We start from the raw sequence: 57,671 nt of genomic DNA on the forward strand, positions 1-57,671 counted from the left end.
CAGTGACTGGGGTGAAGTCGTAACAAGGTAGCCGTATCGGAAGGTGCGGCTGGATCACCTCCTTTCTATGGAGATTTGGTTGAAGTGAATTTAACTGTTTAGTTTTGAAGGACCAATTAATTAAATTTAATAGGTTTATAAATATTTTCGGTGATGATGCGTTTAGGGGACACACCCGTTCCCATTCCGAACACGACGGTTAAGACCTAAACGGCTGATGATACTTGGTGGGAAGCCGCCTGGGAAAGTAAGTGGTCGCCGGGATTATGGGCTCATAGCTCAGCCGGTTAGAGCGCACGCCTGATAAGCGTGAGGTCGGTGGTTCGAGTCCACTTGAGCCCACTTTTAAGAAAATATTATATTATACTATGGGGGTTTAGCTCAGTTGGGAGAGCACCTGCCTTGCAAGCAGGGGGTCACGAGTTCGAATCTCGTAATCTCCACTCAGCATTGAATAACAGAGTTATTTAGTGCACTGTACCTTGAAAACTGAATATTGTAAAAAAAGAGTCAATTAAATCGAGAAAAAACAAATTCTAAAAGATTTAACATGCAGTAAAGATTTATTTAATTAGATAATTCTTACAACAAATATGTAGTATCGCTACTACATTCAAGCATAGACAAAATGGTCAAGCAATAAAGAGCACAGGGCGAATGCCTTGGCACTAGGAGCCGAAGAAGGACGTGATAAGCTGCGAAAAGCTACGGTGAGGTGCACATAACCAGTGACCCGTAGATATCCGAATGGGGGAACCTGCTTGAGAAAACCTCAAGTATCGTTAAGTGAATACATAGCTTAACGAGGGAACACGCCGTGAACTGAAACATCTAAGTAGCGGCAGGAGAAGAAAGAAAACTCGATTTCCAAAGTAGCGGCGAGCGAAATGGAAATAGGCCAAACCGCGGAACCTGGTTCTGCGGGGTTGCGGACTGTATAAGGTATTGACAATTGATAGTCGAATTGTTTTGGGAAAGCAAACCGTAGACGGTGAAAGTCCAGTAGACGAAATCGAAAGTCAGCTGACAGTATCCAGAGTACCACGGGACACGAGAAACCCTGTGGGAAGCCGGGGGGACCACCCCCCAAGCCTAAATACTCCCTAGTGACCGATAGTGAAGCAGTACTGTGAAGGAAAGGTGAAAAGAACCCCGGGAGGGGAGTGAAAAAGAACCTGAAACCCTGTGCTTACAAACAGTCAAAGCACGCAAGTGTGATGGCGTACTTTTTGTAGAACGGTCCGGCGAGTTACTACTACTAGCGAGGTTAAGTACTGAGAAGGTACGGAGCCGAAGGGAAACCAAGTCTGAATAGGGCGCAGAGTTAGTATTAGTAGACCCGAAACCGGGTGACCTATCCATGTCCAGGTTGAAGGAACCGTAAAAGGTTTTGGAGGACCGAACACACATCTGTTGAAAAAGGTGGTGATGAGGTGTGGATAGCGGAGAAATTCCAATCGAACTCGGAGATAGCTGGTTCTCCTCGAAATAGCTTTAGGGCTAGCCTCGAGAGGAGTCTAACGGAGGTAAAGCACTGAACTGACGCGGGGCCCCACAAGGTTACCAACTCATATCAAACTAAGAATGCCGTCAAGATACCCTCGGGAGTCAGACTACGTGAGATAAGTTTCGTGGTCAAAAGGGAAAGAGCCCAGACCGACAGCTAAGGTCCCTAAATACGTGTTAAGTGGAAAAGGATGTGGGATTTCGAAGACAACTAGGATGTTGGCTTAGAAGCAGCCATACATTTAAAGAGTGCGTAATAGCTCACTAGTCGAGAAAACCTGCGCCGAAAATTATCGGGGCTAAAACACGATACCGAAGCTACGGACTCACGCCAAGCGTTGAGTGGTAGAGGAGCATCCTGTAAGGACGAAGCCATAGCGAGAGCAATGGTGGACGAAACAGGAGAGAGAATGCCGGAATGAGTAGCGAGATAGAAGTAAGAAACTTCTAGGCCGAATATCTAAGGTTTCCTGGGTAAAGCTAATCTTCCCAGGGTAAGTCGGGACCTAAGGCGAGGACGAGAGTCGTAGTCGATGGACAACTGGTAGAGATTCCAGTACTGCGAATAATCAGAACTGTGGGGACACAGGAGGATAGGCAAACCGGGAAAAGGAAAAGCCCGGTCAAGTACAAAGGTCTAGGTGATAGGCAAATCCGTCACCGTAATGCTGAAGTGCGATGAGGACCGAATAATAGTAGGGAAGTTGCCGAATCCACACTGTCGAGAAAAGCCGCTATTGTGTTATTCGTACCCGTACCGTAAACCGACACAGGTAGATGAGGAGAAAATCCACAGGCCGACGGGAGAAGTGTTGTTAAGGAACTCGGCAAAATGACCCCGTAACTTAGGGATAAGGGGAGCCACAGCAATGTGGTCGCAGAAAAGAGGCTCAAGCGACTGTTTAGCAAAAACACAGGTCTCTGCGAAACCGTAAGGTGAAGTATAGGGGCTGACACCTGCCCGGTGCTGGAAGGTTAAAAGGAGAGGTTAGCGCAAGCGAAGCTTTGAATTCAAGCCCCAGTAAACGGCGGCCGTAACTATAACGGTCCTAAGGTAGCGAAATTCCTTGTCAGGTAAGTTCTGACCCGCACGAAAGGTGTAACGATTTGAGCACTGTCTCGACAACACGCCCGGTGAAATTGAAGAACCAGTGAAGATACTGGTTACCCGCAACAGGACGGAAAGACCCCATGGAGCTTTACTGCAGCCTGATACTGGGATTCGATGATGTATGTACAGGATAGGAGGGAGACTGAGAGCCCGGAACGCCAGTTTCGGAGGAGTCGCCGGTGGGATACCTCTCTTATATCATTGGATTTCTAACCTGCATCTGTTATCCAGATGAGGGACAATGTCAGGCGGGCAGTTTGACTGGGGCGGTCGCCTCCTAAAAGGTAGCGGAGGCGCTCTAAGGTCACCTCAGAATGATTGGAAACCATTCAAAGAGTGTAAAGGCAAAAGGTGGCTTGACTGCGACAGCGACGGTTGGAGCAGGTACGAAAGTAGGACTTAGTGATCCGGTGGTAATAAGTGGGAATGCCATCGCTCAACGGATAAAAGCTACCCTGGGGATAACAGGCTTATCTCCCCCAAGAGTTCACATCGACGGGGAGGTTTGGCACCTCGATGTCGGCTCATCGCATCCTGGGGCTGAAGTAGGTCCCAAGGGTTGGGCTGTTCGCCCATTAAAGCGGTACGCGAGCTGGGTTCAGAACGTCGTGAGACAGTTCGGTCCCTATCCGTTGTGGGCGCAGGATATTTGAGAGGAGCTGTCCTTAGTACGAGAGGACCGGGATGGACATACCTCTGGTGGACCAGTTGCAAACCGATTGCACAGCTGGGTAGCTATGTATGGAACGGATAAACGCTGAAGGCATCTAAGCGTGAAGCCGCCCTCAAGACTAGATATCCCATTCTTCGGAAGTAAGACCCCTTGAAGACTACAAGGTAGATAGGTTCGAGGTGTAAGCACAGTAATGTGTTTAGCTGACGAATACTAATAGGTCGAGGGCTTGACCAATAAAAAAAGTCAATAAAAAGGTATTGACAAGAAAAGAATTTGATGATAAAATGATTGAGTGACTGAAAAGAAGCAATATTCAGTTTTGAGGGTATAGCCCTTAAGAAAAAAGAAGATTTCCGGTGATGATGCGTTCAGGGGACACACCCGTTCCCATTCCGAACACGACGGTTAAGACCTGAACGGCTGATGATACTTGGTGGGAAGCCGCCTGGGAAAGTAAGTGGTCGCCGGGATTAATAATCCTCGATAGCTCAGCGGTAGAGCACTCGGCTGTTAACCGATAGGTCGTAGGTTCGAATCCTACTCGGGGAGCCAATTTTAATAAGGCCCAATGGTCAAGCGGTTAAGACACGGCCCTTTCACGGCTGTAACCCGGGTTCGATTCCCGGTTGGGTCATTTTAATTTAATATGCCGATGTGGCTCAATTGGCAGAGCAGCTGACTTGTAATCAGCAGGTTAACGGTTCGAGTCCGTTCATCGGCTTTAATGTGGGTCTTTAGCTCAGTTGGTTAGAGCATCCGGCTCATAACCGGACGGTCCTGGGTTCGAGTCCCCGAAGACCCACCATTTTTATTAAATTAATTTTTTTAAACTTAATATGGCTCAGTAGCTCAGTTGGTTAGAGCGCCGGCCTGTCACGCCGGAGGTCGAGGGTTCGAGCCCCTTCTGAGTCGCCATTATGGGAGTTTAGCTCAGCTGGGAGAGCACCTGCCTTACAAGCAGGGGGTCACAGGTTCGAGCCCTGTAACTCCCATTTTTATATATATATGCCCGAGTGGCGGAACTGGCAGACGCACAGGACTTAAAATCCTGCGGGGTAAAACCCGTACCGGTTCGATTCCGGTCTCGGGCAGTTTCTAAAGCATTAAACTTATGTTTAATGCTTTTTTTATTTTTTAATAAAAATAAAAAAATAACTGGCAAAATTATGCCAGCTATTTTAAATATTATTTGTATTTTATTTTAATAATTTTCTTGATTGATAGTATTATAAAAAAAATTCCCAATATATTTATTAATAACATATTGATTGAATAATTGCTTATTTCTTTATCTAAAAATAATACTAGAGGAAATATTGTTAAAATAAAACCTAAAAATATTAATACTATTGGAATATAATATTTTTTCTGTATTAATATTTGTCTTAATATAATTAAAAAACTTAAAAATATTCCTATAAAACTTAATCCAGGAGAGTCATCTTCATTTCCCAGTGTAAATAATACTGTTCCAATAATTATACCTAATATAATAAAAATTATGTTTTTTAGATTATAATGGGTATTCATATAAATCTCCTTTAATATAATTAATTTTTAAATTTTTAATATCTTATCATATCTCTTGTTATATCACTTATTGAGAATGCTCCACACATTGCCATTGTGTCTTTAAGCTCTGCTCCTAATTTATCTATATATGTTTTAACTCCTTCTTTATCACCGCCATATACAGCTGTTACGAATGGTCTACATATTAAAACACCGTCAGCTCCCATAGCAAGGGCTTTAAATATATCTGTTCCAGAACGTATTCCACCATCAACAAATACTTTCATACTACCGTTAACAGCGTCAACTATTTCTCCTAAAACCTCAGCTGTTGCAGCACATTGGTCAAGAACTCGTCCGCCGTGGTTTGAAACTACTATGGCATAAGCTCCTGCTTCTTTTGCCTTTAATGCTCCTTTAACTGTCATTACACCTTTTACTATAAATGGAACTTTTGCTTCTTTTACTATTTCTGAAAGCTCTGATACAGATTTGCTTCCTGCTGGTGGTGTCATATTTTTGAGAAATGGAAGTCCCGCTGCATCAATATCCATAGCAACAGCAAAAGAATTTGCTTCTTTAACAAGGGTTAATTTTTCTTTTATTGTATCTATATTCCATGGTTTAACAGTAGGTATTCCGATACCATTATTTTCTTTTATAGCTTTTGTTGCTGCAATCATAACATTTGGGTCTGTGCCGTCTCCTGTAAATGCTGCTATGCCTTTTTCTGCACAAGCTGATACAAGTACATCATTATATGTAACATCGTTGTATTTATCACTATAATGAAGTGTTACAGCTCCTACTGGACCAGCAAAAAATGGATATTCAAATTTTTTACCAAATAATTCAACAGATGTATCAACAGTTTTGTTTTTACATATTGTATCCATGTTTACACGTATTTCTTGCCATTTTGAATAGTTTCTTATAGCTGTGTCACCAACACCCTTTGCTCCGGGACCAGGTATTTTGTTTTTACAAGCAACACCATTACATACAGGGCAAGCTTTGCAGAGTTCTCCTATATTTTTTTTTGCGTTTTCTAATACTTCGTTGTAGTTCATAAAAGAAATCCCCCTTTAAATATTACAATAATACTTTAGTATTTATTATAACACTTTAATTTTGATATTTATTAAGAATTTATTAAAAACCATTTATATATATAGAAAAATTTTGTTTTACATTTTATAATTTATATAAAATAATGTGGAACAAATAGGTACACATTTTAGTCTAATTTATTAAAAGGAATATTAAAATATTATAAGGAGGGATTTTTTATGAAATATAATGTTAAAAAATTTGTGGCTGTTGTTTCTGCTGCTATAATGACATTTGGAGCTTTTTCTGTTAATGCTTTTGCATATACTGAAAATCGTGTTACAAATCAGGTTAGAGTTAAATCAGGTACAGAACTTACAGAGAGTAATGCTCCTAAACTTATTATAAATGGAAGCGAAGACCATAAAGAAAACTTTAGTTTTGAAGTTTATCTTGATAATGCTGAATGGACAGATAAATATTCTGAAAAAGGCGAATTAGAAAATGGTGTTGAGTATGTAAAACTTACATCAACAAGAATGATTATAAATGTTGATGTAGCAAAATTTGATGCTGTAAATGATGATATAGAAATACCTCTTTATGTTTCTGTTGAAGGCTCTGGAGATGCATATGTTGGTATAAATTCAAAAAGTTCAGCTGTTTCAAGTGGTGAGTATAAATTTGCAACTGCTGGAACAAGTGAAATTAAAATATATAATGAACCTGTTGAAAATATGAAAGAAAACGGTTCTATAAATGAAATTGTTATTCAGGACGATTTTAATTCAAATATAAAAAGTGGAACAAAATATACTATAAAACTTAAAGGTGGTTTTGCTTTTGCTGAACTTCCAACAATGGACAATTCAGGAAAATACTCAAACAAAACAAAAGTAGAGTTTGGAAATGATGATAAAACATCTTTAGTTATAACAGTTACAAGTGGAACTCCTTCTGGAACAGGTAGTATTACTCTTACAGATATAAAACTTGACACAAAAAATGCTTCCTATGGAGATATAAAGGCTGATTTTACAAACAGTGCTGGAGGAAGTGGAGAGCTTAAATTTGGAACTTTTGGCGATAGCAATTTGACAGCAAGTGAAATAAAATTTGATAGTAGTATAAAATATGAAGATGACAAGGCTGTAATAAGTGGTACAGGTACAAAAGGTAAAATATTAGTATTGACTATTGATGATAAAGAAATTGACAGATTAAGAGTTGATGAAAATGGTCAGTGGCAGTTTAGCGTTGATAAAAATTCTGTAAATGACGGAAAAACTCATACAATACAAGCTGCATACTATAATGGTGATACAAAAGAACTTTATTATATTACAAAGCTTGAATACAGTGGAGAAACAAAAAAATCTGTTGTTTATGCAATAGGCGCTAATGGATATTTTTATAATGATAAACAGGTTTATACAGACGGAGTTCCTTATATTGACCAGTCAGGCAGAACAATGATACCTCTTAGAACATTTTCAAATTCAATGGGAATTTCTGATACAGATATAAATTGGAATGCCCAAACAGGAGAAATAACAATAAAAACACCAGAAGGAGATATTTATCTCAAAGTAGGAGGAACAACAATATCATCACCAAAGGGCGAAATAAAACTTGAATGTCCTGCAACTATAAAAGATAATCGCACATACATACCACTTAGAGGAGTACTTAATGCCTATGGAATTTCTGATGATAATATAGAGTGGAGTCCAAGTTCAGAGACAATAACTGTATTCTATTAATATTATTAAAATATTTAAGATATTTATAAAAGGGGATACCTTTTGGTATCCCTTTTTGTTTTATTATATTTTGGTATATTTTGTTATATATTGATTTATAGTTTATACTTAATAGAGAGGCTTTTATATCAGAAAGGTGGAATACATGAAAAATAAAATTTCTTTAGCACTTTCAAAAAACTTTCTCTTTTTCTTATTAGTTTCGATTTTAGGTTGGATTTATGAAGTTTTTCTTGATGTTGTTGTTTATCGCTGGGGATTTTCAAACAGAGGTGTTTTAAAAGGTCCTTATTTACCTGTATATGGCTGTGGAGCTTTGGCAATGCTTTTTTGTCTAAAAAATTTGATGAAAAAGAAAATAAAAGTTTCTAAAATAAATATAACTCCAGCTATTGTTTTTGTTGGTATAATGGCAATAACAACATTTATAGAGCTTATTGCTAGTTATATTATGGAATGGACAAAGGGAGAATGGCTTTGGGATTATACAAGATTTAATTTCAATTTTCAAGGAAGAATTGCTTTAAATCCTAGTGTGCGTTTTGGTATAGGTGGAATGGTTATACTTTATTTTATATATCCGTTTTTTGAAAAATTTGTAAATTATATAGGAATTAAAAAGACAACAATAATTGCATTAATAACAAGTATTATTATGTTTGTAGATTTTATATTCTCTTTTGCTATATAAAGTGTATAAAAATTTTGAAAAAACGGATTTTAATTATACAGCCTCTTTGTTGATTTTAAAGTTGAAATGTGATACAGTTTTTTATATTGAAAATTTTTAGATTTTTTAGATTATAAGGCTTTTTGCCACAGGAGGATATATAAAATGTGCGGTTTTTGCGGTTTTACAGGTAACCTTGTAAAAAGTGAAGAAATACTCACTGGAATGATGAATAAAATCATTCATAGAGGTCCTGACAGTGAAGGAAAATTTATTAGTGATGATATTGCTATGGGATTTCGTCGTTTAAGTATCATTGACCTTGACCACGGTTCTCAGCCTATGTCAAATGAGACAGACAATATTGTTATAACTTTTAATGGTGAGATATACAATCATCAAGAACTTAGAGAAGACCTTATTGCTAAAGGTCATGTATTTAAAAATAATTCAGATACAGAGGTTCTTATTCACTCTTATGAGGAATATGGCGAAAAAATGCTTGATAACCTTAGAGGTATGTTTGCTTTTGTTATATGGGACAGCAAAAACAAAACTCTTTTTGGTGCAAGAGACTTTTTTGGAATAAAACCTTTTTATTATGCTGAAATAGACGGACAACTTGTTTATGGTTCAGAGATAAAAAGTATACTTGAATATCCAGGATATAAAAAAGCTGTAAATAAAGTTGCTCTTGAAAATTATCTTACTTTCCAGTATTCAGTTCTTGAGGAGACATTCTTTAAAGGTATATACAAACTTATGCCTTCTCATTGTTTTACATTTAAAGATGGTAAAATGGATATAAAACGTTATTGGGAGCCTGTTTTTGAAGCTGATGAAAGTAAAAATCTTGATGACCTTGTTGATGAGATAGACAACGCTATGCAGGACTCTATCAAAAAACATAAAATAAGTGATGTTGAGGTTGGTTCATTCCTTTCAAGTGGTGTTGACTCAAGCTATGTTGCCGCTTGTTTTAAAGGTGATAAAACATTCACAGTAGGCTTTGATTATGAAAAATATAATGAAATAGATTATGCAAAAGCTCTTTCAAAGAAAATTGGAATTGATAATTACAGCAAACTTATAACAACTGATGAGTATTGGGATACAATATCAAAAGTTCAGTACCATATGGACGAGCCTTTAGCTGACCCTTCTGCTGTTGCTCTCTATTTTGTAAGTCAGACAGCAGCAAAACACGTTAAAGTTGCTCTCTCTGGAGAGGGTGCTGATGAATTCTTTGGAGGATATAATATATACAGAGAGCCTCATTCACTTGCTCCTATAACAAGACTTCCTATGCCTGTTAGAAAAGGTCTTGGAAAGGTTGCAAAGGCTATTCCTTTCAAAGTTAAAGGTAAAAATTATCTCATAAGAGGAAGTAAAACTTTACAGGAAAGATTTATAGGAAATGCTTTTATGTTTAATGAGGAGGAAAGAGAAAAAATTCTCAAAAATCCTACTGGAAAATATCCTCATACACAGCTTACAAAACCTTTCTATGATAAAGTTAAGGATAAAGACGAAGTTACGCAGATGCAATATATAGACATTCATTTCTGGCTTATAGGAGATATTCTCTTAAAGGCTGATAAAATGAGTATGGCTCATTCTCTTGAGGTTAGAGTTCCTTTCCTTGATAAAGAGGTATTTAATGTTGCAAGAACTGTACCTGTAAAATACAGAGTTACAAAAGAAAATACAAAATATGCCATGAGAATGGCTGCTCATAGATATTTACCTGATATGGTTGCAGAGAAAAAGAAATTAGGTTTCCCTGTTCCAATTCGTATATGGCTTAAAGAGGATAAATACTATAATAAAGTTAAAAAAGCTTTCACAGGCACTGCTGCAAGAGAATTTTTCAATGTTGATGAGATTGTAAAACTTCTTGATGAGCATAAAGCCGGAAAAGCTGATAACAGCAGAAAAATTTGGACAATATTTGTATTTATACTTTGGCATAAAGAATATTTTGGTAAAAAAGCTGCTTAATGAGATTAAATGAGATTAAACGGCACAGTTTAACTGTGCCGTATTTTTTTTGTGTTAAAATATTTTTAAGTTTTTTTAATGTTCTAAAACCCTTTTAAGGTTTATAATTAGTTATATAAATATAGTAAGTTAAATATGAAAAGGAGAAATAATATGAAAAAAATATATAGTTTACTCCTTGTTATTTTAATTCTTTTTTCATTCACAGCCTGTTCTTCAAATATATCAACATCAGAAGATAGTGTTGAGACAGTTTCAGAATTTAATTTTGAAGGGCAGAAGGCTAATGGTAAAAAAGAAGAAAATTCTGACAATGAGGAAAAACGGATAACTACTGATGACGGAGCACCAGTAGCAGGACAAAACATATCAGAGGACTTTTCTATTATGAGAAATCCTGTTGACTCTCTTATACGTTGTATGATTGAAAATAATATGGAATATGAGCCTCGTAATCCTGTTTTCTTTTGGAAAGCTATATTTTATTTTGCTAGTGGATATGGTGAGGGAGAGGAGCTTACAGAGGTTTATGATAATGAAATAAAAATATCAAGACAGAAAGTTCAGGAGTATGCAACAGTTCTTTTCTATGATTATGACGACCTTATGGAAATACCTGAAGAAGTCTCAAATTTTGTGACATATGATGAAAGTTATGATGCCTATATATTTAAAAGAGGAGATGTTGGTCTTGCATATTCATCAATAGAAAGTGTTAAAAATACAGATAATGGCTATAATGTTGTAGCTGATTTTTACACTATGGGTGATAAAAATATGGAATTGGATAGTAAATGGAATGTTGAAATGGTTGATAATCCTTATGTAAGTGGTATAACAGAGCTTAAATATTTATATACAATAAAAAGTATTGAAAAACAGTAATTTCATAAAATAAAAAGGGTGCTTTGCACCCTTTTTATTAGACATATTTATTTATTACTTTCATTACTTCTTTTACACCGTCATTGAGATTACTTTTTGACATGGCTTCAATATAAGTATCTTTTGTATCATAAAGTTTTCTTATGGCTCTTTCTAAAGAAGCATAAGTCATGTCTTCCTCTTTTAATACCATTGAGAAACCTTGTTTTTCAAAGGAGGAAGCATTTAATATTTGGTCACCTCTACTGGCATTTGCAGATAATGGAATTAATAAATTAGGTTTCTTTAATGCTAAAAACTCTGATATTGAGTTTGAACCTGCTCTTGAAACAATTATATCTGCCGCTGCCATAATGTGAGGAAGTTCTGATGATACATACTCAAATTGAGTATAACCCTTTGTTCCATTTAAAGTTTTATCAACATTGTTTTTTCCGCATATGTGAACAAGGTCAAAGTCCTTTAAAAGTGTTTTGAGAGCACCTCTAAGCTGTGTATTTATTTTTACAGAGCCAAGACTTCCGCCCATCATCATTATAACAGGACGACTTCCATCAAAACCACATATTTCAAGACCTTTTTTAGCATCACCCATAAAGAGTTCTTTTCTTATAGGTGTTCCTGTGTTTATGCCTTTATTTTCAGGTATATATTTAAGTGTTTCTGGAAATGTTGTGCATACACATTTTGCAAAAGGCATTGCAATTTTATTTGCCAAGCCTGGTGTTATATCAGATTCATGAACAACAACAGGAATTTTATTAAGCTTTGCTCCAAGTACAACAGGTACAGCCACAAAGCCACCTTTTGAAAATACAATATCAGGTTTAAGTTTTCTTAAAAGGAAGTAGGCTTCTTTAACTCCTTTTACAACTCTAAACATATCTGTGATATTGTCTTTTGAGAGATAGCGTCTTAATTTTCCTGTTGGAACAGAATAGTAAGGAACTTTTTCTTTTTCTATAAGATTTTTTTCAATGCCATCTTTTGTACCTACATAGCATACTTCAAAGCCTTCATCATAGAGTGATGGCAAAAGTGCTATATTAGGTGTAACATGACCGGCTGTTCCACCGCCTGTTAAAACTATTTTTTTCATATTATATCAACTCCGTATAGTCCTATAAAATATTTTATATTTTATATTATAATATCAGAGTTTTTAAATTAGTTCTATGAAAAAAATAAAATAATTTTTATAAAGTATTTGTAGAAAGATATGTCATTGTCTTTTAGTTTAAATATCAGTACTTTTGTGTTATAATACATAAAATATTACCGTTTTCAGTTGGGAGGTATTTTTATCAGATACAAAAAATTTTTAACTTCAATATTAGCAGTTGGAATGCTTTTTTCCGGCTGTAACATAAAAAAAGATGAACAGCCACCTATTGAGGTGAGCCAAGATGAAACAGAAAATCAGGAAGATATTCAAAATCAACAGACACAAAAAGAGGAACAATATTATACATCATATAATGCAACTCTTGAGTATGTTCCTGAAACTTCTACAATAAAGGCTATTGAAAAAATAACTTATAAAAATACAACAGGTAAAAAATTAAGTGAACTTTATATGAATGTATATGCAAATGCTTTCACTGAAGGCAGTGGATATTCACCTTATCTTGAAAATGAGGAAGTTTCTGTTTTTCCTAATGGAAAAGAGTATATGAATTTTAATATAACATCACTTACTGTTGGAGGAAAAGAAGTTCCTTACAGTATAAATGGAACATCTTTATGTATACAGCTTTCAGAGGCTCTTTATAATGATGCTGAGACAGAAATAACATTACAGTTTGATGTAGTAATTCCTAATATGCACCATGAAACAGGAAAGAATGACAATATTTTATGGGCAGGAAATATACTTCCTGTTATGGCTGTTTACGATAACTATGGCTGGAATAAGAGCGTTTATTATCCTATTGGCGAAAGTCATTACAATGATGTTGGAAACTATAATATAGTTGTTAAAACACCTGAACAGTATAATGTTGTAGCTACCGGAATAGAAAATTCAACAGCTCTTGATGGTATTAGAACAACTGTTATAGAAGCTAAACTTGTAAGAGATTTTGCTTTTGCTATAAGTGACTCTTTAGTTTCAAAGAGTGTTAAAACTGATGAGACAGGTGTAAGAATAAATCTTTATTATTATACTTATGATGAAGCAAAAGCTGAAGAAATTATAAACTATGCAAATAGTATAATGGAATACTATGTTAAAAATGTTGGAAGCTATCCTTATAATCACATTGATATTGTTGAGGCAAGTTTATATAATAAAGGGGATATGCAATTTTCAGGTGTATCATTTATAGATGAAAGTTGGTTTTTAGAGGGAAGTTTAATATCAAACTTTGATTTGAATTTAGGATATCAATGGTTTGATTGTGTTGTTGGAACAGACTGTGTAAAAGAACCTTGGCTTAGAGAGTGTTTTGAGGGATTTTTACAGTATATGATGAATTATACTGAAAGTGAACTTGATACTGTTATGGAGAGTGAATATAATTTACTCAAAAAAGATATTGAAGGTTTGCAGTATACAGAACTTAGTAATCCATTAATAAAATATACAACAAAATTACAGTTTGACAATATACAAAAAAGAAAATCTACAATGATGATGTATGCTCTTTATAAAGAAATGGGAGCAGAAAAATTCTCTGAATTTGTTAAATCTTATGTGACAGAATATTCATTTAAAAATATAACATCAAATGAATTTTTCAGAACAGCAGAGAAAATTTATGGAAAGAGTCTTTATGATTTCTTTAATGAATGGGTAAATGGAACAAAGATACCTAAATTGACTTTTGAGAAAGAAACTACAACAGAAAAAACAGAAACACAAGAAACAGCGAAATAATAAAAAAAGCCGACTTAGTCGGCTTTTTTTATTATGCTTTTTTCATTTTATTTTTTATAAAAATCCATGAAATTATTATGTAAGTTTTGAAAAAATACTGCATATACATAAAATAAAAAAGGAGTTTATCCAATGTACCCATATAATATCACCTCAAATTATAATAATAAAAATGTAAATATAAATTCAGCTGAAAGAGAAACAAAACTAGAAGCTATGTCTTTTACAGACAAAAGACTTTTAAAACTTGTTGGACTTATGGCAGAAGAAACAATGACACTTTCAAATTTTTATAAAGACCTTTATAAAAATATTTCTGATAATAATGATAGAGAAACAATAAAAGATATATATCTTGATATGGTGAAATCAAGAAAATATCTTGAGGACATTTATTTCAGGTCTTCTGGTGAAAAGGTTTCATATAACAATGATGTAAATAAAAAAATTACAGGCAATAAATCTTCTGATTTTGAAAAGGGATTAATATATCTTTCAGAATATTCAAGAGGAATACGCTCCCTTTATGGTCTTTTTAAAGACAGTGAAATAAAAGATTATATTATTGAAATACTTTCAGATGTTTTAGGTAATATGTGCCTTATAAATTTCATATATATTAAAAATAAATGATTACTGTAAAATATTACTATTTATAAAACTTCATTACAACAAAAATCATTGTAAATTTTATTGCATTATTTTGCTTTTTATAATACTTTTACTGTGGTATACTGATAAAATAAATATACTAATGAAAGGCAGTGTAAAAATATGAGCGATTGTATATTCTGTAAAATAATAAAAGGCGAAATTCCTTCAGCAACAATATTTGAAGATGATGAGTTTAAAGTAATTCTTGACAGATTTCCAAGTGGTGAGGGACACGTTTTAATTATTCCTAAAAATCATGTGGCAAATATTTTTGAGATTGACGAGGAACAGGCAGGAAGACTTTTTAAACTTGCTGTTAAAGTTTCAAAAGTTATGAAAGATGTTTTAGGCTTTGAAAATATGAATGTTCTCCAGAATAATGGAGAGGTTGCAGGACAGAGCGTTTTCCATTTCCATATGCACCTTATACCTAGATATGAAAATGATGGTATAAATATAAAATGGAACCCTACTGAGCCAACTGATGAAGATATAGAAGCTGTGAGAAAGAAACTTGCAGAGAAATTTTAATATAAAAAGAACTGCTAAAGTGTTTTAGCAGTTCTTTTATTTATATTATTTTTTAATTTTGAAATTCTGCTTCTCTTGTTGCTTTAGCAAGAGAAAAATATCCGTCTAAATTTCCTTGTGTAGCTGTAACAGTAATATCATAAGAACTTTTAAATATTCCTTTTTTCCATACTATTGAACCACTTGAATAAGGTTCAACTATTACAGGGTCTTTATCATCAACTATCAATTTTGCACTGTAAGGTGAATTGTTTGCATAAAAAGCTTTTCCATAAGGTTGACTGCTAGTTAACTCAATTGTTGCTGGAAAATTAGGACGGTCTACTAATCTATAATTAGAATGGTCGTAAGAAACACTGCGACTTTCTATACCAGTAGAATTTTCCTCTAAGACAGTCTCACTTGTTATATTAGTTTTTTCTAATGGTTTATCTTGAGCAAATACTGGAACTGAAAAAATAAAACAACTTGATATCATAGTACTTAATATTAATTTTTTAAACTTCATATTTATCCCTCCTATAATTATTTTACATTATTTGCAATTTTATTATATAAACTTACATAAAAGATGTCAATATCTATATTTAACAAAAATTTCCAGATATTTTGTGCTGTTGACAAATCTATATTAAAATAATAAAATAATTAGATTGAAATACAGATGAAAGGATTGTTTATATGATTAAAAAATTATTGTTGGCTGGAATTATGACAGCTATGGTACTTTCAGGCTGTTCATCAAGTGATGACAAAAAAGAAGAAAACACAAATACAACACAGAATGAAGAAAATACATCTTCTGACCCAGATGCAGAATATGAAGCATTAAAAGAAAAACTTTTGGGAGGAGCTGGAGATAAATTCCCACAGCTTGAAGAACCAAAAGAAGGGGAAGAAATAGCTATTGTTAAAACAAATATGGGAGATATAAAAATAAAGTTATGCCCAGAGGAAGCTCCTAAGGCTGTTGAGAACTTTGTTACCCATGCAAAAGAAGGATACTATGACGGACTTACAATTCATAGAGTTGTAAAAGATTTTGTTATACAGGGTGGAGATCCTGCCGGAAATGGTACAGGGGGAGAAAGTATCTGGGGTGAACCTTTTGAAGATGAGTTTAGCCAAGATATGTACCACTTTAACGGTGCTGTTGCTATGGCAAACAGTGGAGCAAATACAAATGGAAGTCAGTTCTATATAGTTGCTCGTCCTACAATGCTTGATGGTTATTTTGAGTATGTTGACAGTGTAACTGAAGAAAATGGAGACAGTGAGCTTCTTGTAAATCCAAGTACAAATAAAATATTCAGATTTAATTATTCTGAAGAGGCAAGAAATAAATATAATGAACTTGGGGGAACTCCAGAACTTGATTATGGATATTCTGTTTTCGGACAGGTTTTTGAAGGTCTTGATATTGTAAATGTTATAAATTCTGTTGAGGTTGATGAAAATGATAAGCCTGTCACAGATGTTGTTATAGAGACAATTGAAATAGTAAAATACAGTAAATAATTTTAATATTGGTCTGCAAAGGTGCAGAGTTTGAAATTCTGTTTTTTTAAACAGGGTTTTAAAAGTCACCTTTGCAGATTTTTTTATTTAAAAAAATGGGAATAATTATTTTTGAATTTTTCCGCAGAAATAAATGTCAATGCGGTTAAAATATATTGATATATAGAGGATAAAAACAGAGAGGTGTAAAAAATGGATACTAAGTATATTTTTGTTACAGGCGGTGTTGTTTCAGGTCTTGGAAAAGGAATAACAGCGGCTTCATTGGGAAGACTTTTAAAAGCTAGAGGATATAGTGTAACAATTCAGAAGTTTGACCCGTATATAAATATAGACCCAGGAACAATGAGCCCATATCAGCATGGAGAAGTTTTTGTCACAGAGGACGGAGCAGAAACTGACCTTGATTTAGGACATTATGAAAGGTTTATTGATGAAAATTTAACTGTAAACAATAATACAACAACAGGTAAGATATATTGGTCTGTACTTAACAAAGAGAGAAAAGGAGAATATCTTGGTGCAACTGTTCAAGTTATACCACATATAACAAATGAGATAAAAGACAGAGTTTATAGAACAGCAAAATCATCTCAAAGTGACATTGTTATAACTGAAATTGGTGGAACTGTTGGAGATATAGAAAGTACTCCTTTCCTTGAGGCTATAAGACAAGTTGGCAGAGAAAAAGGCAGAGAGAATGTTTTATATATTCATGTTACATTACTTCCTTATCTTTCAAAGGGTGGAGAGATGAAAACAAAACCTACTCAGCATTCTGTAAAAGAGCTTTTATCAATAGGAATACAGCCTGACATAATAGTTTTAAGAACAGAACATGAAATTTCAGAGGATATAAAGAAAAAACTTGCCCTTTTCTGTAATGTTACTGATGATGCAATAATAGAGAACCTTGACGCAGATAGTTTATATGAAATCCCTATTATGCTTGAAGAAGAAGGACTTGCAGATATAACTTGTAAAAAATTAGGCATTGAAAATAGACAAGCTGATATGTCTGAATGGATTGAAATGCTTGAAAAAGAAAGAAATATATCTAAAAAAGTTAATATTGCCGTTGCCGGAAAATATGTTGAACTTCATGACGCTTATATATCAATAGTTGAAGCCTTACATCATGGAGGAATATATCATGGGGCTGATGTTAATATACAATGGATTAATACAGAGGAAGTTACAGAAGAAAATGCAAGTGAAATATTTAAGGACACAGACGGTATACTTGTACCAGGAGGCTTTGGAGATAGAGGTCTTGAGGGAAAAATATTATCTGTAAAATATGCAAGGGAAAATAATATACCTTTCTTTGGAATATGTCTTGGAATGCAGTGTGCTGTAATAGAGTTTGCAAGAAATGTTGTTGGTCTTTCTGGGGCTTCAACAGCTGAAATAGGAGAAACTCCATATCCTGTTATTGATATTATGCCGGAACAGAAAGATATTGACAATATGGGAGGAACAATGAGACTTGGTGCTTATCCTTGTAAAGTTTCATTAAATTCAAACACATATAATGCTTATGGTAAAGAGCTTATATATGAACGTCATCGTCATCGTTATGAGTTTAATAATGAGTACAGAAAACAGCTTACAGAAGCAGGACTTTTTATTTCTGGAACATCTCCTGATGATAGACTTGTTGAGATTGTAGAGCTTAAAAATCATATATGGTTTACAGGCGTTCAGTTCCACCCTGAATTTAAGTCAAGACCAAATAGACCACACCCTCTTTTTGTTGACTTTGTGGGGGCGGCTATTTCAAAGAGAGAAAATTAATTAAAATGGTAAAATATGTATTTATTGTATAAAATACATATTTATAAATAATATAAAAATGCCGTCCTTTTTATGACGGCATTTTTATTTTTAAGGGATTTTATATTTTATTTTAAAAATTTGATTTTATTAATTTATTAAGAAAAATTTAATAATATGCACAATGAAAAAAATCTGATTTTATGGTATCTTATAAATAGTGAAAAATTTGATAAGAAGGAGGAGTGAGCTTTTGGTTAGAGAGATTGATTTGAATTTAGAAAATAACAGCGATGAAAAAATAGAAAAGATACTTGTTTGTATTACAGCTCAAAGTAATTCTGTAAGGCTTATTGATAGAGCTGCCAAAGTTGCCGATGAAAATAATGGTGAATTACATATACTCCATGTTCTTAGAGGAAACAACGTTTTTAATAATAGTGAGACTTTAGCTCTTTTACAAAGACTTTTTATGTATGGCGGAGGAAAGGGCGGTATGATACATGCTTTTTGTAACGATGATGTTTGCAAAAGCATATCTGATTTTGTTTTAGAAGAAAATATAACAAAAGTTGTTCTTGGAGAACCTCCTTCTGAAAATGTTAAAAAAAGTAAGAAACATACAGAAAGCTTTTTTGATAAAATAGTTAAAAGTCTTCCGAAAAGTGCCCAGATTATAATTGTTGAAAAGGAAGATAAACATTAAAATAAAATATAATATGTTGTTATCTATTTACAAATAATTTGTGTAATTTACGGTATTTTTAAATTTTTGTTGCAATAAAGGGCAATATATATTATTATTTCAATTATGTGTAAGTTTAAAATAGTTTAAAAGGAGAGAAATAAAATGAGTTTATATGAAAGTTGGATGAGCAAAGCCTTTACAAAAGAAGGTAGAAGCGTTGATGCTGTTTGGGACCAGTATCTCCCAAGAGAACAGAAAATATATGAATATATTATAGGTGAAAAAGTTCAGACTATTGAAGGAAAAGTTGCTGAGCTTGCTGCTAGATTTAACATGACAGCTGAAGAAATAGTTGCTTTCGTTGATGGTATCAATGAAGTTATTCCTGAAAGCTATGATATAAATTCTCTTGAAGAAAATTCAGATGTAAAACTTTACATTGATTTTGAAAAACTTTTCAAGAAAATGGTTGAATATAAAGCAGAACATCTCTATACACTTCCACAGTGGGACGGTATATTTGATGCACAGAAAAAACATGAGCTTACAATGGAGCAGAAAAAATCACGTACTATCGTAAAAGGACTTAAAGTTGGACGTAATGACCCTTGTCCATGCGGTAGCGGTAAAAAATTCAAAAAATGTTGCGGGGCGTAATTTAGATGGATACAATTTTGGCTAAAGTTGATTATGATAACCCCGACATGAGCCAGATTAAAAAAGCTGCCGACATTCTCAAAAGGGGAGGGTTGGTAGCTTTTCCTACAGAAACGGTTTATGGTCTGGGGGGAAACGGTCTTGATGCTTCGGCTTGCCGAAAAATATATGAGGCAAAGGGTAGACCTTCGGACAATCCTCTTATACTTCATATTTCCGACATTTCCCAGCTTGACCCTATAGTTTCAAAAATACCTGAAAAGGCTAAGGTTATAATGAATAAGTTTTGGCCGGGGCCTTTAACTATTATATTTCCAAAGGCTGAATGTGTGCCTAAGGAGATAACAGGAGGATTTAACACTGTTGCAGTGAGATTTCCTTCCCATAAAATAGCAAGACTTATAATACAGGAAGCTGGACTTCCTATTGCCGCACCTAGTGCCAATTCTTCAGGTAAACCAAGCCCAACAAGAGCTTCTCATGTTGAGTTTGACCTTTTTGGAAAAATTGATATGATTGTTGACGGTGGAGCTACTGAAGTAGGTCTTGAATCAACAATAATTGATGTTACAAATGAAACTCCTATGCTTCTTAGACCGGGTGCTATTACTCGTGAAATGATTGAAGAAGTTATAGGACATATTGATGTTGACCCAGCTGTTTTTTCAAAACCGGATAAAAACCTTGTTCCAAAGGCTCCCGGAATGAAATATACACACTATTCACCTAAAGCCTCTGTTATTCTTGTTAAAGGTGATATTGAAAAAGTTATTGAGAAAATCAATAATCTTGCTGAAAATGATGAAAAACAGGGTGTAAAGGTTGGAATAATGGCAACATTACAGACAAAGGATAAATACTCTTTCGGTACAGTTCTTGATGTAGGCGACAGAGAGAACCCTGAAACCATAGGAAGTAACCTTTTTAAAATGCTTAGAAAATTTGATTTTTTAGGCGTTGATGTGGTTTATTCTGAGGTTTTTGATGAAGCGGGAGAGGGTGCTGCCATAATGAATAGACTTAATAAGGCGGCAGGATATAACTATATAAATGTATAATTAAAGAAAGGACGTGTTTTTATGATAGCTTTAGGTTGTGACCATGGTGGATTTGCTCTTATGAAAGAGGTTATTGATTACCTTGAAAAAAATGGATTAGAATATAAAAATTTTGGAACATACTCTGAGGAATCATGTGATTATCCTGTTTATGGAAAAGCTGTTGCAAATGCTGTTGCATCTGGAGAATGTGAAAAAGGAATTCTTATTTGTGGAACAGGTATAGGTATATCAATTTCTGCAAATAAAGTTAAAGGTGTAAGAGCTGCTCTTTGTGGAGATTGTTTCTCAGCACAGGCAACAAGAGAACATAACGATGCAAATATACTTGCTATGGGTGCAAGAGTTACAGGAGCTGGACTTGCTCTTAAAATAGTTGATACATTCCTTAATACACCTTTCTCTAATGATGAAAGACATATAAGAAGAATTAATCAGATAGAGGACTAATTAATTATATTTAATAATTATTGATTGGAGTGTTTTTAATGGGAAAATTATTTGTTTCAGAACATCCACTTATAGCACATAAAATGACAATGCTTAGAGATAAAGACACTTGTGCTAAGGAATTTAGAGAACTTATATCAGAGGTTGCAACACTCTTATGTTATGAGGCTACAAGGGATGTACCTCTCTGTGATGCTGAGGTTACAACACCTATCACAAAAACACCTTGTAAAATTATAGAAACAGGTTTTGCTGTTGTTCCTATACTTAGAGCAGGAATAGGAATGGTTGATGGAATGTTAAGTCTTATGCCTACTGCAAAAGTTGGACATATAGGACTTTACAGAGACCCAAACACTTTAGAGCCTGTTGAATATTACTGTAAACTCCCTGTTGATATTGCAGAGAGAAAAGTATTTCTTACAGACCCTATGCTTGCCACAGGCGGTACTGCTGAGGCGGCAATCGGATTTTTAAAGGATAAAGGAGTAAAGGATATAACACTTTTATGTGTACTTTCTGCACCAGAAGGCGTTGAGAGAATACAAAAGGCTCACCCTGATGTTGATATTTATACAGCAGCCTATGACCCTAATCCTTTAAATGACCATGGATATATTGTTCCCGGACTTGGAGATGCCGGTGACAGAATTTTCGGCACAAAATAGTAGTGCCGTAAGGAGAGGATTTTAATTGGTGCATAACTGGGTTTTATATATTGCAGCTTTTGCCAGTGCTTTTGCAATAACACTTGTTACAACACCTCTGGCAAAAAAGATTTCAATAAAATTAAAGGCAATCGACTACCCAAAGGACAGAGGTATGCATAAAAAACCTATGCCACGTATGGGTGGTATAGCCATTGTTCTTGGTTTTATGATTTCTGTTCTTGTGCTTATGCAGTATATACCTGATATTGAGACAAGACAACTTGCCGGATTTATGGTTGGTGCCGGAATAATAGTTGTACTTGGCATTTTTGATGATATATATGCTTTGAGAGCAAGACTTAAACTTTGTGTTCAGATTATAGCAGCTTTAGTTGTTGTATGTACAGGCACAAGAATAAATGTTGTATTATGGCCTTTTACAGCATATCTTCAAACATTAAGCGGACCTATAACTTTGATGTGGATTATAGGTGTTACAAATGCTGTAAACCTTATTGATGGACTTGATGGACTTGCTGCTGGAGTTTCTTCAATAGCTTCACTTTGTCTTATGGTTCTCTGTATACTTACAGGAAGTGAGTCTGCCGTAGTTTTAACAGCGGCTCTTGCAGGAGCTTGTCTTGGATTTTTACCAAGAAACTTTAATCCTGCTGAAATATTTATGGGAGATACAGGAGCAACATTTTTAGGCTTTGTACTTGCAGTAACTAGTATTATGGGAGTATTTAAAGGATATGCAATACTTGCTCTTATAGTCAGTATGCTTTCACTGGGGCTTCCTGTATTTGACACACTTTTTGCTATGGGAAGACGAGCTATACATCACAAACCTATTATGGAGGCTGACAGAGGTCATCTTCATCATAGACTTATAGACAGAGGATTTTCACAGAAACAAGCAGTTATAATACTTTATGGTATAAGTTTCTGTTGTGGTATGGTTGCCATATTTATATCTTTAAGAGACATAAGAACACTTCTTATAGTTATTGCCTCTGTTGTTATTTTAAGTTTTGTAATATATTATTTTAACTCATACATAAATAATAAAAAAGACGAATAAAAAAAGGTGCCTTGTGGCACCTTTTTTTATTTCATCATATCAAACTTTTTAATCATTCTTATATCATCGCCGAAGAATTCTAAAGAAGTATAACTTCCAACAATTCTTGAAACAATTCTATCGCTGTATTGATTTATAATATCTTCCATAGAAAGATTTGTTGATATTACAACAGGTTTTCTGTTAATAAGTCGTGTATTTATAATATTAAAAAGCTCTGCACTTGAAAGTATAGTTGAAAACTCTGTTCCAAGGTCGTCTATTATAAAAAGGTCAACAGAAAGTATATCATCCATATAGTGGGAAGGTATATCCTCATCACCTATACGGTTAAATCTGTCTTCTTCTATAAGTTTGAAAAGTTGAGAGGCTGTAACATACATAACAGTTTTTCCACTATCAAGAAGTTCTTTTGCCATACAATTACAGAGAAAAGTTTTTCCTAATCCTGTTTTACCATATAAAAGAAGATTTTGAAATTTTTTATCAAAATCCTGAGTAAATTTTATACATACAGCCAATATATCCTGTATGTTTTCTCTTGGTGAAATATTTCTTTCAGGGTCTTTTTCTGTTGAGTAATATCTAATATCAAAGAAATCAAAATTTTCATTTTTTATAATATCTTTTAAGTTTGATTGGTCATAAGCCTTATCAACAAGTTTTTGTTTAAAGCAAGTACACTCTTTACCATCAATAAAACCTGTATCATGGCATTTTGTACAGTTGTATGAAAGTTCAAGAAAATTTTCAGGTATTCTGTTTGACCTTAAAATTTCTAGTTTTTCAGTTTTAAGCTCTGCTGTATGTTTTCTTAATCTTTCTGCCTTTTGTATATAGTCAACAGGTTGTTCAAGTATAAGACGGGCAAGACGTACTCCTGTTATGTTCATTTCTCTTTCTATATCAGCAAGACGAGGAAATTTTTTATATAGTTGTGTTTGTTTTTCTCTAAGCTCTGCGGACTTTTGACTTCTTAGTCTTTCGTAATCTCTTAGAACTTCTTTATATATTTCTGTTTTTCCTGACATTCAAAGTCACTTCCCTTCATCATCATTTTGGAGTTGTTTTTTAATATGTTGTCTCTCAAGAGAGCGTAATTTTTCAAAATCCCATTTCCTCTGCTCATAGTTTACAAAGCGATTTTTCTTTTGTATAGGTTGAGATGAAACAACAGGGGCTTTAGTTTTATTTTCTTTTTTTGAATGTAAAAATGAACGGTCTATTTTTTCAACATCTTCTTTAGTTTTAACATTTTTATTATGCCAGTCTGTAATTATTGTATCAGCATAGGGAAAACCGGCTTTTCCTGTGGCAAGTACAGTTCTTTCACAGGCAAGACATATTATATCCATATTCATATTATAATCAAAAAGCCACCTTTGCATAAACTTTTCCTCGGCGGTTGTAGGTATTCTGTTTGTAATACCCATTGATTTCATTATTGTTCTGTATTCTTTATTGTGAAGTCTTATATATTCAATAGCTTTTTTAGGAGTATTTATTTCTTTTTCGGCCCAGTCAAGGGCAACAGCTTCAATATATCTTAAAGAATAATGATTGTTTTTTGTACAGTAGGCAAAAAGTATTTCTATAACATCAAGGGGCAGACGGAGCCAGTCATAAAGTCCCAATATAATAGAAAGGTCATTGTGAGTTAACATTTTTCCTAAATGGGATTGAGCTGTACTGAAAAGATTTTTAATATTTTCGTTGTTTCTTGAAAATATATCAATTTCAGCAGGAGAATATTCTGGGCGTTTTTCTGTTATAACTTTTTTCTGTTCTTTTTTTGATGATAGTATAAAAAATTCATCTTTTAATGAAACAGAAAAAGGATTTTCAGTATATGTCACAATACCCTCAGCAGAAAAATATTTCCAAGCATTTATGACATCTGATATAGGAAGGCGAAGGGTGTTAGCAATAGCCTCGTTTGTTATTTTTTCACCTTCGCTGAGTATACGACAGGCATATATATAAACCATACAATATATATAAGGTGCTTTTTTAAAATAAGTATCTATAAATTTATTGGATATTGAAGTTTTACTATATTGAAGTTTTAAAGACATAATAAATCCCCTTTTATTAATGTAGTTATTTTATAATTGTAAATATATAATTTGATTTTATCAAGATAAATATTAGGCAATAAAATCAATAAAAAAATATCAATAATATATATAGATATTGTCTGTAAAGTGTTTAAATGTAGAGTTTTATTGACTTATTTTGAAATTTTACAAAAATGTTACAAGATGATATAAACACTTGCAATTATGATTTATAGCGGTTATAATAATTTCAGCATAAAGAACTGTGTAGGTTAACTTTATAGCTGTAATATTTCAGTAATATTTCAAATATTACAGTAATGTTACACTTCATAAAAAGTAGTTGACCGAAGGGGGTTCGGGTGCTATAATGCAGTTTGTAAGTGAGTCTGTTTGCCGGAAACATGCTCATACAAAATAATTAATTATGGTTTTTTTAATTTAAAAGGAGGAGAAAGAAGATGAAGAAATTTATTTCTTTAGCTTTAGCGGCAGCTATGACACTTAGCTTAGTGCCAGTTTCAGCTTTCGCTTCAACAGACAACAGAATTTCAAATGTTGTTACAGTAGAAAAAGATGACGTTCTTACAGATGCACCACAGGTTGTTATCATGAACGACAAAGGTGATATTAAAGCAGAAAAATTCAGCTTTGAACTCGTACTTGACGGTGCTGAGTGGGATGATGTAGACGAAGTAGAAATATATGAAGCTGATTCATCTAATAAAATTACAAATGTTACTGATGCTTCAAAGGATTTAACAACAGCAGAAGGAGACAGTAAAGCAACAGTTGAAAAATTATCTTCAACAAGAGCTTTAGTTACTATTGATGCGGCTGGTGGTGCTGCTGCTAAAGATGGTGGTTTTAAAATCACTCTTAACGGAGCTAAAATTACAGGAGAAAAAGCTACTGTAACAATCGACCCAAGACAGTCAACAGTATCTGCTGATACATTTACATTTGCTAAATCAGTAGATGGTGGTACAGTTGCTACTATTGATGATACAACAGATTTCACAGGTATAACAGAAATCAAACCTATTCTTCTTGAAGAAGTTACAGCTGGAACAATTGATGATAATGATGAAATTACATTAAAACTTAACAGCGGATTCAAATTTACAAACGCTGGTACAGTATCAGTTATTTCAGGTGATTTAGATCTTGGATCAAAAACATATGAGATAGTTTCAGATGATAATAGAACAATTAAACTTAAATTAGGTTCAGATGTTACTGAATCAAAGAAAGCTTCTATCCTTAAATTCGAAGGAATTAAAATCGATGAAGATGGAGCTTCTGAAGGTAAAGTAGCTGAAATCACAGTAAACGGAACAAACGTAGACAAAACAACTCTTGAAGTTGGTACTTATGTAGATTACAATGTAAGCGTTTCAGCTGAAGATAAAGACCTTCCAACAATCTACTCAGGTGTTGCTGTTGATGATGACAACAATGAAACACTTAAATTAACAGTTAAAGAAGGCGTTTCTGACTCATGGTTCCTTGATAGCAGAAAAACAACATTCACATTCCCAGAGGGTGTAAAAGTTGCTGCTGTTAACGTAGATAGCGATACAGAGAAAATTGCTGATGAAAGTTCATTAGAAGGTAAATTTACAATTGATGGAAATGAAGTAACATTCTCAGGTGCTAAAAAGACAGCTTCAACAGATAAAGCTAAATTAGTAGTAAGCTTTGATGTAATCGTTGCTCCAGACTTCACAGGTGACATCAAATGTACAGTAGGTGGAGCTGCAGTTGCTGAAGATACAGAAGTTACACTTGCTAAAGCAGTTGCTCCTGTAACAGTAGAAGCTGAAAAAACATCAGTTGCTATCGACTACAGAAATGTACCAGTTGGCGACATCACAGTTAAAGAAGCTGAAGCTGGACTTTGGGGTAAAGGACAGACAATTACTCTTAATGTAGAGTCTATGGCCTTTGAAAAAGGTATGACAGCTGAAGTTGTTGAAGGTGACGGAGAAATCAAAAAACTTGATGTAAGTGGTGGAACAATCAAAATCACAGTTGACTCTGAAAGTTCAAAAACACCTATGGCAATCAAACTTTCAAATGCTTCACTTTACTTAGGAAGAAGCTTACCAGCTGGTGACTATGCTCTTAACTTAGTTTATGATAAAGATTCAGTTATGTTTGAAACATACAATGAAAAAGACGGAAATAAACCATCAGTAACAGGTGAGTTTGGATTTGACGTTGATGAAGTAGAAGTTCTTAAAGATTACGTAACAGTTGCAACAGCTGGACGTGACCAGGGAACAACATTCACAACAAACGTAGTTGTAACAATCGACTCTACAACAATGTTAGTAGATGGTAAAGAAGTAACACTTGATGTACCTGCTTACCTTTCAGCTGAAGGTTGGACAATGCTCCCAGTAAGAGCCGTAACAGAGTCTCTTGCATCAGCTTCAAACAGCGAGCCAGTTGATTGGATTGCTGGTAACCCAGGAACAATCATGATCTACTACGGAGACAAAACAGTTTCTATGACACTTGGTTCAACAACAATGTACATCAATGGTACACCAGTTCCAATGTCAACAGCTCCAGTTATCGTTAACGATAGAGCATTCCTTCCAATGAGAGACCTTGGACGTGCTCTTGGACTTAGCGACAGCCAGATTGCTTGGGATGCAACAGCTAGAACAGCTACATTCAACCCAACTACAACAGCTGCTGAATAATTAAAACTTAAAAATAACAACTGATATTCACATTCCGGCAGAAACACACGAATATTAGAGTTTGTCAGGGAGGCCCCTTTTGGGGCTTCCTTTTTATTTTTCTAAAAATCTAAAATCCTTACAAAAACATTACAATATATTATAATGCCTTAAAACAGGCATATTTTTATTGTATAATTAATACAGATACAAAAAAATATGAAGATTTTTATGCTTTGTTTCGTATAATTTTAAGGAGGAATTATTATGAAAATAAAATCAGCTGTTTTTGGATTTATAGCAGGTGCTTTGTGTACTGCTACAATAGGTACTGCGATAGGTGCTGATACTGTTGTTGTTGGTACTTTAAAACCTGACATTGGTTTTAAAATTGACGGAGAAGTTTCTTATGCTCCAAAAAGTATGTCACCTATAAACTATAACGGATATACTTATGTTCCTGTAAGATATATTGGTGAGATGCTTGGCTGTAATGTTGAGTGGAATGCTTATGGCAATATGGTTATTGTAGATTATCCTGAGGATAAAATTAAAGAAGTTGTAAGAGAAGTTGAAAAAATTGTTTATGTTGACAAAGGTGACAGTGTTGACGGAACAGTATACTCTGAACTTCCTGTAACAAAAAGAACTTCTGACTTTGAAGTTACTCTTACAGGCTTTATAAGAAGTAAAGACGCTAATAAATCAACTCTCTATTTGACAATAGAAAATAAACAGAGTGAAAATATTCAGCTTGACCAAGATGAGTGTGTTCTCACTGTTGATGGTGAAAAATATGAAATCACAAGTAGAAACTCTTTACTTGATGCAAAATGGTACAACAACATAAAGAAAGATGACAAAGTTGAAGGATATCTCACATTTGAGCTTGTTCCTGAGGATTATAAAGAAATGTCTATTGACCTTGTAACTGTAAAAGCTGGAGAAAAGACTACTACAACAATTAATTTTACAAAATAATATTAAAAGAAAGAGATGAAATGCCAGATGAAACGAAGTATTAAAAATTTTAGAGCTATTCTGTCATGTGTGCTTGTATCTGCACTTATGACAGCAAATGTTTTTGCCGGTGAAAAAGTCGAAAGTACTGAAAACATTGAAAATGATAATGGTGTTAGAGTTATAACTTATGAAGAGGCAATAGAACTTGCAACTAAAGAAAACTCAAGCCTTAAACAGATTTCAGATACTCTTGACTATATAAATGATACTAAATCTCTTATGTTTGCCGGTTCAAATTATCCTATGTTACCTGATGACGGAAGCAATTATCTTGTTACTGCTGCTAGATTTCAACAGCTTTCTGCTGTAAATAGTCTTAATACACAACAAAAAAGTCTTAGACTTACACAAGAGCTCACTGACCTTTCAATTGAAGCCGGTGTAAAAGGTGAAATGACAACAATTTCTGTTCTCGAACAGAATTATGAACTTGCTAAGGAAAGTTTAGAGCTTGCAAAAGAACAGCTTTCTCAAACAAGTACAATGTATCGCCTTGGGATGGTAAGCTGGAATGACTATGAAAAATCTATGAAAGAAGTTGCTAATCAGGAACAGCAGATTAAACAGCTTGAAATGTCTATGGAACAGGAATATAATTCTTTCGCAAAACTTCTTGGTATTGATGAAAATGAAGAATTTAAGATAGAATACAATGTTGAGTATGAACCTGTTGAAAAAATTACAGATATGGACGCTTTTGTAAATACTAAAATTAAAACTGATTTAGCTTTACAGATGGAAAAACAAAACGTTGATTCAGCTTCTTTCGGTCTTAATCTTTTTATTGATACAGGAAACGGAACTGACTATGATAAACAGAAACTTGATGTTAAAACTGCAGAGAGAAATTATGCTGATAGTGTAAAAGCTAAAGAAAACAGTATTAAAAATGCTTATATAGGCTTACAGAATACTGAGTCTGAAAGAAAAGTTCTTGAAAATAAACTTGCTCAGGCTAAAGCTGATTATGAAACTGCCAAAGTTAATTATCAGGTAGGTAATATTACAAAATTACAGCTTGACAGTGCAGAACTTGCTATTACTCAGGCTGAAATTGCTCTTGAACAAAACACTCTTACACATGATGTAAATAAATTTATGCTTGATAACACTTGTCTTCTTTCAGGTGCTTCATCAGCTTCTTCAACTCAGAACTAAAATTTGAATAAAATCACTCTTTTGGAAAACAATATTTTCAAAGGAGTGATTTTTTTATGGATAAAAAACTTTCTAATAGCCTTAAATATAATATTGACTATATTAAATATATTTTCTCTGATTGTGGAGATATTGTTTATAGAGATTTCTTTGCAGGTTGTAATATGTGTCTTGTGTATGTTGATAATATTATAAATAATGTTGCTGTTGAGGAGTCTATACTTACAAATCTTATGAATAGGTCTGATATGAGGGGGGAGGGGGATAGTTTTATTGAAAAAAGCCTTCTTGAGGTTGTATCTGTTAAAGATGTCACTAAAATATATACTTTTGATGATATTGTAACCGCTGTATTGTCAGGAGATACTGTTATATTATGTGATGGTGCAAACTCTGCCATTCAGGCCTCTACAAAAGGCTTTCCTACTAGAGGTGTTGGAACTGTCCAAACTGAAATTTCAGTTTTAGGTCCTAAAGATGCTTTTAATGAGGCTATGGCTATAAATATTGTACTTATCAGAAGAAGGATAAAAGACTCCCGTCTTAAACTTAAAAGAATGAAAGTGGGAAGGAAAACAAAAACAGATATGGCTCTTATGTATATGGAGGGTATTGTAAATAAAGAAATACTTAAAAGCATTGAAAAGTCCATTGAGAATGTTGATATTGATGGGGTTTATGATAGCGGATACATGGAACAGCTTATTGAAAAAAATTATAAAAGTCCCTTTCCTCAAATTCAAATTACTGAAAGACCAGATAAAACAGCTTCATCACTTCTTTCAGGTAGAGTTGCCCTTGTTGTGGATAATTCACCCTATGTAATACTTTTACCTGCTCCCCTAAATGAGTTTTTTCAGTCAGCTGATGATTATTACGAGCGTTGGGAGATAATGAGTTTTATAAGATTTATGAGATATATTGGGGCTTTTATAGCTGTTTCATTGCCGGGGCTTTTTATTGCCCTTGCTGTTTATAATCCCTCTATGTTGCCTGTGTCTTTGGCTTTAAAAATTGCCGGAAGTCGGCAAAATGTGCCTTTTCCCACAGCGGCAGAAATACTTGTAATGGAGATTGCCTTTGAACTTCTTGTGGAGGCTGGTGTGAGACTTCCTTCACCCGTAAGCTCTACAATAGGTATTGCTGGAGGCATAATAATAGGTCAAGCAGCTGTTGAAGCTGGTATTGTAAGCCCTGTAATAATAATTGTATCTGCTTTGACTGCCATATGTACTTATATTGTGCCTAATACATCATTTACAGCCGGTATAAGGATATTTAAGTATATAGTTATATTTTTATCATCCTTCTTTGGACTTTTCGGTTTTTGGGCAGGAATACTCATTTTAATAATACATTTATCATCTATGGAGAGCTTTGGTATACCTTATTTATATCCTTTCTGCTCATCATCTGAAAATGATTACAGTGATTTGAAAGACAGTATTTTTAGATTGCCTTTGTTTATGCTTAAAAAACGTCCTGTCTATGCAAAGAGAGATAATAGAGTTAGACAAAGTGGAAAGGAGGAAAAATAAATGTTTTCTTCCAATAATAAAATATCAGTGCGACAAATACAGGTACTTATATTTATAAGTGGTTTTGCTTCATGTTTTACAGTTTTACCAAGATTTCTTGCTAATACTGGGGGAAATAGTGGTTTTATTATTATTGCTTTGACTTCTATTATTGTATCTTTGTTTGTTGCCTTTTGTCTTAATGCCTTTGAAAAGTCTAAAAAAGGAAATTTTAAAAATATAGTTGAGTCTCTCTTTGGAAAATATTTTGGAAATATAATTTATTTTTTAATGACTATTAAAATATTGGTTTCTGGTGGTCTTATGCTTAGAATACTTTGTGAGGTTATAAGAGAAACTACCCTTTTTAAAACCCATATAAGCCTTACAGGGGGCATTATAATAATTTTGTGTTTATATTCCCTTAAAGGTGGAATTGAAGGTTTTGGACGACTTGGAGAGATTATTTTTATAACTGCTTTTATACCTATTTTAATTATATTTGCTCCTGCCGTAACTGACACAGACTATACAAATATATTGCCTATTATTGATATTAAAAATCAAAATATAGTACAAGGTTTTATTGTCAGTCTATGTATTTTTTTTGGAATAGAGAATATTTTTATGGAGTATTCTTTTGTAAATAAAATTAAAAATGTTAGAAGTATTGTTATTTCTATATTATTTTTGGGAATATGTACCAGTGTAGTATATTTCTTTACAATAACCAGATTTGGAGCTGAAACGGCTTCATCAAAACTTTTTCCTGTAATAATAATGCTTGATACTGTTGAAATACCTGGGGCATTTATAGAGAGACAGTTTATATTTGTCATTTGGGCTGTTATAGCATCAGCTTTTGTTTTTATAAACTCATCTTTTATATTTGGAATCACATTCAACAAAAACAAATTTTTTAAAATAATTTATTCTATAATTATTTTTACTTTCTGTTTTATTCCTTCAAATATAACAAAAACTCTTGAGTGGTTTTACAGTGTAAATATATTTGGTGGCATTGTTTTTGGAGTTTTACTGCCTTTTATTCTTGCCATATATTGCATTATTGATAGGAGGAAAAAACATTGAGAAAGTTTATTGTTTTGCTGTTTTGTGTTTTGATATATTCTTTTACTCTCTGTGGTTGTATGGATAAAATTGAGGCAGAAGACAGAGGATATGTTATAACAATGGGTGTTGATAAGGGCGTTGAAAATAAATATGAGTTTTCTTTTGTAACAGCAAGCCTTTCAGATAAAGGTGCAGGAACATCGGGAGGAGATATTATAAAAGTTTCTGGGGATAGCATTTTAGAGGCTATAAATAAAGGTGATAGCTACACAAATAAACTTTTGTATTTAGGTCAACTTAAAAATGTGGTTTTTAGTAAAAGTATAGTTGAGGATTACCAGCTGTTTTTTAATGTTTTAAGCCAGTTGGAAAGTAACAGAGATGTGAGTGTAAAAACGGTTATACTTGGGACAGAAAGTAAATCTCAAGATTTGATTTCTATTATAAGTGAAAATGAATTATCATCAGGAGTATATATATATGATTTTTATAAAAATTCTGCTGAGAAAACATCTTTTACAGAAAAAACAGAGCTTGAAAGTCTTATGATAGATTTAAGACAGAATAAAAGTGTTGTACTGCCTTTAATATCATTTGATGATAATGATTTAAAAATCGGAGGAGGTCTTTTGACAGGGGAAAAAGGCTTTAAGGGAGTTATTTCAGAAGACTATATAATGAGTGGTATTTGGCTTAAAAATAAGGCTGAGGGGGCTGTTATTGTAAATAGTAATGGAGATACTTTAAGCGTTATTGATAACTATTGTAAGTATGATTTTAATGAAAAAAATGGTTATATAACTTGTAATATAGATATAGAGGCAAGGGGAAGTATTGACGGACTTTATAGTAGTGAAGAAATAGAAAGCATGGAAAAAGATTTTGAAAATATGATTGAGGACAATATATTAAAATATATAGATTTCCTTAAATATGAATGTATGGAAGACCCTCTTGGATTTTCAAATAGATTAAAGAAACACAATAAAGATTTGTATTATAAATATGGTGAAGAAAAATCTTTTTATAGTATGAATTTTAATATAGATTGTGATTTGAAAATAAAAAGTACAGGAATGGGCGGTTGATGTATAAAATATCATCAAATATGTTAATACTCATATTGAGGTGATATTTAATGAAAAAATTGTATTTTTATTTTTTATATACTGTTGAAATATTAAAAAGAGAAAAAGAAAGATTGATACTTTCAATTTTGGCAGGATTTATTGTAGCTTTTATGTTTTCGTTGTATTCAACATATACATACAGCGAAAATATTCAAAAAAATATTGCTGAAAAAGTTGTAAGATTTCATGTTTTGGCTAACAGTAATTCAAGTGAAGATATAGAGCTTAAATATAAAGTTAGAGATGCACTTTTAAAATATACAGAAAATTTTGATTGTAATACAAGAGATGAATTTATTGATGTTTTAAACAGTAATATGGAGGGAATAGATGAGATAGTAAAAAACACACTTATTGAAAATAATAGTGATTATACTTCAAAAGTATTTTTGAGTAGAGATATTTTTCCCTATAAGGAATATGGTGATGTTGTTTTTCCTGCGGGAGAGTATTTGGGACTTAGAGTTGAGATTGGAGAGGCAAAAGGGAATAATTGGTGGTGTGTGATGTTTCCTTCAATGTGTTTTAATGATGATAGTTGTAAAAGCACAGGAAGTCAGGGAATGATTAACCTTAAAAATGCACTTGATAATGAGGAATATAATATTGTAACAGCTAAAAAAAGTAACAGTATTGTGCCTAAAATAAAGTTTAAAATAGTTGAATTATGGCAAGAGAGCAAGTATAACAAAAATGATTTTGTGACAAACAGCGATAAATAAATATAAGGTCACATTTTTAACTAATTCTGTTGTCAAGAGATACCCAAGTGAATATAATTAAAATAATGGTTTAGATTTTCCATTTGATAATTATACTTTTTTAATATAGAGAAAAGAGGGGATTCTTTTGAATAAAAAGACAGTAGCAGTACTTTTTGGAGGACAGTCTTCTGAACATTCTGTATCCTTAGTATCTGCAACAACAATTATTTCAAATATGGACAGTGAAAAATATTTTATAATTCCTGTTGGTATAACAAAAGAAGGTAAATGGCTTATATATAATGGGCCTGTTGAAAATATAAAAAATGGTGATTGGGAGAAATACGGCACACCTGCTGTTTTAAGTCCTGATGCTGGAATGAAAGGTATTATAAAAATTGTGGGAGACAAAGCAAAAATAATACCTGTTGATGTTGTTTTCCCTGTACTTCATGGTGCTTGGGGAGAAGACGGAACTATACAGGGACTTTTAGAGCTTGCAAAAATTCCTTATGTAGGTTGTGGAGTTTTAGCTTCATCTGTAAGTATGGATAAAGTTTATACAAAAATAATCTGTAAAGACGCAGGTATTCCACAGGCTAATTACACATGGGTGTTTGCTTCTGATATTGAAAAAGAAGATACACTTAAAAGAATTGAAAAAGAAATAGGCTATCCTTTATTCATAAAACCTTCAAATGCTGGTTCATCTGTTGGTATTTCAAAGGCTACAAACAGAGATGAACTTTTAAAGGGCTTAAAAGAAGCTGCTAGATATGATAGAAAAATAGTTATAGAGGAATTTGTAAACGGTAGAGAACTTGAGTGTGCTGTTCTTGGTAATGAAGATATAAAAGTTACAAGAGTAGGTGAAATTCTCTCTGCTGCTGACGCTGAATTCTATGATTTTGATGCTAAATATAATAATCCAGACTCAAAAACTGTTATACCTGCTCCAATACCAGCTGAAAAAGAGGAAGAAATAAGAAGTCTTGCAAAAAAAGTGTTTAAAGCTGTTGATGGTTCAGGAATATCAAGAATAGATTTCTTTATGGATAGAGAAAGCGAAAAAATAATATTTAATGAGCTTAATACACTTCCGGGATTTACTTCAATAAGTATGTATCCTATGCTTTGGGAGGAAGCTGGACTTCCTAAAAAAGAACTTATTGATGAGCTTATAGAGTTAGCTCTCAGTAGAGATAACGGTATAAGAGGATAATAATACTGGAGGTATAGAAATGGATAACAGACCGATAGGTATTTTTGATTCCGGAGTTGGTGGTCTTACTGTTGCAAAACAGGTTATAAAGGTTCTTGGTAACGAAAATATAGTTTATTTTGGAGATACAGCAAGACTTCCCTATGGAAGCAAATCAAAGGAGACTGTTACAAGATTTTCAAAACAGATAGTAAGATTTTTAAAGACAAAAGATGTTAAAGCTGTAATTATTGCTTGTAATACTGCCAGCTCTAATAGTCTTGAGGAGCTTAAAGAGACATTTGACCTTCCTATTTTTGGCGTTGTTGTTCCGGGAGCTTCTGAAGCTGTGAAAGCAACAAAAAATAAAAAAGTGGGCATAATAGGTACTGTGGGAACTGTAAGAACTAATGCATATAAAAAACTTATATGTGAAGCTGACAGCTCCATAGAGGTTTTTTCAAAGGCTTGTCCTTTATTTGTTCCTCTTGTTGAGGAGGATTGGACTAATAATGAGATTACAAAGCTTACTGCTGAAAAATATCTCTCTGAGCTTTTAAAAGAGGGCATTGACTCTCTTGTTCTTGGTTGTACTCATTATCCTCTTTTAAAAAAATGTATAGGCGATGTTGTAGGTGATAATGTTAAACTTGTTGACCCTGCAAAGGCTACTGCTCTTACTGTTAAAAATTTTCTTACTGAAAATAATATGCTTAATGATGGTACAGAGGAAAATCACCACATTTTTTATGTAAGTGACTATACAGAACAGTTTGATGTTTTATGTAGAAAGGCTTTAAAGAAAGTTTATAAACCTCATATAATAGATATAGAAAGTTATTAAATAATAATCATTATTATTAAATAACTATTGTAATTCGATAATGTATGTGATATAATACAGTCATAGAAAAGAAATATTATATATATTTAGTTAGAGGGAGGAATTACAATGATTAATATAACATCTGCTGAATTTGAAAATGAAGTTTTAAAAAGTGATAAATTAGTTATGATAGATTTCTTTGCTGTATGGTGTGGTCCTTGTAAAATGGTAGGGCCTATCGTTGAAAGTGTTGCTGAGGAGTGCAAAGACAGCTGTAAAGTGTTAAAAGTTAATATTGATGAGTCTCCTGAGCTTGCACAGCAGTATAAAGTAATGGCAGTGCCTACAATAATGTTCTTCAAAAATGGTCAGGTTGTTGACACTACTGTTGGAGCAGTTCCAAAATCAGAACTTATTGCAAAAATTGAAAAACTTAAATAAATATAAAAATACGGTACAGAAATCTGTACCGTATTTTTTTTCAATCAATTTTAATGGGGATTTAAAATTATATTAAATACTTTTATTTATACATTCTAAGAGTATCACCAATATAGTTTACATATACTTTGTTTGATACATCTGTTGAAAATTCTTTTGCTTCTATATATGAAACACCATTAACAAGTTCTACGCTTTTTATTGGTGTTCCGTCAACTGTTGCACCTGTTTCAGGAGCCCAGCCTATTTCTACTCCAATAGAGTCACATACTGCTCTTAAAGGTATAAGTGTTTCTCCGTCTTTATTTATTATCTGTGATGATATTTCTGATGTTTCACCATTAAGTCTTACTGTTCCAAGTTTCTCGCCTTTTGCAAGGTTTTCAGCAACTTCAGGTTTTAATATATCTTTTACATCATTAAGGGCTATTCTAAACTCTGGAATTCCTGCTGCATAAGGAGCTATTTCATAAGGTGAGAAGTATATTACTATATCACTTCCGTCAATATAATAATCAAATGTTTCTTTTGCATTTACAGTGTCTTTTGCTGTTTCAAAATAAATTCCTTCTGTATTAGCTGTTATCTGGCTGTTTATTTTTTCTTTTAATACAGAAATAGAGTTTCTGTCATCTTTAAAGAGTTTATCAATTGTGAGAGGTTCTGTGCTATCTTTAAAACCAGTATATGATTTTAATACAGTTATTCCGTGAGCTCCTCCACTATAAACATAGTTTGTTGTAACAACGGATATAATATCTCCTGCTGTGTGTACATCATAGAATGAAATGTACTCTGCACTCAATGCAGAGTTTTCAATTTTTGAAAGTTCTGCACCAGTTTCTTTTGTTGAGGCAATTCCTGTGTTTATATTTTTTTCAATTTCTGTATTGAGATATTTTGCAAATTCAAATCCTTCAAAATTAGGTTTAGCGGCGTTTATTGTATATTTTGTTCCTGTTTCATTTAAAACTGTTCCTTTTACTTCTGCCATAGCTGGAACACACATAAAAGATGCTACAAGTAATGTTGCTATTATAGTTTTTATAGTCTTTTTCATAATTAGCCACCTCTTTTAAATTTTTTAGATATATTATTTTGTTTTTATAACTATTAGACATAGAGAGTATTTAAAAAGTTTCATAGTTAATAAAAAATTTTTCTATTCAAAAAAATAAAGTCTTACAATGTATAATTTTTAATATATTATACAATGTAAGACTTTATATTAGCTTTTAAGACATATTATTTAATGTCAAGACCAGCTATTTTCGCCATTTCTATTATGGAAGCTTTGGAAACTTTTTTACCTTTATAATCTATAAGGTCGTCCATGCTACCAGTGAAAATGTCGGCAGGCTCATACTTTTTGAGTATTACTTTTTCATCGTCAACAAAAATTTCAAGGGCATCCTTTTCATTTATGTTGAGATTTCTTCGGAGTTCGATTGGTAAAACAACTCTGCCAAGTTCGTCTACCTTTCTTACAATCCCAGTTGATTTCATAAAAAACCTCCTAAAAAATTTACCTAAAACCAATTAAACGCTTTAAACATAACATAATTCTATTTAAAAGTCAATATTTCGGAAAAAATGTCAAAAAAATTTTAATAAAAAAAGTATAAAGATATGATAAGTTGCATAAATTTTAATGTATTATATATAGGAGTGATAAAAATATGCTAAATTTTATCTGGGGTAGCTTTATAATATGTGGTATAGTTTTTTCGGTAATAAATGGAAAAAGTCACCTTATTACTGATGCACTTCTTAATGGAGGTAAAGATGCAGTATCTCTTTGTATTACAATGGTAGGTGTTATTTCTATATGGACAGGCATAATGGAAATAGCTGAAAAAAGTGGAATGATAAAAGGAATATCAAAAAAACTTGGAGGAATACTTACATATCTTTTCCCTAAAATACCTCAAAATAGCGTTGCTAGAGAGTATATAGCTGCGAACTTTACAGCTAATTTTTTTGGTTTGGGTTGGGCTGCTACACCGGCTGGACTTCTTGCTATGGAGGAACTTTCAAAAATGAATAAAAAAAGTGATGTTGCCAGTGATGAAATGTGTATGTTTATGATAGTGAACACTTCTTCTTTGCAACTTGTGACAATGAACATTGTAGCATACAGAAGTCAGTATATGTCACAAAATCCTTCGGAAATTATATTTGCAGGAATAATAGCTACTGTTGTTTCTACAATGGCTGGAGTTATATTTGCAAAAATTATGGGGGGAAAGAATAAATCATGGAAAAACTAATTATAATTTCAAACTTAATTATACCAATAATAGTTTTTTCAACAGTTCTTTTTGGTGCATCAAAAGGTATATCTATATATGAAACATTTATTGATGGTGCTAAAAAAGGAATATCAACAGTTTTTGATATTGCACCTACACTCATAGCTCTTATGACATCTGTTTATGTTCTTAGGGTTTCAGGTCTTCTTGATATAATTGCAAATTGTTTTAAACCTATAACAGAATTTACAGGTTTTCCATCGGAGCTTATACCTTTATGTCTTATGAGACTTGTATCATCATCAGCGGCAACAGGTCTTTTGACTGACATTTTTGGTACATATGGCCCTGATTCTTTTATGGGACGTCTTGCTTCTGTTATGATGAGTTGTACGGAGACTGTTTTTTATACTATGTCCCTTTATTTTTTACATGTTAATATAAGAAAAACAAGATATACTCTTGCAGGAGCTTTGATATCAAATCTTTTTGGCATTATAGCCGCTTTTTATGCTACAAAACTTCTTTTTTGAAATTTAGAAAGCACACTTTTATTTTTTATGCTATAATCAGTATATAAATTTTACTCTATTTAGGGGTGCTGATTATTTATGCTAATGAAAAAACTACTTATTATATTGACTGCTGTATTTATGTTGACAGGATGTAATATAGGAGGAAATTCTGATGATGATACTTTTACTATAAGTTTTGATGATAAAGAAAAGTATAAAGAACAGATATATAATCTTATGTATGATTACTACTGGAGATATGATGATACAACAGTAGAGTTCTTTTCATCTTCTGTGCCTGAAAATACAGATGAAAATATACCTGCTTTTGAGGCCTCTGATGATATAGGACTTAATCTTAAACGGTATGCAGGAGAAAGCTGTGTTGTTGCAACTTTAAACTTACAGCATTTTAATGGAGATTATGCCGGTAGAGGATATTACTATTTTAACAGTGGAAAACTTTCCGGTGCATACTATACATCATCTAATGGTGATGATATTTACAGTTTTAACACAAGAAATGTATTTGTAAATTCACCAGCTTTTGAAGGTTATGAAAGCGATGAAAAAATGGCTGATTTTAAAGAATATAGGTCTTTTGTAGAGTCCACAGGATTTTCCGATACTTCCCATAGTTCTGACGGAAAATTTATTGCACTTTCTGTAAATGGAAATTATATGCATATATATAAATATGCAAATGATAGACTTATAAAATACAAATCTGTGTATCTCACATCAGAAGGACTTGTTCCTCTTTCAGCAACATTTTTGGAAAATAACGGAGTTGTTTCTGGTGCTGCTGTAATTATGGGAGAGAGAATTGATGCTTCTGATGATGAAAGTGAAAATACATACACTGTATCAAAGAAAGTTGTATTTTTAAATGACTCTTTTGGAAAAACCGGCGAGGAAATGCTTCTTGAAAACAGTAGTTGCAATTATATTTTTGAAGATGAAGGAAATCTTGCTATATTTGCTGGTGAAAACATTGAATACTATCAAAAAAGTGAAACTGGCTGGGTGAAATTTGAACAGTATAGATTAGGTCACACTGCTAACCATGTTCATATTACAGACCTTGACGGCGATGGTACAAAAGAATATATTATGACAGATGGTTTTGACCTTTATATGTACAGAAAAAGCCTTATGGGATATATAAATATATGGCGCACTCATATAACAGTTGAAAACTATACTGGATACATATATTCAGGAGACCTTAATAATGATGGTATAAAAGAAATATATGTAAGTGATACTACTGGTACAGCTGTAAGGTATATACTTTCAAAAACAGGACTTGTTACAAGTAATGAAGATATTGAATATGGAAATAATCTTTATCCAGCAGATTTTGACGGAGATGGAAAAGACGACTATATAAAAATATTCTTTGGTGAAAATGTAAAACAATCTATGTGTATACAGCAGTGATTTTGAGGTGTAATATAAATTATGAATGATGAATACTATATGAGAGAGGCTCTTTTGGAGGCGGAAAAAGCCTTTCAGATAGATGAAGTGCCAATAGGGGCTGTTATGGTCAGAAATGGGGAAATAATAGCTAGAGGCTATAATAAAAGAAATACAATGAAAAATCCTCTTTGTCATGCTGAAATTGAGATTATAAATAAGTCTTCTGAAATTGTTGGAGACTGGAGACTTGAGGATTGTACTTTATATGTCACTGTTGAGCCTTGTCCTATGTGTGCTGGTGCTATTGTTCAAGCTAGAATTCCTAGAGTTGTTTTTGGCACAAGAAATAAAAAAGCCGGCTGTGCTGGTTCTGTATTAGATGTGTTAAATGAGCCTATGCTTAATCATCAAGTTGATGTTACAGAGGGAGTTCTTTTGGAAGAATGTAGCAGTATTATGAGTACATTTTTTAGAGAATTCAGAAAAAGAATGAAAGAAAAGAAAGAGAAGAAAGAAGATGAGAAATGTGGCTGTGTTTAATAGTATAGACTTTGAAAATTGGGAAAGAAAAGATTATTATAACTATTATATCAATTTCCTTAAATGTAGATACAGTATGACTGTAAATATTGATGTCACAGAGCTTCTTTCTGTATGTAAAGATAGAAATGTAAAGTTTTTTAATGCTTTTATGTATGCTATTTTAAAAACTGTAAATAGCCATAAAGAATTTAGAATGGCCAAAGACAAAGATGGTAATTTGGGATATTGGGATTATGTTGTTCCAACATACACTATATTTCACAAAGATACAGAGACTTTCTCTGACATATGGAGTGAGTACAGTGATGATTTTTCTGTATTTTATGATGAAACTTTGAAAGATATGGAAAAATATAAAGATGTCCATAAAATAAAGGCCAGAGAGGATTTTCCTCCTAATACTTGCCCTATATCATGTGTTCCATGGATAACATTTTCAGGGTATAGTATAGATGCTCCTGTTGATGCTCCTATGCTTATTCCTGTTTTTACATTTGGAAAGTATTTTAATGAGAGTGAAAAAATAAAAGTTCCTCTTGCTATGTATATTCATCATGCTGTTGCTGACGGTTTTCACACATCAAGGCTTTTTAATGATATACAATTATTGTGTGACAATAGCAGAGATTGGATATATAAAAGATAATAATTCAATTTGTCAAAGACTGTAACATTAATTATGTTGACAGAAGGACTTAAAACAGTTATACTTATTAGCGTTACTAAAGTTTATAAAATTTCTGTGCTAGCTGGGGAGGTAGCGGTGCCCTGTACTCTCAATCCGCTATAGAGAGGGTGATGCCTGCTCTAGGCTTTTTCAGGTGAGGGTCTGCCCTTTCAAGGTGGTGTTGAGGGCTGAGTCTTGTGCAACAGCAACCTGTGAACCGTGTCAGGTCCGGAAGGAAGCAGCACTAAGCAGCCCCTGTTGTGTGCCGCAAGGTCGCTTAGTCTGAGTCGCTGAGATTGGTTACGCCTGGTCTGAACTGTCAAAAGCAGGTGCACAGATTTTAAATATAAAAATTATGTTGCCATACGTTTATGAGTTCATAGATGTATGGCATTTTTCAAATTTAAAAGGAGGGTGTTTTTTTGGAGATTATAGAATTTATAAAGGCAATAATTCTTGGTATTGTTGAAGGTATAACAGAATGGCTTCCTATAAGTAGTACAGGTCATATGATACTTGTTGATGAATTCCTTGTACTTAACACAACAGATGCCTTTAAAGATATGTTTTTTGTTGTAATACAGCTGGGTGCTATTTTGGCTGTTGTTGTTATGTATTGGGGAAGGCTTATTCCTTTTTCATTTAAAGATGGTTTCCATTGGGATATGGATAAAATATCAATGTGGCTTAAAATACTTGTTGCCTCAATACCTGCGGGAGTTATAGGTATACTTTTTGATGATGTGTTTACAGCCCTTTTCTATAACTATGTTACTGTTGCAATTATGCTTATTATATTTGGTGTGCTTTTTATAGTTATTGAAAATAACAATAAAAATCAAAGACCAAGAGTTAGAAGTATAGAAAAGATAAATTATAAACTTGCTTTTGTTATAGGTGTTTTTCAGCTTATAGCGGCAGTATTTCCGGGAACATCTCGTTCCGGTGCAACAATAGTTGGTGCTCTTATGCTTGGAGTTTCAAGAACTGTTGCTGCTGAATTTACATTTTTCCTTGCAATACCTGCCATGTTTGGCGCTAGTGCTTTAAAAATGGTTAAATTTTTTATGGACGGTCAAGTTATGACAGGAAATGAAATAGGAATACTTTTGACAGGTATGGTTGTTGCTTTTATTGTTTCTATAATTGCAATACGTTTCCTTATGAGCTACATAAAGAAAAACGACTTTAAGGTTTTTGGTTGGTATAGAATTATACTTGGTATTATTGTACTTTTATATTTTGCATTTACAAATTTTATGGCTTAAAAAAGTGCTGACTATTGTCAGCACTTTTTATTTTATCATATTTTAATAAGTTCATATTCCTGAGTACCAAGACCAAGTTTTTCGGCATGACTAAGCTGTGTTTTCCAGTTAGTTTCTGGGTGACTGTCACAGAAATGGTCACCATGAATATGTTCTGAAATATCAAGACGACTTCCTGGTGTTACAGGCTGATTATTTACAGCATCGGCACAAGCTCTATCTAAAGCTACTGGGTCGAAGGAAGCAAACATTCCAACATCAGGAACAATAGGTGTATCATTTTCAGCATGACAATCGCAATAAGGAGAAACGTCTATAACAAGACTTATATGGAAGTTTGGACGATTTCTTATTACTGCCGCTGTGTATTCTGCCATTTTGCAGTTTAAAATGTCGTTTGACTCATCGTTTAATGTTTTTATTGCATCAACTGGACAGACACCTACACAACGTCCACAACCAAGACATTTATCTGTATTTATGGAGGCTTTTTTATCTGTTATTGTTATAGCACTGTGAGCACAATTTCTTATACATGAACCACAACCAATACATTTGCTTTCTTTTACGTAAGGTTTTCCGGCGTTATGCATTTCCATTTTTCCTGCTCTTGAGCCACAGCCCATACCAAGATTTTTTATAGCTCCACCAAAACCTGTTGCTTCATGACCTTTAAAGTGATTTAAAGATATAACAATATCTGCGTCCATTATTGCACGACCGATTTTTGCCTCTTTTACATATTCCCCGTCTGGAACTGGAACATAAGCTTCATCAGTTCCTTTAAGACCGTCTGCAATTATAACATGACAGCCTGTTGAGAAAGGTGAATATCCGTTTTCGTAAGCTGCATCAATATGGTCAAGGGCGTTTTTACGTCTTCCAACATAGAGAGTGTTACAATCTGTGAGGAAAGGTCTTCCTCCAAGGCTCTTTATAACATCAGCAACAGCCTTCGCATAGTTTGGACGAAGATATGCAAGATTTCCCGGTTCGCCAAAATGAATTTTTATTGCCACATACTTTTTGTCAAAATCTATTGTTTCTATTCCGGCGGACTTCATAAGTCTTTGGATTTTCTGGAGAAGATTTTCTCTGAAAGTTGTGTGCATGTCAGTATAATAAACTTTTGCTTTTTCCATTTTTATTCCCTCCAATTTTTTATTATGTTATTATATAATTATAAAATATTTAATATTCTTGGTCAATGAAAGAGGGGTTAAAATTGAGAATTAGAGTTCTTACTGATAATTATGTACCATACAGTACACCTTTTTGTGGTGAGCATGGTGCTTCATATTTTGTAGAGGATAATGACGGTACAAAAATACTTATGGATATGGGAAAAACTGATGTTTTTATAAAAAATGCAGAGAAAATGGGTATTGATGTTACTACTGCAAATAAAATAGTTTTTTCTCATGGTCATTATGACCACACTTGGGGACTTCAGCATTTTATAGATAAAATTAAAGATACAAAAAATATGCCTGAAATGGTTGTACATCCCCTTTTATTTGATGAAAAAAATGAAGATGGAAGGGATATAGGTATAAATACAACTGTTGACGAGGTTAAAAAATATTTTAAACTCACAATGACAAGAGAACCTTATAAACTTAGCGAGAACATAACATATTTGGGAGAAATAAAGAGAAGATTTGATTTTGAAAATAAAAAACCTCTTGGTGAGACTGTTCATAATGGTGTAAAACATGATGACTTTATATATGATGACTCTGCTATGGTTTATAAAAATAGTGAGGGCATATATATAATAACAGGTTGTTCTCACAGCGGTATATGTAATATCGTTGAACAGGCTAAGGAGGTTTCAGATGAGGAAAATGTAATAGGTATAATTGGAGGTTTTCATCTTATACCTAAAAATGAACAGCTTTACAAAACAATAGAGTATCTTAAATCTTGTAATATAAAAGAATTTTATCCGGGACATTGTACTTCATATGATGCTAGATTTGAGATGAGTAAAAGCCTTGATGTTAGAGTTTTATCTGTTGGGTTGGATATTTCTTGTAATTAAATGATTGACAAATGTCCACCAGGTGTGTATAATAAAACAAACCGATGATTGAGAGTAGTAGATTTATCAAGCTGTCAAAGAGAGCCGATGATGATGGAAATTCGGTACAGTAGGATACTTTGAATGGACTTATGAGGGCAAGGGCGAAATTTTTTAAAGTAGTCTTTGACGGGAACTTCACCCGTTATAAAGGAAGTGCATTTTTTATAAAAAGATGTAGAGTGAGAGGATTTTTTTAAGAAATCAAAAAGAGTGGTACCGCAGAGTTTTAGCCTTTGTCTCTTTAAATTTTAGAGACATGGGCTTTTTTTATTACTGTGATATTTTTAGAAAAGTAAGTATAAGATGAGAGGAGAATTTATTATGGCTAAAATTCCACATAGACTTTATTTATCAGAGGAGCAAATTCCTAAACAATGGTATAATCTTAGAGCAGATATGAAAGAACAACCAGACCCTCTTTTAAATCCTGCTACATTGAAACCTGTAACAATAGATGACCTTAAGCCTGTATTCTGCGAGGAGTTAGCAAAACAGGAGCTTGATGGAACAACAAGATATATAGATATTCCAGAAGAAGTTCAGGAGATGTATAAAGTTTATCGTCCATCACCTCTTATAAGAGCATACAACCTTGAAAAAGCATTGGATACACCGGCTAAAATATATTATAAATTTGAAGGAAATAACACATCAGGAAGTCACAAACTTAACTCTGCCATTGCACAGGCTTACTATGCAAAAAAAGAGGGGCTTACATCTGTGACAACTGAGACAGGTGCAGGACAGTGGGGAACAGCTCTCTCAGAGGCTTGTTCATACTTTGGTCTTGACCTTACTGTATATATGGTAAAGGGTTCATACATTCAGAAACCTTTCAGAAAAGCTGTTATACAGACATTTGGTGGAAATGTAATTGCCAGCCCTAGTGATACAACAGTTGCAGGAAGAAAAATTCTTGCAGAAAATCCAAATACAACAGGTAGCCTTGGCTGTGCTATTTCAGAGGCTGTTGAAACTGCAACAACAACACCTAATTGTCGTTATGTCTTAGGTTCTGTATTAAATCAGGTACTTTTACATCAATCTATAATTGGACTTGAAACAAAAATTGCTATGGAAATGCTTGGAGAGTATCCAGATGTTGTAATTGGTTGTGCTGGAGGCGGTTCAAACCTTGGTGGCCTTATAGGACCATTTATGCAGGATAAACTTACAGGAAAAGCAAATCCTAGAATTGTGGCTGTTGAGCCAGCTTCTTGTCCATCACTTACAAGGGGGAAATATGCTTATGACTTCTGTGACACAGGAAAAATGACACCTATGGCTAGAATGTATACTTTAGGTTCTGGATTTATACCTTCAGCAAACCATGCAGGTGGTCTCCGTTATCATGGTATGTCTCCTATACTTTCAAAACTTTATCATGACGGATATATGGAGGCTGTTTCATATGAGCAGACTAAAGTTTTTGAGGCTGCAACTCTCTTTGCTAAGAAAGAAACTATACTTCCAGCTCCAGAGTCTGCCCATGCCATAAAAGGTGCTATTGATGAAGCTCTTAAATGTAAAGAGACAGGTGAGGCTAAAACTATACTCTTTGGTCTCACAGGAACAGGATATTTTGATATGACAGCTTATGAAAGTTTTATGAATAAAACTATGACAGACTATATTCCAACTGATGAAGACCTTGAAAAAGGCTTTGCAAGTCTTCCAAAAATTGACTGATAATAAAAAGCGGTATTTTATACCGCTTTTATTTTTTTGTTTTTTTAGCATTTTTTTAACAAAGATAGAGTTTTTCGTTTGTAAAATATACAAAATTAACAGCAAAAAATTTGTTATAGTTTAAAAGTGCTAAAAATCTACATAGTATTTTTCGTAACTAATGTTTAAAAACTATTGACAAATTATATACAATGTTGTATAAAATATTTATTATGTATTGTTTTAAAAATAAACATTCATTAATTTTAAAAAATTGATTGTTAAAGATTTAGACAATGAAAAGGAGATGAGCTTGTGGGCGAAAACTTAGACAAATTAAATGAGCTTTTTAACCGCAGAAGCACTGTTGAAGCTGGTGGAGGAGAAGAACTTAAGAAAAAACTCCACAGCGAAGGAAAGTTTGACGCAAGAGAGAGAATTGCAAAACTTCTTGATGACAACACATTTGTTGAATTTGGAGCTTTTGTAAATCAGAGAGCTACTGACTTTAATGCAGTAGAAAAATATACTCCTTCTGATGGAGTTATTACTGGTTACGGAAGTATATTCGGCAGACTTGTGTTTGTGTATTCTCAAGATAGTACTGTTATGGGTGGCTCTGTGGGTGAAATGCACGCTAAGAAGATATGTGGAATTTATGAAAAAGCCATGAAAATGGGTACCCCTGTTGTTGGATTTATAGACTCATCAGGTATGAGAGTTCAAGAGAGTGTTGATGCTCTTTCAGCCTACGGAGATATTTTTAAAGCTATGACAGCGGCTTCAGGTGTTGTTCCTCAGATTACAGCTATTATGGGAGGTTGTATGGGAACAAGTTCATTTATACCGGCTCTTTCAGATTTTACTTTTGCAGTTTCTAAAAATGCAAAGCTCTTTATGGTAAGCCCTAATACACTTTCTGGAGAAGAAGGAAAAAAAGGCGACCTTTCATTGAAAGAGGAAAACGGTCTTATTCAGTTTGTATGTGAAGATGAAGAAAGTTGTATTTCTGAAATGAGAAAACTCATTGACATAGTACCTTCAAACAATATGGAAGATGCTCCTTTCTTCGGAACTGGTGATGATATAAACAGAACAGAAGAATTTTTAAATACAATAGTTCCTGAAAATTATGATGAAGCTGTTGATATGGGAGCTGTTATAAAAGCTGTTGCTGATAATGGTGAATTCATAGAAGTTCAGAAAAATTTCGCTAAAGAGATAAAAGAAGGATTTATACGTGTTAATGGTTATACAGCAGGAATTATTTCAAATAACAGCTATGAACTTACATACCATGGAACAGATAAAGCATTAAAATTCCTCTCATTCTGTGACGCTTTTAATATTCCTGTAATAACTTTAACAGATGTTGGAGGATATAAAGCTCAAGTTTCACAGACAGCTTTAATAAAGAGTACAGCCAAACTTATGGCAGGATTTGCTGCTGCAACTTGTCCTAAGATAAATGTTATTATTAGAAAAGGTTTTGGAAATCCATATCTTGTTATGAATTCAAAGCATATTGGTGCTGATGTTGTTTTTGCATGGCCTACTGCTGAAGTTTCTGTTATGGACCCTGTTGCTGCTGTAAATGTTATGTATGGCAGTGATAGTGCCCAAAGAGAAGAGGCTATTGAAAAATATAGAGAGAATAACTCAAGTCCTTATTTTGCTGCAAAGAGAGGTTATATAGATGATATTATAGAGCCTTCTGCAACAAGAAAACGTATTGGCGCTGTTTTGGAAATGCTTGCAACAAAGCGAGAAGGAAAACCAGCTAAAAAACATTCAAGTTTCACAATATAAGCGGGGTGAAATCTGATGGAATTAAAATTGTCAACAGTTATGTTTGAAGGCTTGGGAACAACTATAATAGGTATGGCGATAGTTTTTGCAACTCTTGCTCTTATAGCTTTTGTAATAAGCCTTCTCAAATACATAGGAAAAGAAAAACCAAAAAAACAAGAAAAAGCAGTTGAACCTCCAAAGCCAGTTGAAGAGCCAATTTTGGAGACTGAAACAGTTGAAGATGACCTTGCTCTCATCGCTGTTATAACTGCATCAATAGCAGCAAGTCTTGGAACTTCTGCTGATAAACTTCGTGTTGTTTCTATAAGAAAAGAAAAGAGTTCTTCATGGATAAATGCTTCAAGGAGAGAACAACAGAGACATATATATTAATATTTATTTGATAATAGTATTTTTTGGAGGTTTTATATATGAGAATTTTTAGAGTTACTGTAAATGGAGTTACTTATGATGTTGCTGTTGAAGAAGTTGCAGGAGATGGAAGTGCCCCAATGGCTTCTGCTCCAGTTTCTGCACCAGCACCAGTTGCTGCAAAAGCTCCAGCACCAAAGGCTTCTGCAAATGCTTTCAAACTTCTTGCTCCTATGGCAGGAACAATTGCTGATATAAAAGTTAAAGTTGGAGACACAGTTGAAAAAGACCAGCTTGGAATTATGCTTGAGGCAATGAAAATGGAAAATGAAATATTTATACCTGTTGCCGGAAAAGTAACTTCAATCTGTGTTACAAAAGGTGCTTCTGTAAATGCAGATGATGTTCTTCTTACTATTGAATAATTATAGTAACTAAAATATTGAAAATGGAGGTTACTAGCTATGGAATTTTTTAATATGCTTTCAGAGGCATTGGCGGGCTTTGTGGAAAGCTCAGGTTTTATTGCACTGGGGTATAAGGACATAATAATGATTGCTGTTGCTCTCGTATTTATGTACCTTGCCATAGTTAAAAACTATGAGCCACTGCTTCTTTTACCAATTTCATTTGGTATGCTTATTGTAAACCTTCCTTTAAACGGACTTATGGAGGAAGGCGGACTTTTGAGATATCTTTATATGGGTGACGAACTTGGTATATTCCCTCCACTTATATTCATGGGTGTAGGTGCTATGACTGACTTCGGTCCTCTTATTGCAAATCCTAAAAGTATACTTTTAGGTGGTGCTGCCCAGTTTGGTATATTCGTTGCCTTTCTTGGTGCTTTACTTCTTAACTTTATTCCTGGTGGATTTTTTGAATTTAATTTCCAGCAGGCAGCTTCAATAGGTATTATAGGTGGTGCTGACGGCCCTACTGCTATATATCTTGCAACAGCTCTTGCTCCTGAATTATTAGGACCTATTGCCGTTGCTGCATATTCTTATATGTCACTTGTACCTATTATACAGCCTCCTATTATGAGAGCTTTGACAACAAAAGAGGAAAGAGCCATAAAAATGGAACAGCTTCGTCCTGTTTCAAAAACAGAAAAAATACTTTTTCCTATTGTTGTTACAGTACTTGTAGTTCTTATAATACCAAGCTCTGCTTCTCTTATAGGTATGCTTATGCTTGGAAATCTCTTTAAAGAGTCAGGAGTTACAAATAAACTTGCTGAGATTGCATCAAATGCTCTTATGTACATAGTTACTATATTTATAGGTGTAACAGTAGGTGCAACAACAAGTGCTGATGCTTTCCTTAATGCAAGAACTCTCGGAATACTTTTCCTTGGACTTGTCGCATTTGCATTCGGTACAGCTGCAGGTGTTGTTATGGGTAAAGTCATGTGCAAACTTTCAGGAGGAAAAATTAATCCTCTTATCGGTGCTGCTGGTGTTTCTGCTGTTCCTATGGCTGCTCGTGTTGCCCAGAAGGTTGGACAGGAAGAAAACCCTTCAAACTTCCTTCTCATGCATGCTATGGGCCCTAACGTAGCCGGTGTTATAGGTTCTGCAATAGCTGCCGGTGTATTCTTAAAACTTTACGGAATGTAATTTTTTGATAAAGACAAGGAGGTTAATTATGGATAAAAAACCCGTTAAAATAATGGATACAACATTGCGTGACGGACAACAGTCCCTTATCGCTACAAGAATGAAAACAGAGGAAATTCTTCCTATATTGGATAAAATGGATAAAGTAGGATTTTATTCTATGGAAGTTTGGGGAGGAGCTACTTTTGACTCTTGTCTCCGTTTCTTGAAAGAAGACCCATGGGAGAGACTTAGAAAAGTAAGAGAGGCTGCTCCTAATACAAAACTTCAAATGCTTTTTAGAGGTCAGAATATTTTAGGATACAAACAGTATCCAGATGACCTTGTAGAAGCTTTTGTAAAGAAAACATTGTCAAATGGTATTGATGTAATGCGTGTTTTTGATGCTTTAAATGACCCTAGAAATTTTCAGGCCTCAGTAAAAGCCATTAAAAAATATAAAGGTGAAGCACAGCTTGCTATATCTTATACACTCAGTGAAGTTCACACTCTTGAATATTATGTTAAACTTGCTAAAGAGCTTGAGGCTATGGGTGCTGACTCTATATGTATAAAAGATATGGCGGGACTTCTTCTTCCACAAGCAACATATGACCTTGTGACAGCTATAAAGAGAGAGACAAGTGTACCTCTCCAAATTCACAGCCATTGTACAAGTGGTGTTGCTCCTATTGTATATATGAAAGCTGTTGAAGCTGGTGCAGATATAATTGATACTGCCATGTCTCCTTTTGCTATGGGTACAAGTCAGCCTCCAACAGAGGTTATGAACGCAGCTTTTGCTGGAACACCTTACGACCCAGGTCTTGACCAAGAGTTATTAAGTGAAATATGTGATTACTTTAAACCTCTTAGAGAGAAAGCTATTGAAAGCGGTCTTTTAAGTACAAAAGTTCTTGGTGTTGATATTGCTACACTTAGATATCAGGTTCCAGGTGGTATGTTATCAAACCTTGTTTCACAGCTTAAAGGACAGAAAGCAGAAGATAAATATGAGGCTGTTTTAAAAGAAATACCTAATGTAAGACGTGATTTAGGATACCCTCCACTTGTAACTCCTACAAGCCAGATTGTAGGTACACAGGCTGTTATGAATGTGCTTATGGGTGAGAGATATAAAGTTGTAACAAAAGAGACAAAAGACCTTGCAAGAGGTATGTATGGAAAAACTCCTGTAAAAATTTCTGATGAAATGGTTAAGAAATTAGCTGGAAATGAGGAAGTTATAACTTGTCGTCCTGCTGACCTTGTTCCTGATGGTATTCCAGAGGCTGAAAAAGCTGTTGCTAAATACAAAGAGCAGGAAGAGGATGTTTTATCTTATGCTCTTTTCCCACAGGTTGCAGAGGAATTTTTCAAATATAGACAGGCACAGAAATATAAAGCTGACCCAGTTTTGGCAGACACAGAAAATAAAGTTTATCCAGTTTAATATAAAAAAAGACACCTTTTTAGGTGTCTTTTTTATTTTCGTAAACTTCCGAAGCCTCAATAAATGCTTTTATAACAACAGCCAAAATAGGCCCTATAATCATTCCTAAAACTCCAACGATTTTTAATCCTATATACATTGATATTAATGCTATAAGAGGGTGAACACCTATTTGTGTTCCTAATATTTTAGGCTGCATTATTTGACGCATAAGGTTTATTATAAGGTATATTATTATATATCCCGCTGCAAGAAAATATTCTCCCGACATAAGATATATTACTGTTCCCGGCCAAAGTATAAATCCACTTCCGAAAAAAGGAAGGGCATCTATTACACTTATGACAACACTTAAAAGAAGGGCGTAGGGTGAACCTATTATTAAAAGTCCTATAATACATATTGTAAATGTATAGCACATAAGTATAAGCTGTGTTTTAAAATATCCTCCTAGTGAATTCATAAGATTTTCTTTTACAAGCATAATATGATTATCTTTAGGCATTGGAATGTGTTTTTTTAAAAATTTTCTTATATCATATTTATCTTTTGAAAAGAAATATGATGATATAAGAGCCATTATAGTTACCATAAAAAATCCTGGTATTGCTTTTACAACTATAAATCCTCCTGTTCCTCCTGTTTTTATAAGAGGTGTTATTATATCAGAAAAATTCATGTTTCCAATGTCAATGTTTATGAAACCTCCAAAGGGTAGATTATCTATAAATTTTTCTGCTTCTGTTATTATAGTTTCTATTATTGATTTTACAAGCTCTATATATTCAGGAGTTTTTGCTATAAAAAGCTCTGCTTCTGATACTAATTTTGCAACTATTCCTGCAACCACAGATGAGAAAAACCCTATAAGAACAAGTATTGATATTAAAGCTCCTAGCCAACGTTTTATATGAAATTTTTTCTCAAGAAGATTTACAAGAGGATTGTATATAAGACTTAGTATCCAACCTATTACAAAGGGTGCTATATACTCAAAAAGATAGTTGAAAAATATGTAACAGAAAATTATTACACATAATACGATTGATATATTAACCAAAGATTTTCTGTTATTTTTTATAAAGTTTTCCACTTATATTCCTCCTTCCACCTATTTTATAAATCTCATTTTTATATTATAATTGTGACATAATGTTATACGTTTTTAAAATATATTTTACTATCTATATATTAACATATTTAAAAAATATATTGTTACTTTTTAAAATTTATAGTAGAATATAATAAGTATACAGTATGTAAAAAACATTGAATTTTATGGTTTTGTGATTTTTTGGAGGCTTATTTTGAAAGAGATAAAATTAAAAGCTAGAGCTAAAATTAATTTAACACTTGATGTCACAGGAAGACGTGAAAACGGTTATCATGACCTTAGAATGATAATGCAGAGTATAAGCCTTTATGACAATGTTTTTATCAAAAAAACAGATAAAAACTATATAAAATTGAAAAGTAATATTGATTGGTTGCCTTCTGATGAAAGAAACATAGCTTATAAAGCGGCTATGATTATGAAAGAGAAATTTAATATAAAAGAAGGTATATTTATAAGTCTTGATAAAAAAATACCTGTGGCTGCTGGTCTTGCTGGTGGAAGCACTGACTGTGCTGCTGTACTTGTAGGTATAAATAAACTTTTTAAGTTAGGTCTTAGCAAAAAAGAGCTTATGGATATAGGTGTAACTTTGGGGGCTGATGTACCTTACTGTATCATGAGAGGAACTGTATTGGCGGAAGGTATAGGAGAAATTTTAACACCTCTCCCACCATGTCCAGATATGCACGTTATACTCTTAAAGCCTTCTGTTAGTGTATCAACTGCTACTGTTTATAAAAGTCTTGATTTACCTTCTATTACAGAGCACCCTGACACTGAAGGTGTTATTGAATGTATAAAAAATAAAGATAAAGACGGAATTGCCAATGGACTTTCAAATGTTTTGGAGACTGTCACATTAGAACTTCATCCTCAACTTAAAGAATATAAAGAGCGACTTATTAAAAAAGGTGCTGCCTCGTCTCTTATGAGTGGAAGCGGACCAACTGTTTTTGGACTTTTTTATGATAAAGAAACTGCTCTTAAAGCCTATAAAGAGTTTAAGGCTGAGGGAGATATAAAACATGTTATATTGACAAAAATATATAATACGGTTAGAAAGGGTGGTAAATAAATGGTTGATTATAAATTCAGCATAAACACAAATGAATATTTGCCTTTAAGAGATGTTGTTTTTAATACTCTTAGAGACGCAATACTTACAGGAAAATTACAGCCTGGTGAAAGACTTATGGAAAATCAGCTTGCTGAAAAATTGGGAGTAAGCCGTACACCTATAAGAGAAGCTTTGAGAATGCTTGAACTTGAAAATCTTGTGGAACTTGTTCCAAGAAAGGGAGCACAAGTTCTTGATATGAGTGAGAAAGACATTATAAATGTCCTTGAACTTAGAGGAGCTTTGGAGGCTTTAGGAGTTAAACTTGCTTGTACACATATGAGCGATGAAGAAATTGAAGTTCTCAAAAAAGCACAGCTTGAAGTTGAGGAAGCTCTTGATGGAGATGATGCTGAAAAAATGGCAGAGGCTGATGAAAAATTCCATGATATAATTTTTGAAGCTTCAGGAAATGATAAACTTATACAGATTATAGGAAATTTAAGAATACAGCTTTATCGTTACAGATTAGCTCATCTTAAAGCTAAAGACCAGAAAACTATTATAACAGAGCAGCATTATAAAATAATAAATGCCATAGAAAATAGACTTCCTGAGGAAGGTTCTAATGTTGCATTAAACCATGTTAAATATCACACAGAATATATACTTAATTCTCTTAATAAAGATTATTAAAAAAAAGCATATCCTTTTGGATATGCTTTTTATTTTCATTTCTTTGTTTCTTTTTCTTTCTTTTCTCCTCTTGCTGCAAGAGTAAGTTTTTCACGTATTGTTTTCTTTTTCTTGTCTGCAAGATTTACACCTTTCATTCCTACAATATATATTCCTGCAAGCTCTACTTTTACGTTTTTCTTTACAGGAAGAATATCATATACAGGTTTGTCGCACATAAGAGTTGTTATCTGAGGACCTACTTTAGCCTTTACTATTGCCATCTTTCTAATCTTAGAAGATTTAGGAAGTTTCTCGTATATATTTTTTGGAAGGTTCTTTTCTGTCGGTCTTTCATACTTTTTATCAATAACAAAGATTTGAACCGTCATTTTATTTGCGGCTATAAAATCCTGTGATTCAATGACTTTTTTGTAATTTTTCCTGTTAAAATAATAAAGTCCTGCCAAAACAGCGGCGATGATAACGACAATGATGATAAAATAGTCACTTGCTTGTAACTGCACTTTTGTGTTCCTCCTTTTTTAATGAAATATGTTCAATATTTCATTGCATATATTCAATATATATTCTATCATTTATTTAACATTTAGTAAATAATATATATATTCAAATTTTGAACAAAGGATTATTGACTTGAAAGGAGATGATTTTTATTGGGAGATACTTTGAAAATAGTATTTGTGCTTATAGCAATTGCTCTTATAGTAAATGTAATACTTGCAGTTTTTGTAGTGTTTTCCGAGCGAAGAAAGCCTTCTAGTACATGGGCATGGTTACTTGTTTTATTCTTTATACCTGTATTTGGATTTATAATATACATGGTTTTTGGAAGAGACAGTAGGAGAGAGAAACTTTTTGCTGATAAGGACAAGTTTGATACAAAGGTTTATTTTGATTATATTTTGAGTAATGAAAGATATATGAAGAAACTTATGTGGCAAAAAAAAGCTATTGAAAATAAACAAGACATAACACAGTTTAAATATTTGAACGATTTGTTGTATCTCAATATAAATACGGGAAATTGGATGACTGAAAATAATAGAGTTAGAAGATTTGTTGACGGAAATGAAAAATTTGAAACTCTTATAAATGATATAAGACGAGCTAAAGATTTTATTCATATTGAGTACTATATAATAAGAAATGATAAGTTAGGTAGAAAACTTGTAAGTGAACTTGCGGCAAAGGCTTTGGAAGGTGTTGAAGTAAGAATATTGTATGACGGTATGGGTTGTATAGAACTTCCAAAACACTTTTTTGATGAACTTATAAAAGCGGGAGGTCATGCTGTGGCATTTCTTCCACGACTTATGATAAGAATAAATTACAGAAACCACAGAAAAATATGTGTCATTGATGGAAAGGTTGGATATATAGGAGGATTTAATATAGGTGATGAATATCTTGGAATAGTTAAAAGATATGGAAAATGGCGTGATACTCATATAAGAATTGAGGGAAATGCTGTTGACCAACTTCATATGCGTTTTATAATGGATTGGAATTTTACATCAAAAAGTTTTCCTGTACCTATTGATGATAGATATTTTCCACCTAAAAATGAATTTTCAGGTGTTAAAATGCAAATAGTTTCCAGTGGACCTGATACTGTTTGGAAAAACATAAGAAATTCATATTTTAAAATGATAAATGAGGCTGAAGACCATATTTATATAACTACTCCTTACTTTGTGCCTGATGACAGTATTTTTGGAGCTTTAAAAGTTGCTGCTCTTTCTGGTATAGATGTTAGAATAATATTTCCGGGAAACCCTGACCATATGTTTGTTTATTGGGCAAGTATGTCATATTTAGGAGAGCTTTTAAAAGCTGGTGTTAGATGTTATCAGTATGAGAAAGGTTTTATACATTCAAAATTTATGTCTATTGACGGCATAGTTTCAAGTGTTGGCACTGCTAATATGGACGTTAGAAGTTTTGCTGTGAACTTTGAGACAAATGCTTTTATGTTTGATGAGGATATAACAAAGAAACTTGAAGATGACTTTTTAAATGACCTTGAAAGTTGTCTTGAGATTACTTCTTTATGGTATGAAAATAGAAAATGGTGGTTTAGGCTTAAAGAGTCTGTTGCTAGACTTATATCACCTATACTTTGAAAAGAGAGGTACTTTATATTATGAAAAAAGGTTTTGAGGTTAGTTATACTATTGGATATTTTGAGGTTGATGGTGATTTGTTTTTAACTCCT

At 33.4% G+C, this 57,671-nt stretch carries 53 protein-coding genes, 9 tRNA genes, 4 rRNA genes, 1 other RNA gene and 1 other annotated feature (1 of these 68 running past the window's edge); of the genes, 56 read left to right on the forward strand and 11 right to left on the reverse strand.

Features of this window, described 5'->3' with window-relative positions; translation table 11 throughout:
• The 13 genes from B5E58_RS08030 to B5E58_RS08090 all read left to right on the forward strand — a co-directional run.
• Positions 1–65: ribosomal RNA gene (locus B5E58_RS08030) — 16S ribosomal RNA — on the forward strand; the annotation flags it as partial.
• An 81-nt stretch (positions 66–146) separates the two neighbouring features.
• Positions 147–264 (forward strand): 5S ribosomal RNA (gene rrf / locus B5E58_RS08035).
• A gap of 4 nt (positions 265–268) precedes the next feature.
• A tRNA-Ile gene (locus B5E58_RS08040) sits at positions 269–342 on the forward strand.
• Between the two features lie 28 nt (positions 343–370).
• Positions 371–443 (forward strand) — tRNA-Ala (locus tag B5E58_RS08045).
• Between the two features lie 187 nt (positions 444–630).
• Positions 631–3,527 (forward strand): 23S ribosomal RNA (locus B5E58_RS08050).
• A 118-nt stretch (positions 3,528–3,645) separates the two neighbouring features.
• Positions 3,646–3,763, forward strand: a 5S ribosomal RNA gene (gene rrf, locus B5E58_RS08055).
• A 7-nt stretch (positions 3,764–3,770) separates the two neighbouring features.
• A tRNA-Asn gene (locus B5E58_RS08060) sits at positions 3,771–3,845 on the forward strand.
• Between the two features lie 10 nt (positions 3,846–3,855).
• Positions 3,856–3,927: transfer RNA gene (locus B5E58_RS08065), tRNA-Glu, on the forward strand.
• Positions 3,928–3,941: 14 nt separating this feature from the next.
• Positions 3,942–4,014 (forward strand) — tRNA-Thr (locus B5E58_RS08070).
• A 7-nt stretch (positions 4,015–4,021) separates the two neighbouring features.
• Positions 4,022–4,098: transfer RNA gene (locus tag B5E58_RS08075), tRNA-Ile, on the forward strand.
• A gap of 33 nt (positions 4,099–4,131) precedes the next feature.
• A tRNA-Asp gene (locus tag B5E58_RS08080) sits at positions 4,132–4,208 on the forward strand.
• A 4-nt stretch (positions 4,209–4,212) separates the two neighbouring features.
• Positions 4,213–4,285 (forward strand) — tRNA-Val (locus B5E58_RS08085).
• Positions 4,286–4,300: 15 nt separating this feature from the next.
• Positions 4,301–4,384, forward strand: a tRNA-Leu gene (locus B5E58_RS08090).
• 94 nt (positions 4,385–4,478) lie between these two features.
• Here the strand turns inward: B5E58_RS08090 and B5E58_RS08095 are convergent.
• Together B5E58_RS08095 and B5E58_RS08100 are read right to left on the reverse strand one after the other, a co-directional pair.
• Entirely contained in the window at positions 4,479–4,823 is a 345-nt protein-coding gene (locus tag B5E58_RS08095) for a hypothetical protein (protein WP_088109183.1), read from the reverse strand.
• A 35-nt stretch (positions 4,824–4,858) separates the two neighbouring features.
• A complete protein-coding gene (locus B5E58_RS08100; protein WP_088109184.1) occupies positions 4,859–5,875 on the reverse strand; it encodes an alpha-hydroxy-acid oxidizing protein in 1,017 nt (338 codons plus the stop codon).
• A 219-nt stretch (positions 5,876–6,094) separates the two neighbouring features.
• Between B5E58_RS08100 and B5E58_RS08105 the strand changes: the two genes are divergently transcribed.
• From B5E58_RS08105 to B5E58_RS08120, 4 genes are all read left to right on the forward strand, one after another.
• Positions 6,095–7,618 (forward strand): stalk domain-containing protein, encoded by a 1,524-nt coding sequence (locus tag B5E58_RS08105; RefSeq protein ID WP_088109185.1) that lies wholly within the window; start codon positions 6,095–6,097, stop codon positions 7,616–7,618.
• A 145-nt stretch (positions 7,619–7,763) separates the two neighbouring features.
• Positions 7,764–8,309: a putative ABC transporter permease gene (locus B5E58_RS08110; RefSeq protein WP_088109186.1), complete on the forward strand. Its 546-nt coding sequence runs from the start codon at positions 7,764–7,766 to the stop codon at positions 8,307–8,309.
• Between the two features lie 144 nt (positions 8,310–8,453).
• Positions 8,454–10,289: an asparagine synthase (glutamine-hydrolyzing) gene (gene asnB, locus B5E58_RS08115; RefSeq protein WP_088109187.1), complete on the forward strand. Its 1,836-nt coding sequence runs from the start codon at positions 8,454–8,456 to the stop codon at positions 10,287–10,289.
• A gap of 153 nt (positions 10,290–10,442) precedes the next feature.
• Positions 10,443–11,174, forward strand: a complete 732-nt coding sequence (locus B5E58_RS08120; RefSeq protein WP_088109188.1) for a hypothetical protein — start codon at positions 10,443–10,445, stop codon at positions 11,172–11,174.
• Positions 11,175–11,211: 37 nt separating this feature from the next.
• Here B5E58_RS08120 and B5E58_RS08125 read toward each other — a convergent pair whose 3' ends face one another.
• On the reverse strand, positions 11,212–12,273 hold the full coding sequence (locus tag B5E58_RS08125) for an undecaprenyldiphospho-muramoylpentapeptide beta-N-acetylglucosaminyltransferase (protein WP_088109189.1): 1,062 nt from the start codon (positions 12,271–12,273) through the stop codon (positions 11,212–11,214).
• Positions 12,274–12,462: 189 nt separating this feature from the next.
• Here B5E58_RS08125 and B5E58_RS08130 point away from each other — a divergent pair, with 189 nt between their 5' ends.
• From B5E58_RS08130 to B5E58_RS08140, 3 genes are all read left to right on the forward strand, one after another.
• Positions 12,463–14,052 carry a M1 family metallopeptidase gene (locus tag B5E58_RS08130; protein WP_158097707.1) on the forward strand — a complete coding sequence of 530 codons (1,590 nt, stop codon included), beginning with the start codon at positions 12,463–12,465 and terminating at the stop codon, positions 14,050–14,052.
• 132 nt (positions 14,053–14,184) lie between these two features.
• A complete protein-coding gene (locus B5E58_RS08135; RefSeq protein WP_088109191.1) occupies positions 14,185–14,685 on the forward strand; it encodes a hypothetical protein in 501 nt (166 codons plus the stop codon).
• Between the two features lie 141 nt (positions 14,686–14,826).
• The gene (locus tag B5E58_RS08140; protein WP_088109192.1) at positions 14,827–15,237 is read left to right on the forward strand and encodes an HIT family protein; all 411 of its coding nucleotides are present in this window, start codon (positions 14,827–14,829) and stop codon (positions 15,235–15,237) included.
• A gap of 52 nt (positions 15,238–15,289) precedes the next feature.
• Here the strand turns inward: B5E58_RS08140 and B5E58_RS08145 are convergent, their stop codons facing one another.
• Complete coding sequence (locus B5E58_RS08145) at positions 15,290–15,745, reverse strand: hypothetical protein (protein ID WP_088109193.1); 456 nt, start codon at positions 15,743–15,745, stop codon at positions 15,290–15,292.
• A gap of 173 nt (positions 15,746–15,918) precedes the next feature.
• Between B5E58_RS08145 and B5E58_RS08150 the strand changes: the two genes are divergently transcribed.
• The 8 genes from B5E58_RS08150 to B5E58_RS08185 all read left to right on the forward strand — a co-directional run bounded on the left by B5E58_RS08150 (position 15,919) and on the right by B5E58_RS08185 (position 23,118).
• Complete coding sequence (locus B5E58_RS08150) at positions 15,919–16,755, forward strand: peptidylprolyl isomerase (RefSeq protein ID WP_088109194.1); 837 nt, start codon at positions 15,919–15,921, stop codon at positions 16,753–16,755.
• Positions 16,756–16,947: 192 nt separating this feature from the next.
• Positions 16,948–18,552, forward strand: a complete 1,605-nt coding sequence (locus tag B5E58_RS08155; RefSeq protein WP_088109195.1) for a CTP synthase — start codon at positions 16,948–16,950, stop codon at positions 18,550–18,552.
• Positions 18,553–18,784: 232 nt separating this feature from the next.
• Complete coding sequence (locus B5E58_RS08160; protein ID WP_158097708.1) at positions 18,785–19,237, forward strand: universal stress protein; 453 nt, start codon at positions 18,785–18,787, stop codon at positions 19,235–19,237.
• Between the two features lie 144 nt (positions 19,238–19,381).
• Complete coding sequence (locus B5E58_RS08165) at positions 19,382–19,876, forward strand: SEC-C metal-binding domain-containing protein (RefSeq protein WP_088109197.1); 495 nt, start codon at positions 19,382–19,384, stop codon at positions 19,874–19,876.
• A gap of 5 nt (positions 19,877–19,881) precedes the next feature.
• Complete coding sequence (locus B5E58_RS08170) at positions 19,882–20,934, forward strand: L-threonylcarbamoyladenylate synthase (RefSeq protein ID WP_088109198.1); 1,053 nt, start codon at positions 19,882–19,884, stop codon at positions 20,932–20,934.
• Positions 20,935–20,955: 21 nt separating this feature from the next.
• Positions 20,956–21,384 (forward strand): ribose 5-phosphate isomerase B, encoded by a 429-nt coding sequence (gene rpiB, locus B5E58_RS08175; protein ID WP_088109199.1) that lies wholly within the window; start codon positions 20,956–20,958, stop codon positions 21,382–21,384.
• Between the two features lie 38 nt (positions 21,385–21,422).
• Positions 21,423–22,052, forward strand: coding sequence for a uracil phosphoribosyltransferase (upp, locus tag B5E58_RS08180; RefSeq protein ID WP_088109200.1), 630 nt, complete (start codon positions 21,423–21,425; stop codon positions 22,050–22,052).
• 28 nt (positions 22,053–22,080) lie between these two features.
• Entirely contained in the window at positions 22,081–23,118 is a 1,038-nt protein-coding gene (locus B5E58_RS08185) for an MraY family glycosyltransferase (RefSeq protein WP_242956634.1), read from the forward strand.
• Positions 23,119–23,144: 26 nt separating this feature from the next.
• Here B5E58_RS08185 and B5E58_RS08190 read toward each other — a convergent pair whose 3' ends face one another.
• Entirely contained in the window at positions 23,145–24,149 is a 1,005-nt protein-coding gene (locus tag B5E58_RS08190) for an ATP-binding protein (protein ID WP_088109202.1), read from the reverse strand.
• Positions 24,150–24,155: 6 nt separating this feature from the next.
• Entirely contained in the window at positions 24,156–25,193 is a 1,038-nt protein-coding gene (locus tag B5E58_RS08195) for a DnaD domain protein (RefSeq protein ID WP_088109203.1), read from the reverse strand.
• A 443-nt stretch (positions 25,194–25,636) separates the two neighbouring features.
• Here B5E58_RS08195 and B5E58_RS08200 point away from each other — a divergent pair, with 443 nt between their 5' ends.
• The 10 genes from B5E58_RS08200 to trxA all read left to right on the forward strand — a co-directional run bounded on the left by B5E58_RS08200 (position 25,637) and on the right by trxA (position 36,942).
• The gene (locus B5E58_RS08200) at positions 25,637–27,889 is read left to right on the forward strand and encodes a copper amine oxidase N-terminal domain-containing protein (RefSeq protein WP_088109204.1); all 2,253 of its coding nucleotides are present in this window, start codon (positions 25,637–25,639) and stop codon (positions 27,887–27,889) included.
• A gap of 246 nt (positions 27,890–28,135) precedes the next feature.
• Complete coding sequence (locus B5E58_RS08205) at positions 28,136–28,849, forward strand: stalk domain-containing protein (protein ID WP_088109205.1); 714 nt, start codon at positions 28,136–28,138, stop codon at positions 28,847–28,849.
• Positions 28,850–28,876: 27 nt separating this feature from the next.
• Positions 28,877–30,049 carry a TolC family protein gene (locus B5E58_RS08210; RefSeq protein ID WP_158097709.1) on the forward strand — a complete coding sequence of 391 codons (1,173 nt, stop codon included), beginning with the start codon at positions 28,877–28,879 and terminating at the stop codon, positions 30,047–30,049.
• A 56-nt stretch (positions 30,050–30,105) separates the two neighbouring features.
• Positions 30,106–31,587, forward strand: coding sequence for a spore germination protein (locus B5E58_RS08215; RefSeq protein WP_088109207.1), 1,482 nt, complete (start codon positions 30,106–30,108; stop codon positions 31,585–31,587).
• Positions 31,588–32,658 (forward strand): GerAB/ArcD/ProY family transporter, encoded by a 1,071-nt coding sequence (locus tag B5E58_RS08220; RefSeq protein ID WP_088109208.1) that lies wholly within the window; start codon positions 31,588–31,590, stop codon positions 32,656–32,658. It begins immediately after the preceding gene.
• A complete protein-coding gene (locus tag B5E58_RS08225; RefSeq protein WP_088109209.1) occupies positions 32,655–33,728 on the forward strand; it encodes a Ger(x)C family spore germination protein in 1,074 nt (357 codons plus the stop codon). The genes B5E58_RS08220 and B5E58_RS08225 overlap by 4 nt, the downstream gene beginning before the upstream one ends.
• A 50-nt stretch (positions 33,729–33,778) precedes the next feature.
• Positions 33,779–34,492, forward strand: a complete 714-nt coding sequence (locus tag B5E58_RS08230; RefSeq protein ID WP_088109210.1) for a stage II sporulation protein R — start codon at positions 33,779–33,781, stop codon at positions 34,490–34,492.
• A gap of 127 nt (positions 34,493–34,619) precedes the next feature.
• Positions 34,620–35,696 carry a D-alanine--D-alanine ligase family protein gene (locus B5E58_RS08235; RefSeq protein WP_088109211.1) on the forward strand — a complete coding sequence of 359 codons (1,077 nt, stop codon included), beginning with the start codon at positions 34,620–34,622 and terminating at the stop codon, positions 35,694–35,696.
• A gap of 19 nt (positions 35,697–35,715) precedes the next feature.
• Positions 35,716–36,519: a glutamate racemase gene (murI, locus tag B5E58_RS08240; protein ID WP_088109212.1), complete on the forward strand. Its 804-nt coding sequence runs from the start codon at positions 35,716–35,718 to the stop codon at positions 36,517–36,519.
• Between the two features lie 108 nt (positions 36,520–36,627).
• Positions 36,628–36,942 (forward strand): thioredoxin, encoded by a 315-nt coding sequence (gene trxA / locus B5E58_RS08245; RefSeq protein ID WP_088109213.1) that lies wholly within the window; start codon positions 36,628–36,630, stop codon positions 36,940–36,942.
• Between the two features lie 82 nt (positions 36,943–37,024).
• On the opposite strand, the gene B5E58_RS08250 is transcribed toward trxA, so the two are convergent.
• On the reverse strand, positions 37,025–38,002 hold the full coding sequence (locus B5E58_RS08250) for a DUF3298 domain-containing protein (RefSeq protein ID WP_088109214.1): 978 nt from the start codon (positions 38,000–38,002) through the stop codon (positions 37,025–37,027).
• Positions 38,003–38,187: 185 nt separating this feature from the next.
• Positions 38,188–38,448 carry an AbrB/MazE/SpoVT family DNA-binding domain-containing protein gene (locus B5E58_RS08255; RefSeq protein ID WP_088109215.1) on the reverse strand — a complete coding sequence of 87 codons (261 nt, stop codon included), beginning with the start codon at positions 38,446–38,448 and terminating at the stop codon, positions 38,188–38,190.
• 173 nt (positions 38,449–38,621) lie between these two features.
• On the opposite strand from B5E58_RS08255, the gene B5E58_RS08260 reads away from it, so the two are divergent.
• The 7 genes from B5E58_RS08260 to B5E58_RS08290 all read left to right on the forward strand — a co-directional run bounded on the left by B5E58_RS08260 (position 38,622) and on the right by B5E58_RS08290 (position 43,612).
• Positions 38,622–39,212 carry a nucleoside recognition protein gene (locus B5E58_RS08260; RefSeq protein WP_088109216.1) on the forward strand — a complete coding sequence of 197 codons (591 nt, stop codon included), beginning with the start codon at positions 38,622–38,624 and terminating at the stop codon, positions 39,210–39,212.
• Positions 39,200–39,727: a spore maturation protein gene (locus tag B5E58_RS08265; protein ID WP_088109217.1), complete on the forward strand. Its 528-nt coding sequence runs from the start codon at positions 39,200–39,202 to the stop codon at positions 39,725–39,727. The genes B5E58_RS08260 and B5E58_RS08265 overlap by 13 nt, the downstream gene beginning before the upstream one ends.
• Before the next feature lie 78 nt (positions 39,728–39,805).
• Complete coding sequence (locus B5E58_RS08270) at positions 39,806–41,152, forward strand: lipoprotein (RefSeq protein ID WP_088109218.1); 1,347 nt, start codon at positions 39,806–39,808, stop codon at positions 41,150–41,152.
• A gap of 21 nt (positions 41,153–41,173) precedes the next feature.
• A complete protein-coding gene (gene tadA, locus B5E58_RS08275; protein WP_088109219.1) occupies positions 41,174–41,674 on the forward strand; it encodes a tRNA adenosine(34) deaminase TadA in 501 nt (166 codons plus the stop codon).
• The gene (locus B5E58_RS08280) at positions 41,652–42,323 is read left to right on the forward strand and encodes a chloramphenicol acetyltransferase (RefSeq protein ID WP_206608566.1); all 672 of its coding nucleotides are present in this window, start codon (positions 41,652–41,654) and stop codon (positions 42,321–42,323) included. The genes tadA and B5E58_RS08280 overlap by 23 nt, the downstream gene beginning before the upstream one ends.
• A gap of 94 nt (positions 42,324–42,417) precedes the next feature.
• Positions 42,418–42,681: signal recognition particle sRNA large type (gene ffs / locus B5E58_RS08285), an RNA gene on the forward strand.
• Positions 42,682–42,772: 91 nt separating this feature from the next.
• Positions 42,773–43,612 carry an undecaprenyl-diphosphate phosphatase gene (locus B5E58_RS08290; RefSeq protein ID WP_330395629.1) on the forward strand — a complete coding sequence of 280 codons (840 nt, stop codon included), beginning with the start codon at positions 42,773–42,775 and terminating at the stop codon, positions 43,610–43,612.
• 35 nt (positions 43,613–43,647) lie between these two features.
• On the opposite strand, the gene B5E58_RS08295 is transcribed toward B5E58_RS08290, so the two are convergent.
• Positions 43,648–44,754 carry a DUF362 domain-containing protein gene (locus tag B5E58_RS08295; RefSeq protein WP_088109221.1) on the reverse strand — a complete coding sequence of 369 codons (1,107 nt, stop codon included), beginning with the start codon at positions 44,752–44,754 and terminating at the stop codon, positions 43,648–43,650.
• Between the two features lie 83 nt (positions 44,755–44,837).
• On the opposite strand from B5E58_RS08295, the gene B5E58_RS08300 reads away from it, so the two are divergent.
• The 7 genes from B5E58_RS08300 to B5E58_RS08330 all read left to right on the forward strand — a co-directional run bounded on the left by B5E58_RS08300 (position 44,838) and on the right by B5E58_RS08330 (position 52,583).
• Positions 44,838–45,656, forward strand: coding sequence for an MBL fold metallo-hydrolase (locus tag B5E58_RS08300; protein WP_242956631.1), 819 nt, complete (start codon positions 44,838–44,840; stop codon positions 45,654–45,656).
• A gap of 35 nt (positions 45,657–45,691) precedes the next feature.
• Positions 45,692–45,942, forward strand: a binding site (T-box leader).
• Positions 45,943–46,019: 77 nt separating this feature from the next.
• Positions 46,020–47,387: a TrpB-like pyridoxal phosphate-dependent enzyme gene (locus tag B5E58_RS08305; protein ID WP_088109223.1), complete on the forward strand. Its 1,368-nt coding sequence runs from the start codon at positions 46,020–46,022 to the stop codon at positions 47,385–47,387.
• 294 nt (positions 47,388–47,681) lie between these two features.
• On the forward strand, positions 47,682–49,175 hold the full coding sequence (locus tag B5E58_RS08310) for an acyl-CoA carboxylase subunit beta (protein WP_088109224.1): 1,494 nt from the start codon (positions 47,682–47,684) through the stop codon (positions 49,173–49,175).
• Between the two features lie 15 nt (positions 49,176–49,190).
• Positions 49,191–49,550, forward strand: a complete 360-nt coding sequence (locus B5E58_RS08315) for an OadG family protein (RefSeq protein ID WP_088109225.1) — start codon at positions 49,191–49,193, stop codon at positions 49,548–49,550.
• A 38-nt stretch (positions 49,551–49,588) separates the two neighbouring features.
• Positions 49,589–49,954, forward strand: a complete 366-nt coding sequence (locus B5E58_RS08320) for a biotin/lipoyl-containing protein (RefSeq protein WP_088109226.1) — start codon at positions 49,589–49,591, stop codon at positions 49,952–49,954.
• 39 nt (positions 49,955–49,993) lie between these two features.
• Complete coding sequence (locus B5E58_RS08325) at positions 49,994–51,151, forward strand: sodium ion-translocating decarboxylase subunit beta (RefSeq protein ID WP_088109227.1); 1,158 nt, start codon at positions 49,994–49,996, stop codon at positions 51,149–51,151.
• Between the two features lie 28 nt (positions 51,152–51,179).
• Positions 51,180–52,583: an oxaloacetate decarboxylase subunit alpha gene (locus B5E58_RS08330; RefSeq protein ID WP_088109228.1), complete on the forward strand. Its 1,404-nt coding sequence runs from the start codon at positions 51,180–51,182 to the stop codon at positions 52,581–52,583.
• 19 nt (positions 52,584–52,602) lie between these two features.
• Here the strand turns inward: B5E58_RS08330 and ytvI are convergent, their stop codons facing one another.
• Positions 52,603–53,676, reverse strand: coding sequence for a sporulation integral membrane protein YtvI (gene ytvI, locus B5E58_RS08335; protein WP_088109229.1), 1,074 nt, complete (start codon positions 53,674–53,676; stop codon positions 52,603–52,605).
• 214 nt (positions 53,677–53,890) lie between these two features.
• Between ytvI and ispE the strand changes: the two genes are divergently transcribed.
• Both ispE and B5E58_RS08345 read left to right on the forward strand, forming a co-directional pair.
• Positions 53,891–54,775 (forward strand): 4-(cytidine 5'-diphospho)-2-C-methyl-D-erythritol kinase, encoded by an 885-nt coding sequence (ispE, locus tag B5E58_RS08340; RefSeq protein WP_088109230.1) that lies wholly within the window; start codon positions 53,891–53,893, stop codon positions 54,773–54,775.
• On the forward strand, positions 54,776–55,453 hold the full coding sequence (locus tag B5E58_RS08345; RefSeq protein ID WP_088109231.1) for a GntR family transcriptional regulator: 678 nt from the start codon (positions 54,776–54,778) through the stop codon (positions 55,451–55,453).
• A 35-nt stretch (positions 55,454–55,488) separates the two neighbouring features.
• Here B5E58_RS08345 and B5E58_RS08350 read toward each other — a convergent pair whose 3' ends face one another.
• The gene (locus tag B5E58_RS08350; RefSeq protein WP_088109232.1) at positions 55,489–55,959 is read right to left on the reverse strand and encodes a hypothetical protein; all 471 of its coding nucleotides are present in this window, start codon (positions 55,957–55,959) and stop codon (positions 55,489–55,491) included.
• Positions 55,960–56,109: 150 nt separating this feature from the next.
• Here B5E58_RS08350 and cls point away from each other — a divergent pair, with 150 nt between their 5' ends.
• Together cls and B5E58_RS08360 are read left to right on the forward strand one after the other, a co-directional pair.
• Positions 56,110–57,579, forward strand: coding sequence for a cardiolipin synthase (cls, locus tag B5E58_RS08355; RefSeq protein WP_242956632.1), 1,470 nt, complete (start codon positions 56,110–56,112; stop codon positions 57,577–57,579).
• A gap of 20 nt (positions 57,580–57,599) precedes the next feature.
• Positions 57,600–57,671, forward strand: the 5' end (the start) of a protein-coding gene (locus tag B5E58_RS08360; protein WP_088109233.1) for an acyl-[acyl-carrier-protein] thioesterase. The gene runs 690 nt beyond the window's last position; the window shows 72 of its 762 coding nt (coding positions 1–72); its start codon is at positions 57,600–57,602; its stop codon lies off the right edge, out of view.

The sequence above is a fragment of the Tyzzerella sp. An114 genome (assembly GCF_002161055.1).
GTDB classification, from domain to species: domain Bacteria; phylum Bacillota; class Clostridia; order Lachnospirales; family Anaerotignaceae; genus Fimicola; species Fimicola cottocaccae.

Coding starts and splice junctions, on each gene's coding strand:
- B5E58_RS08095 (WP_088109183.1), bottom strand. CDS start 4,823: ATGAATACCCATTATAATCTAAAAAACATAATTTTTATTATATTAGGT.
- B5E58_RS08100 (WP_088109184.1), bottom strand. CDS start 5,875: ATGAACTACAACGAAGTATTAGAAAACGCAAAAAAAAATATAGGAGAA.
- B5E58_RS08105 (WP_088109185.1), top strand. CDS start 6,095: ATGAAATATAATGTTAAAAAATTTGTGGCTGTTGTTTCTGCTGCTATA.
- B5E58_RS08110 (WP_088109186.1), top strand. CDS start 7,764: ATGAAAAATAAAATTTCTTTAGCACTTTCAAAAAACTTTCTCTTTTTC.
- asnB (WP_088109187.1), top strand. CDS start 8,454: ATGTGCGGTTTTTGCGGTTTTACAGGTAACCTTGTAAAAAGTGAAGAA.
- B5E58_RS08120 (WP_088109188.1), top strand. CDS start 10,443: ATGAAAAAAATATATAGTTTACTCCTTGTTATTTTAATTCTTTTTTCA.
- B5E58_RS08125 (WP_088109189.1), bottom strand. CDS start 12,273: ATGAAAAAAATAGTTTTAACAGGCGGTGGAACAGCCGGTCATGTTACA.
- B5E58_RS08135 (WP_088109191.1), top strand. CDS start 14,185: ATGTACCCATATAATATCACCTCAAATTATAATAATAAAAATGTAAAT.
- B5E58_RS08140 (WP_088109192.1), top strand. CDS start 14,827: ATGAGCGATTGTATATTCTGTAAAATAATAAAAGGCGAAATTCCTTCA.
- B5E58_RS08145 (WP_088109193.1), bottom strand. CDS start 15,745: ATGAAGTTTAAAAAATTAATATTAAGTACTATGATATCAAGTTGTTTT.
- B5E58_RS08150 (WP_088109194.1), top strand. CDS start 15,919: ATGATTAAAAAATTATTGTTGGCTGGAATTATGACAGCTATGGTACTT.
- B5E58_RS08155 (WP_088109195.1), top strand. CDS start 16,948: ATGGATACTAAGTATATTTTTGTTACAGGCGGTGTTGTTTCAGGTCTT.
- B5E58_RS08165 (WP_088109197.1), top strand. CDS start 19,382: ATGAGTTTATATGAAAGTTGGATGAGCAAAGCCTTTACAAAAGAAGGT.
- B5E58_RS08170 (WP_088109198.1), top strand. CDS start 19,882: ATGGATACAATTTTGGCTAAAGTTGATTATGATAACCCCGACATGAGC.
- rpiB (WP_088109199.1), top strand. CDS start 20,956: ATGATAGCTTTAGGTTGTGACCATGGTGGATTTGCTCTTATGAAAGAG.
- upp (WP_088109200.1), top strand. CDS start 21,423: ATGGGAAAATTATTTGTTTCAGAACATCCACTTATAGCACATAAAATG.
- B5E58_RS08190 (WP_088109202.1), bottom strand. CDS start 24,149: ATGTCAGGAAAAACAGAAATATATAAAGAAGTTCTAAGAGATTACGAA.
- B5E58_RS08195 (WP_088109203.1), bottom strand. CDS start 25,193: ATGTCTTTAAAACTTCAATATAGTAAAACTTCAATATCCAATAAATTT.
- B5E58_RS08200 (WP_088109204.1), top strand. CDS start 25,637: ATGAAGAAATTTATTTCTTTAGCTTTAGCGGCAGCTATGACACTTAGC.
- B5E58_RS08205 (WP_088109205.1), top strand. CDS start 28,136: ATGAAAATAAAATCAGCTGTTTTTGGATTTATAGCAGGTGCTTTGTGT.
- B5E58_RS08210 (WP_158097709.1), top strand. CDS start 28,877: ATGAAACGAAGTATTAAAAATTTTAGAGCTATTCTGTCATGTGTGCTT.
- B5E58_RS08215 (WP_088109207.1), top strand. CDS start 30,106: ATGGATAAAAAACTTTCTAATAGCCTTAAATATAATATTGACTATATT.
- B5E58_RS08220 (WP_088109208.1), top strand. CDS start 31,588: ATGTTTTCTTCCAATAATAAAATATCAGTGCGACAAATACAGGTACTT.
- B5E58_RS08230 (WP_088109210.1), top strand. CDS start 33,779: ATGAAAAAATTGTATTTTTATTTTTTATATACTGTTGAAATATTAAAA.
- murI (WP_088109212.1), top strand. CDS start 35,716: ATGGATAACAGACCGATAGGTATTTTTGATTCCGGAGTTGGTGGTCTT.
- trxA (WP_088109213.1), top strand. CDS start 36,628: ATGATTAATATAACATCTGCTGAATTTGAAAATGAAGTTTTAAAAAGT.
- B5E58_RS08250 (WP_088109214.1), bottom strand. CDS start 38,002: ATGAAAAAGACTATAAAAACTATAATAGCAACATTACTTGTAGCATCT.
- B5E58_RS08255 (WP_088109215.1), bottom strand. CDS start 38,448: ATGAAATCAACTGGGATTGTAAGAAAGGTAGACGAACTTGGCAGAGTT.
- B5E58_RS08260 (WP_088109216.1), top strand. CDS start 38,622: ATGCTAAATTTTATCTGGGGTAGCTTTATAATATGTGGTATAGTTTTT.
- B5E58_RS08265 (WP_088109217.1), top strand. CDS start 39,200: ATGGAAAAACTAATTATAATTTCAAACTTAATTATACCAATAATAGTT.
- B5E58_RS08270 (WP_088109218.1), top strand. CDS start 39,806: ATGCTAATGAAAAAACTACTTATTATATTGACTGCTGTATTTATGTTG.
- tadA (WP_088109219.1), top strand. CDS start 41,174: ATGAATGATGAATACTATATGAGAGAGGCTCTTTTGGAGGCGGAAAAA.
- B5E58_RS08280 (WP_206608566.1), top strand. CDS start 41,652: ATGAGAAATGTGGCTGTGTTTAATAGTATAGACTTTGAAAATTGGGAA.
- B5E58_RS08295 (WP_088109221.1), bottom strand. CDS start 44,754: ATGGAAAAAGCAAAAGTTTATTATACTGACATGCACACAACTTTCAGA.
- B5E58_RS08305 (WP_088109223.1), top strand. CDS start 46,020: ATGGCTAAAATTCCACATAGACTTTATTTATCAGAGGAGCAAATTCCT.
- B5E58_RS08315 (WP_088109225.1), top strand. CDS start 49,191: ATGGAATTAAAATTGTCAACAGTTATGTTTGAAGGCTTGGGAACAACT.
- B5E58_RS08320 (WP_088109226.1), top strand. CDS start 49,589: ATGAGAATTTTTAGAGTTACTGTAAATGGAGTTACTTATGATGTTGCT.
- B5E58_RS08325 (WP_088109227.1), top strand. CDS start 49,994: ATGGAATTTTTTAATATGCTTTCAGAGGCATTGGCGGGCTTTGTGGAA.
- B5E58_RS08330 (WP_088109228.1), top strand. CDS start 51,180: ATGGATAAAAAACCCGTTAAAATAATGGATACAACATTGCGTGACGGA.
- B5E58_RS08345 (WP_088109231.1), top strand. CDS start 54,776: ATGGTTGATTATAAATTCAGCATAAACACAAATGAATATTTGCCTTTA.